46 protein-coding genes and 2 tRNA genes are annotated in these 57,671 nt (G+C 70.4%); 42 read left to right on the top strand and 6 right to left on the bottom strand.

Going from position 1 to position 57,671, the window contains the following annotated elements; genetic code table 11:
* The first annotated feature begins 99 nt into the window (after window positions 1-99).
* From mreC to AOK17_RS02530, 8 genes are all read left to right on the top strand, one after another.
* Entirely contained in the window at window positions 100-1,044 is a 945-nt protein-coding gene (gene mreC / locus AOK17_RS02565) for a rod shape-determining protein MreC (RefSeq protein WP_055610598.1), read from the top strand.
* Between the two features lie 19 nt (window positions 1,045-1,063).
* On the top strand, window positions 1,064-1,747 hold the full coding sequence (gene mreD / locus AOK17_RS02560) for a rod shape-determining protein MreD (protein ID WP_055610597.1): 684 nt from the start codon (window positions 1,064-1,066) through the stop codon (window positions 1,745-1,747).
* 82 nt (window positions 1,748-1,829) lie between these two features.
* On the top strand, window positions 1,830-4,085 hold the full coding sequence (gene mrdA / locus AOK17_RS02555; protein WP_055610596.1) for a penicillin-binding protein 2: 2,256 nt from the start codon (window positions 1,830-1,832) through the stop codon (window positions 4,083-4,085).
* A complete protein-coding gene (gene rodA, locus AOK17_RS02550; RefSeq protein WP_055610595.1) occupies window positions 4,082-5,281 on the top strand; it encodes a rod shape-determining protein RodA in 1,200 nt (399 codons plus the stop codon). The genes mrdA and rodA overlap by 4 nt, the downstream gene beginning before the upstream one ends.
* A 50-nt stretch (window positions 5,282-5,331) precedes the next feature.
* A complete protein-coding gene (locus tag AOK17_RS02545; protein WP_055610594.1) occupies window positions 5,332-6,846 on the top strand; it encodes a CYTH and CHAD domain-containing protein in 1,515 nt (504 codons plus the stop codon).
* 129 nt (window positions 6,847-6,975) lie between these two features.
* Window positions 6,976-8,937: a TIGR03960 family B12-binding radical SAM protein gene (locus tag AOK17_RS02540; RefSeq protein ID WP_055610593.1), complete on the top strand. Its 1,962-nt coding sequence runs from the start codon at window positions 6,976-6,978 to the stop codon at window positions 8,935-8,937.
* A gap of 473 nt (window positions 8,938-9,410) precedes the next feature.
* On the top strand, window positions 9,411-9,821 hold the full coding sequence (locus tag AOK17_RS02535) for a hypothetical protein (RefSeq protein WP_055610606.1): 411 nt from the start codon (window positions 9,411-9,413) through the stop codon (window positions 9,819-9,821).
* 69 nt (window positions 9,822-9,890) lie between these two features.
* On the top strand, window positions 9,891-10,328 hold the full coding sequence (locus tag AOK17_RS02530; protein ID WP_055610592.1) for an NUDIX domain-containing protein: 438 nt from the start codon (window positions 9,891-9,893) through the stop codon (window positions 10,326-10,328).
* A 33-nt stretch (window positions 10,329-10,361) separates the two neighbouring features.
* Here AOK17_RS02530 and AOK17_RS02525 read toward each other — a convergent pair whose 3' ends face one another.
* Entirely contained in the window at window positions 10,362-11,054 is a 693-nt protein-coding gene (locus tag AOK17_RS02525) for a hypothetical protein (protein ID WP_055610591.1), read from the bottom strand.
* Between the two features lie 334 nt (window positions 11,055-11,388).
* Here AOK17_RS02525 and AOK17_RS02520 point away from each other — a divergent pair, with 334 nt between their 5' ends.
* From AOK17_RS02520 to obgE, 9 genes are all read left to right on the top strand, one after another.
* Window positions 11,389-13,503 carry a restriction endonuclease gene (locus AOK17_RS02520; RefSeq protein WP_206190659.1) on the top strand — a complete coding sequence of 705 codons (2,115 nt, stop codon included), beginning with the start codon at window positions 11,389-11,391 and terminating at the stop codon, window positions 13,501-13,503.
* Between the two features lie 133 nt (window positions 13,504-13,636).
* Window positions 13,637-15,091 carry a hypothetical protein gene (locus AOK17_RS02515; protein ID WP_245696986.1) on the top strand — a complete coding sequence of 485 codons (1,455 nt, stop codon included), beginning with the start codon at window positions 13,637-13,639 and terminating at the stop codon, window positions 15,089-15,091.
* Between the two features lie 48 nt (window positions 15,092-15,139).
* Window positions 15,140-15,958, top strand: coding sequence for a TIGR03936 family radical SAM-associated protein (locus AOK17_RS02510; protein ID WP_055610588.1), 819 nt, complete (start codon window positions 15,140-15,142; stop codon window positions 15,956-15,958).
* 249 nt (window positions 15,959-16,207) lie between these two features.
* Window positions 16,208-16,807 (top strand): hypothetical protein, encoded by a 600-nt coding sequence (locus AOK17_RS53885; protein ID WP_169801888.1) that lies wholly within the window; start codon window positions 16,208-16,210, stop codon window positions 16,805-16,807.
* A complete protein-coding gene (locus tag AOK17_RS02505) occupies window positions 16,804-20,325 on the top strand; it encodes an Rne/Rng family ribonuclease (RefSeq protein ID WP_425424587.1) in 3,522 nt (1,173 codons plus the stop codon). Before AOK17_RS53885 ends, AOK17_RS02505 begins: the two co-directional genes overlap by 4 nt.
* Window positions 20,326-20,604: 279 nt before the next feature.
* Complete coding sequence (locus tag AOK17_RS02500; protein ID WP_055610587.1) at window positions 20,605-21,957, top strand: phospholipase D-like domain-containing protein; 1,353 nt, start codon at window positions 20,605-20,607, stop codon at window positions 21,955-21,957.
* 221 nt (window positions 21,958-22,178) lie between these two features.
* Entirely contained in the window at window positions 22,179-22,499 is a 321-nt protein-coding gene (gene rplU, locus AOK17_RS02495; protein WP_006374708.1) for a 50S ribosomal protein L21, read from the top strand.
* A 14-nt stretch (window positions 22,500-22,513) separates the two neighbouring features.
* On the top strand, window positions 22,514-22,768 hold the full coding sequence (rpmA, locus tag AOK17_RS02490) for a 50S ribosomal protein L27 (protein ID WP_006374707.1): 255 nt from the start codon (window positions 22,514-22,516) through the stop codon (window positions 22,766-22,768).
* 149 nt (window positions 22,769-22,917) lie between these two features.
* Entirely contained in the window at window positions 22,918-24,354 is a 1,437-nt protein-coding gene (gene obgE, locus AOK17_RS02485; RefSeq protein ID WP_055610586.1) for a GTPase ObgE, read from the top strand.
* A gap of 288 nt (window positions 24,355-24,642) precedes the next feature.
* Here the strand turns inward: obgE and AOK17_RS02480 are convergent, their stop codons facing one another.
* Entirely contained in the window at window positions 24,643-26,727 is a 2,085-nt protein-coding gene (locus AOK17_RS02480; RefSeq protein WP_055610585.1) for a hypothetical protein, read from the bottom strand.
* 405 nt (window positions 26,728-27,132) lie between these two features.
* On the opposite strand from AOK17_RS02480, the gene proB reads away from it, so the two are divergent.
* The 5 genes from proB (at window position 27,133) to AOK17_RS02455 (ending at window position 32,100) form a co-directional block, all read left to right on the top strand.
* Window positions 27,133-28,239: a glutamate 5-kinase gene (gene proB, locus AOK17_RS02475; RefSeq protein WP_055610584.1), complete on the top strand. Its 1,107-nt coding sequence runs from the start codon at window positions 27,133-27,135 to the stop codon at window positions 28,237-28,239.
* 139 nt (window positions 28,240-28,378) lie between these two features.
* Entirely contained in the window at window positions 28,379-28,837 is a 459-nt protein-coding gene (locus AOK17_RS02470; RefSeq protein ID WP_055610583.1) for a hypothetical protein, read from the top strand.
* Between the two features lie 74 nt (window positions 28,838-28,911).
* Window positions 28,912-30,198 carry a glutamate-5-semialdehyde dehydrogenase gene (locus tag AOK17_RS02465; RefSeq protein ID WP_055610582.1) on the top strand — a complete coding sequence of 429 codons (1,287 nt, stop codon included), beginning with the start codon at window positions 28,912-28,914 and terminating at the stop codon, window positions 30,196-30,198.
* A gap of 166 nt (window positions 30,199-30,364) precedes the next feature.
* Window positions 30,365-30,955, top strand: a complete 591-nt coding sequence (locus AOK17_RS02460; protein ID WP_055610581.1) for an SCO2584 family spore wall biosynthesis protein — start codon at window positions 30,365-30,367, stop codon at window positions 30,953-30,955.
* Window positions 30,956-31,032: 77 nt separating this feature from the next.
* Complete coding sequence (locus tag AOK17_RS02455; protein ID WP_055610580.1) at window positions 31,033-32,100, top strand: SCO2583 family membrane protein; 1,068 nt, start codon at window positions 31,033-31,035, stop codon at window positions 32,098-32,100.
* Window positions 32,101-32,324: 224 nt separating this feature from the next.
* Here AOK17_RS02455 and AOK17_RS02450 read toward each other — a convergent pair whose 3' ends face one another.
* Window positions 32,325-33,446 carry a M48 family metallopeptidase gene (locus AOK17_RS02450; protein ID WP_425424586.1) on the bottom strand — a complete coding sequence of 374 codons (1,122 nt, stop codon included), beginning with the start codon at window positions 33,444-33,446 and terminating at the stop codon, window positions 32,325-32,327.
* Between the two features lie 98 nt (window positions 33,447-33,544).
* On the opposite strand from AOK17_RS02450, the gene AOK17_RS50620 reads away from it, so the two are divergent.
* The 7 genes from AOK17_RS50620 to AOK17_RS02425 all read left to right on the top strand — a co-directional run bounded on the left by AOK17_RS50620 (window position 33,545) and on the right by AOK17_RS02425 (window position 38,518).
* Complete coding sequence (locus AOK17_RS50620; protein WP_157881266.1) at window positions 33,545-33,703, top strand: hypothetical protein; 159 nt, start codon at window positions 33,545-33,547, stop codon at window positions 33,701-33,703.
* A 238-nt stretch (window positions 33,704-33,941) separates the two neighbouring features.
* Complete coding sequence (locus tag AOK17_RS51195) at window positions 33,942-34,106, top strand: hypothetical protein (protein WP_169801889.1); 165 nt, start codon at window positions 33,942-33,944, stop codon at window positions 34,104-34,106.
* A gap of 47 nt (window positions 34,107-34,153) precedes the next feature.
* On the top strand, window positions 34,154-34,828 hold the full coding sequence (gene nadD / locus AOK17_RS02445) for a nicotinate-nucleotide adenylyltransferase (RefSeq protein WP_055610578.1): 675 nt from the start codon (window positions 34,154-34,156) through the stop codon (window positions 34,826-34,828).
* Window positions 34,829-34,844: 16 nt separating this feature from the next.
* Window positions 34,845-36,659 carry an LCP family protein gene (locus AOK17_RS02440; RefSeq protein ID WP_055610577.1) on the top strand — a complete coding sequence of 605 codons (1,815 nt, stop codon included), beginning with the start codon at window positions 34,845-34,847 and terminating at the stop codon, window positions 36,657-36,659.
* Window positions 36,660-37,048: 389 nt separating this feature from the next.
* Complete coding sequence (rsfS, locus tag AOK17_RS02435) at window positions 37,049-37,495, top strand: ribosome silencing factor (protein ID WP_055610576.1); 447 nt, start codon at window positions 37,049-37,051, stop codon at window positions 37,493-37,495.
* Window positions 37,496-37,533: 38 nt separating this feature from the next.
* Entirely contained in the window at window positions 37,534-38,193 is a 660-nt protein-coding gene (locus AOK17_RS02430; RefSeq protein WP_055610605.1) for a histidine phosphatase family protein, read from the top strand.
* 252 nt (window positions 38,194-38,445) lie between these two features.
* Window positions 38,446-38,518: transfer RNA gene (locus AOK17_RS02425), tRNA-Ala, on the top strand.
* Window positions 38,519-38,522: 4 nt separating this feature from the next.
* Here the strand turns inward: AOK17_RS02425 and AOK17_RS02420 are convergent.
* Entirely contained in the window at window positions 38,523-39,443 is a 921-nt protein-coding gene (locus AOK17_RS02420) for a helix-turn-helix transcriptional regulator (RefSeq protein ID WP_055610575.1), read from the bottom strand.
* Between the two features lie 151 nt (window positions 39,444-39,594).
* Between AOK17_RS02420 and AOK17_RS02415 the strand changes: the two genes are divergently transcribed.
* The 4 genes from AOK17_RS02415 to AOK17_RS02405 all read left to right on the top strand — a co-directional run bounded on the left by AOK17_RS02415 (window position 39,595) and on the right by AOK17_RS02405 (window position 41,885).
* Window positions 39,595-41,019 (top strand): MFS transporter, encoded by a 1,425-nt coding sequence (locus AOK17_RS02415; protein WP_245696987.1) that lies wholly within the window; start codon window positions 39,595-39,597, stop codon window positions 41,017-41,019.
* 66 nt (window positions 41,020-41,085) lie between these two features.
* Window positions 41,086-41,259 (top strand): zinc ribbon domain-containing protein, encoded by a 174-nt coding sequence (locus AOK17_RS54255; protein ID WP_359851566.1) that lies wholly within the window; start codon window positions 41,086-41,088, stop codon window positions 41,257-41,259.
* 3 nt (window positions 41,260-41,262) lie between these two features.
* Entirely contained in the window at window positions 41,263-41,496 is a 234-nt protein-coding gene (locus AOK17_RS02410) for a hypothetical protein (protein WP_010986886.1), read from the top strand.
* Window positions 41,497-41,812: 316 nt separating this feature from the next.
* A tRNA-Ala gene (locus AOK17_RS02405) sits at window positions 41,813-41,885 on the top strand.
* A 144-nt stretch (window positions 41,886-42,029) separates the two neighbouring features.
* Here AOK17_RS02405 and AOK17_RS02400 read toward each other — a convergent pair.
* A complete protein-coding gene (locus AOK17_RS02400; RefSeq protein ID WP_055610574.1) occupies window positions 42,030-43,652 on the bottom strand; it encodes an NADH-quinone oxidoreductase subunit NuoF family protein in 1,623 nt (540 codons plus the stop codon).
* A complete protein-coding gene (locus AOK17_RS02395) occupies window positions 43,652-44,953 on the bottom strand; it encodes a ferric reductase-like transmembrane domain-containing protein (protein ID WP_206190656.1) in 1,302 nt (433 codons plus the stop codon). The genes AOK17_RS02400 and AOK17_RS02395 overlap by 1 nt, the downstream gene beginning before the upstream one ends.
* 416 nt (window positions 44,954-45,369) lie before the next feature.
* Between AOK17_RS02395 and leuS the strand changes: the two genes are divergently transcribed.
* The 9 genes from leuS to holA form a co-directional block, all read left to right on the top strand.
* Window positions 45,370-48,246 (top strand): leucine--tRNA ligase, encoded by a 2,877-nt coding sequence (leuS, locus tag AOK17_RS02390; protein ID WP_055610573.1) that lies wholly within the window; start codon window positions 45,370-45,372, stop codon window positions 48,244-48,246.
* Window positions 48,247-48,451: 205 nt separating this feature from the next.
* On the top strand, window positions 48,452-49,327 hold the full coding sequence (locus AOK17_RS02385; RefSeq protein WP_055610572.1) for a hypothetical protein: 876 nt from the start codon (window positions 48,452-48,454) through the stop codon (window positions 49,325-49,327).
* A 72-nt stretch (window positions 49,328-49,399) separates the two neighbouring features.
* Entirely contained in the window at window positions 49,400-50,245 is an 846-nt protein-coding gene (locus AOK17_RS02380; RefSeq protein WP_055610571.1) for a DegV family protein, read from the top strand.
* Window positions 50,246-50,400: 155 nt separating this feature from the next.
* Window positions 50,401-51,576: a ComEA family DNA-binding protein gene (locus AOK17_RS47955; RefSeq protein ID WP_079052750.1), complete on the top strand. Its 1,176-nt coding sequence runs from the start codon at window positions 50,401-50,403 to the stop codon at window positions 51,574-51,576.
* Between the two features lie 104 nt (window positions 51,577-51,680).
* Window positions 51,681-54,233, top strand: coding sequence for a ComEC/Rec2 family competence protein (locus tag AOK17_RS02370; protein WP_055610602.1), 2,553 nt, complete (start codon window positions 51,681-51,683; stop codon window positions 54,231-54,233).
* A gap of 4 nt (window positions 54,234-54,237) precedes the next feature.
* Window positions 54,238-55,059, top strand: coding sequence for an arylamine N-acetyltransferase family protein (locus AOK17_RS02365; RefSeq protein WP_055610601.1), 822 nt, complete (start codon window positions 54,238-54,240; stop codon window positions 55,057-55,059).
* 178 nt (window positions 55,060-55,237) lie between these two features.
* Window positions 55,238-56,119, top strand: a complete 882-nt coding sequence (locus AOK17_RS02360) for a YceI family protein (RefSeq protein WP_079052751.1) — start codon at window positions 55,238-55,240, stop codon at window positions 56,117-56,119.
* Window positions 56,120-56,237: 118 nt separating this feature from the next.
* A complete protein-coding gene (locus AOK17_RS02355) occupies window positions 56,238-56,483 on the top strand; it encodes a hypothetical protein (protein WP_055610569.1) in 246 nt (81 codons plus the stop codon).
* A 279-nt stretch (window positions 56,484-56,762) separates the two neighbouring features.
* A partial coding sequence (gene holA / locus AOK17_RS02350) for a DNA polymerase III subunit delta (RefSeq protein ID WP_055610599.1) occupies window positions 56,763-57,671 on the top strand: 909 nt, incomplete at its 3' end.

The following is a 57,671-nucleotide window of genomic DNA, read 5'->3' as shown; positions in this document are numbered from 1 at the left end:
CGCAGGTCCGCACTCCGGGGATTTTCCGGGTGAGTCATACACGTATTCGACACACGCACTCGACACACGTATTCGACGAGGAAGGCACGGCCGCCGCACGTGAGGGACACACGAGAGAGCCGGCTGCTCTTGGTGCTGCTGATCGCCATCGCGTTCGCTTTGATCACGGTGGACATCCGCGGTGGCAAGGATTCGCCGGTCGACGGTGCCCGGCAGGCCGCCGCCACGGTCTTCGGCCCGATCGAGAACGGGGTGTCCTCCGCGGTCGACCCCGTCGGCAACGCGATCGAGGCAGTGAAGGGCTCCGGTGGCCGTCACGACCGCATCGCCCAACTGGAGCGCGACAACGCCGCGTTGAAGGCGAAGCTGGGCAGCGACGACCGTAACCGCAGTCGCCTCAAACAGCTCGACAAGGTCCTCAAGACGGCCGGCGCCGGGCAGTACGGCATCAAGGGCGCCGAGGTCATCGCCATAGGAGCGGCCCAGGGTTTCTCCTGGACCGTGACCATCGACGTCGGCGCGAACGACGGCATCAAGCGCGACATGACCGTCCTGAACGGGGACGGGCTGGTCGGCCGCGTCACCACCGTGGGGCCCAACACCGCGACCGTGCTGCTCGCCAACGACCCCGACTTCACGGTCGGCACGCGTATGGAGGCCACCGACGAGCTGGGCTTCGCCTCCGGCCAGGGGGACCGCCCGCTGCGCGTGGAGCTGCTCAACGGCAAGGCCAAGATCAAGAAGGGCGACCGGCTCGTCACCTTCGGATCCCAGGCCGACCGGCCGTTCGTGCCCGGAGTGCCCGTGGGCATCGTGTCCCGCGTCGACCCCTCCGGCGGTGACCTGACCCGCACGCTCTACGTCACGCCGTACGTGTCCTTCACCAAGCTCGACATCGTCGGCGTCGTGGTCCAGGCCCCGCGCAAGGACCCGCGTGACGACGTGCTGCCGCCCAAACCAGAGCCAACGCCCACGCCGACCGTGACCGTGACGGTCACCCCCTCGGCGAACGCGCCCGCCGACGGTCTGCAGCAAGAGCAGTAGGAAGTAGGAGCTGAATCCCATGCGCTTCAACCGAATGCTGCTCTCCACCACTCTCGTGGTCGTTGCCCTGGTCATCCAGGTGAGCGTTCTCGCCCGGCTCCACCTGCCGGGCGCCGTGCCCGACCTGCTGCTGCTCACCGTCCTCGGCCTCGCCCTGGTCTACGGCCACGTCGGCGGCGCCCTCGTCGGCTTCGGGGCGGGCCTGCTCGCCGACCTGGCCCCGCCCGCCGACCACGCAGCCGGGCGCTACGCCCTCGTGCTGTGCGTCATCGGCTACCTCGCCGGACTCGCCAAGCCCGATCACGGCCAGCTCAAGTCCGCGACCGGCCCGATGGCCGTGGTCGTCGCCGCCGCGGTCGGATCCACCCTTCTGTACGCGGGAGTGGGCGCCCTCGTCGGCGACACCGCGGCCCGCCATGTGGGCCTGAGCAGCCTGCTGTTCACGGCCGCCCTGTACGACCTGTTGCTCGCCCCGTTCGTCGTGCCGGGGATCATGGCCCTGGCCCGGCGCGCCGAGAACGACCCGCTCGCGGAGGCGGGCGGCGGCGGTGGTGGTTCCGCCAAGAAACCCGACGTCACCGCGGGCTGGCTGTCCTCCGGCACGGGCCTGAGCATCGGCAGCCAGCGCGGCGGCCTGAGAGTCAAGGCGGCCAGGGCGCGCGTCGCGCGCGCGGGACGCATCAAGGGGGTCAAGCGGCTGTGAGAGCGGCGCTCGCGACAACAACTGCACATCGGATGGGCTCTCACGACGACAGCACACCGTATGAGCTGAGGGAGGGGGAGCAGTGACCAACATCCCGGAGACCGGCCGGACCCCACGGGTCCAGATCCGGCTCGTCGTCATCCAGATCCTCGTGCTCTCGCTCCTGGGCACCCTCGGCGGGCGCCTGTGGTACCTCCAGATCCGCAACGGCGACGAGTACGCCAAGGAGGCCTCCGGCAACCACGTCCAGCAGGTCGTCAGCCCCGCCGTGCGCGGCTCGATCCTGGACGCCCGCGGGGTGCCGATCGCCGACAACGAGACGCGGCTCGTGGTCTCCGCGTCCCGCACCGACCTGCTGAAGATGAAGGACGACGGCGACGCCGTCCTCACCAAGCTCGCGCGCGTCCTCGGCCTGAAGGCCAAGGACGTCCTGGACAAGGTCCGGCTGTGCGACTCGAAGACGCCGCAGCCGTGCTGGAACGGCTCGCCCTACCAGCCGATCCCCATCACCGACGAGGCCACGGCCAAGCAGGCCCTGCAGATCCGCGAGCGCGCCGAGGACTTCCCCGGCATCACCGCCGAACCGATGGCCGTCCGCCGCTACGCCGCCCCCGGTGAGGCGAACACCGCGCAGGTCCTCGGCTATCTCTCGCCCGTCACCGACGAGGAGATCACCAAGGCCAAGGACACCGCGTCGCCGTATCTGCGCTCCGACCAGGTCGGCCGCTCCGGCCTGGAGCGCGAGTACGACAAGGAACTGCGCGGCAAGGCCGGCGTCACCCGCTACGAGGTCGACAACCTCGGCCGCGTCATCGGCCAGGCCAAGAGCGACGAGGCACAGCCCGGCGCCAACGTCGTCACCAGCATCGACTCCCGCGTCCAGCGCGTCGCCGAGTACGAGCTGAACGAGGCGATGAAGGACGCCCGCGACGTGTTCGACGACAACACCGGCGAGAACTACAAGGCCGACTCCGGAGCGGTCGTCGTCATGGAGGCCAAGACCGGCCGCGTCGTCGCGATGGCGTCCAACCCGTCGTACGACCCGAACGCCTGGGTCGGCGGCATCTCCGGCAAGGACTACACCAAGCTCACCGGCAAGGGCTCCAACTACCCGCTCCTGAACCGCGCGATCCAGGGCCAGTCGGCCCCCGGCTCCGTCTTCAAGGTCATCCCGACCGCCGCCGCGGTCAACGCGGGCTACTCCTTCAACGGCCCCTACGAGTGCTCCAGCTCGTACTCCATCGGCGGCCAGGTCTTCAACAACTTCGAGTCCAAGGGGTACGGCCCGATCAGCCTGGGCCGCGCCCTTGAGGTCTCCTGCGACACCGTCTTCTACCGGCTCTCCCACGAGGAGTGGAAGCGGGACGGCGGCACCAAGCCGAAGAAGAACGCCAAGGACTGGTTCTACAAGACGGCCCACCAGTTCGGCCTCGGCAAGGAGACCGGCATCGACCTGCCGAACGAGGTCGCCGGCCGCGTCCCCGACCGCCAGTGGAAGCAGGACTACTGGAAGGCCAACAAGGACGCCTGGTGCAAGTACGGCAAGAAGGGCGGCTCGTACGCCCAGCAGATCGCGTACGAGAACTGCCTCGAAGGCAACCGGATGCGTGCCGGTGACTCCGTCAACTACTCGATCGGCCAGGGCGACACGCTCGTCACCCCGATCCAGATGGCGACGATCTACTCGGCGATCTCCAACGGCGGCACCCTCTACGACCCCACCGTCGGCAAGGCGATCATCAGCCCCGACGGCAAGACCGTCCAGGAGATCAAGCCCAAGTCGCACGGCAAGCTGCCGATGACGCGCAAGACGCGCGACGAGATAGACGGTGCCCTCGCGGGAGTCGCGACCCGCGGTACGGCCGCCTGGCGGTTCGGCGGCTGGCCGCAGGACAAGATCCCGATGCACGCCAAGACGGGTACGGCCGAGGTCTACGGCAAGCAGACGACCTCGTGGTTCACGACGTACACCAAGGACTACTCGGTCGTCATGACCATCTCCCAGGGTGGTACGGGTTCCGGCGCCTCGGGCCCCGCCGTGCGCAACATCTACAACGCGCTGTACGGCGTCTCCGAGGACGGCGCGATCGACAAGAAGAAGGCCCTGCTCTACGACCCGCAGAAGAACCTGCCGAAGATCGAGAAGGACGGTTCGATCGACTCCCCGAAGGTCGAGAAGTACCCGGCCAAGAAGGAGCAGGCCTCCGAGGAGGGCGGGCAGCAGCCGGTGAACGGTGACGACCCGGCCGCCACCGTGCCCGACCCCAACGCCGGCAACAACCGCGACACCCGAAGGCGCTCGGCCCGCCCGAAGAAGAGGCGGAGGACGCTCACATGACCGGCTCGAACGGATTCTCCGTCTCCGGATACGGGCCCGAACGCTCCAGCCTGTCGCGGCTGTTCGCCCGCGACTCGCTGGCCCGCAGGCTCGACTGGCCGATACTGTTCTCGGCCATCGCGCTCTCCCTGATCGGTGCGGCCCTCGTCTACTCGGCGACCCGCAACCGCACCGAGCTCAACCAGGGCGACCCGTACTACTTCCTGTTCCGGCATCTGCTCAACACGGGCATCGGCTTCGCCCTGATGATCGGCACGGTCTGGCTCGGCCACCGCACCCTGCGCACGGCCGTACCGATCCTGTACGGCCTTTCCGTCTTCCTGATCCTCCTTGTGCTGACCCCGCTCGGCGCGACCATCAACGGCGCGCACGCGTGGATCGTCATCGGCGGCGGCTTCTCGCTCCAGCCCTCCGAGTTCGTGAAGATCACGATCATCCTGGGCATGGCGATGCTGCTCGCGGCCCGGGTCGACGCCGGCGACAAGCCCTACCCCGACCACCGCACGGTCCTCCAGGCGCTCGGCCTGGCCGCCGTACCGATACTGATCGTCCTGCTCATGCCCGACCTCGGCTCGGTCATGGTCATGGTGATTGTCGTGCTCGGCGTGCTGCTCGCCTCCGGCGCCTCCAACCGCTGGGTCTTCGGGCTGATCGGCGCCGGCGCCCTCGGCGCGATCGCGGTCTGGCAGCTCAAGATCCTCGACGAGTACCAGATCAACCGCTTCGCGGCCTTCGCCAACCCCGAGCTCGACCCGGCGGGCGTCGGCTACAACACCAACCAGGCGCGTATCGCGATCGGCTCTGGCGGTCTCTTCGGCACCGGCCTCGGCAAGGGTTCGCAGACCACCGGCCAGTTCGTGCCCGAGCAGCAGACGGACTTCGTCTTCACGGTCGCGGGCGAGGAGCTCGGCTTCGTCGGCGCCGGACTGATCCTGGTCCTGCTGGGCATCGTGCTGTGGCGGGCCTGCCGCATCGCCCGCGAGACGACCGAGCTGTACGGCACGATCGTCGCCGCCGGGATCATCGCCTGGTTCGCCTTCCAGTCCTTCGAGAACGTCGGCATGACCCTCGGCATCATGCCGGTGGCCGGTCTACCACTGCCTTTCGTGTCGTACGGAGGCTCGTCGATGTTCGCCGTCTGGGTGGCCGTGGGGCTCCTGCAATCGATCCGGGTCCAACGGCCGATGTCGGCCTAGCGGACTTTCGGGGTCTGCCCATGAACCGGATTCGCGACTAGATTCGGTTCATGGCGGACACGAAGCGGGAGATCGAGCGTAAATACGAAGCCGATGAGAGCGCCGGACTGTCGGATCTGCCGGACCTGACACGGGTCTCCGGCGTCTCGGCCGTCATCGACAAGGGCGTCGCCGAACTCGACGCGACCTACTACGACACGCCCGATCAACGGCTCGCCGCCGCGTCCCTCACCCTGCGCCGCCGCACCGGGGGCGACGACGCGGGCTGGCACCTGAAACTGCCGGTCTCCGAGGGCGTACGGGACGAGATCCACGCCCCGCTCTCCGACACCGTGCCCCGGACGCTCAGCGGACTCGTCCGCTCCCGGGTGCGCGACGCCGAACTGGTCCCCGTCGTCCGGCTGCAGTCGGCCCGCGACATCCGCCACCTCGTCGACGACTCCGGGGGCCTGCTCGCCGAGGTCAGCGTCGACCGCGTACACGCCGAGCGGCTCAGCGGCGGCGACGGCACCGTCGAATGGACCGAGATCGAGGTCGAGCTGGCCGACGACGGCGACCCCGCCTTCCTCGACAAGGTCGAGAAGAAGCTCCGCAAGGCCGGCGTCTCCCGCTCCAAGTCGGCGTCCAAGCTGGCCAGGGCCCTCGGGGAGACGGGCCAGGCGCCCCGTAAACAGGCCGTCGTGGAAGCCGCACCCGTCACCTCGGGCGACCACGTCCTCGCGTACGTCCGGGTCCAGCGCGACGCGATCATCGAGCTCGACCCCGCCGTCCGGCGTGACCTGTACGACTCCGTGCACAGCATGCGCGTCGCCACCCGCCGGATGCGCAGCGCCTTTCGCTCGTACGGGAAGGTCCTGGACCGGGCCGTCACCGATCCGATCGGCGACGAGCTGAAGTGGCTGGCCGGGGAGCTGGGCGTCGACCGCGACCAGGAGGTCCTGACCGATCGGCTCACGGCCGCCCTCGACGCACTCCCGCGTGCCCAGCTCATCGGGCCCGTCCGCACCCGGATCCGCACCTGGTCGCACGCCCGCCGCTCCGGCTCCCGGAGCCGGCTGATCGCGGTCCTCGACGGCAGGCGGTACCTGGACCTGCTCACCGCCCTCGACACGCTCCTCGCCACCCCGCCGCTGCTCAAGGCCGCCTCGGGCGACCCGGAGAGGGTGATCTCCAAGGCCGTGCGCAAGGACTTCGACAAGCTGTCCGGCCTGGTCTCGGAGGCCATCGAGCTGCCGCCCGGGCCCGACCGCGACCTCGCGATCCACGAGGCCCGCAAGAAGGCCAAGCGCACCCGGTACGCGGCGGAGGCGGCCACCCCCGCGCTCGGCAAACCCGCGAAGAGCCTGTCGAGCGACATGAAGTCCCTCCAGAACCTGCTCGGCGAGCACCAGGACAGCGTCATGGCCCGTGAGGCCCTGCGCGACGTCGCGACCCAGGCGCACGCGGCGGGGGAGAACGCCTTCACCTACGGGGTGCTGTACGGGCGTGAGGAGCGGGCGGCGGAGGGCGTCGAGGCCGAGCTGCCGGGGGCGTGGGAGACGACCAGGAGCGGGGTGCTCCGCTGACCCGGACGGCCGGTCCCGGCGACCGGCCCGGACTCGGACGAGATCGTTACGGCGGACGAGGGGTGGCTCCGCGCACGTTACGCTGGATGGTCACCCCTGTCGGATCTCACCCCACCAAAGGTTTGCGAGATGTCTGCCGAAGTCGCTGCATCGGTGTTCCCGCAGCTCGAAGCTCTGCTCCCGCATGTGCAGAAGCCGATCCAGTACGTCGGCGGAGAGCTCAACTCCACGGTCAAGCCCTGGGAGACCACTGACGTCCGCTGGGCACTCATGTACCCGGACGCGTACGAGGTCGGACTTCCCAACCAGGGCGTCATGATCCTTTACGAGGTCCTGAACGAGCGGGAGGGCGTCCTCGCCGAGCGCACGTACAGCGTGTGGCCGGACCTGGAGGAGCTCATGCGCGAGCACCGGGTCCCGCAGTTCACGGTGGACAGCCACCGCCCGGTGAAGGCCTTCGACGTGTTCGGCCTGTCCTTCTCCACGGAGCTGGGCTACACGAACATGCTGACCGCCCTGGACCTGGCGGGCATCCCGCTGGAGTCCAAGGACCGCACGCTCGACGACCCGATCGTGCTGGCCGGCGGCCACGCGGCCTTCAACCCCGAGCCGATCGCCGACTTCGTCGACGCGGTGATCATCGGCGACGGCGAGCAGGCCGTGCTCGACATGACCGACATCATCCGCGCCTGGAAGGCGGAGGGGCAGCCGGGCGGCCGTGAGGAGGTCCTGTTCCGCCTCGCGAAGACGGGATCGGTGTACATCCCGGCGTTCTACGACGTCGAGTACCTCGCCGACGGCCGTATCGCCCGCGTGGTCCCGAACAAGTCGGGTGTCCCGTGGCGGGTGTCGAAGCACACGGTCATGGACCTGGACGAGTGGCCTTACCCGAAGCAGCCGCTCGTCCCGCTCGCGGAGACGGTCCACGAGCGCATGTCGGTCGAGATCTTCCGCGGCTGCACGCGCGGCTGCCGCTTCTGCCAGGCGGGCATGATCACCCGCCCGGTGCGCGAGCGCTCCATCACGGGCATCGGCGACATGGTGGAGAAGGGCCTGAAGGCGACGGGCTTCGAGGAGGTAGGCCTGCTGTCGTTGTCGTCGGCCGACCACTCGGAGATCGGCGACATCGCGAAGGGCCTGGCGGACCGGTACGAGGAGGACAAGATCGGTCTGTCCCTCCCGTCGACCCGCGTGGACGCCTTCAACGTGGACCTGGCGAACGAGCTGACGCGCAACGGGCGCAGGTCCGGTCTCACCTTCGCGCCCGAGGGCGGCTCGGAGCGCATGCGCAAGGTCATCAACAAGATGGTCTCGGAAGAGGACCTGATCAGGACGGTCTCCACGGCGTACGGCAACGGCTGGCGCCAGGTGAAGCTGTACTTCATGTGCGGCCTGCCGACGGAGACGGACGAGGACGTCCTCCAGATCGCGGACATGGCGATGAACGTGATCGCCGAGGGCCGCAAGGTCTCCGGCCAGAACGACATCCGCTGCACGGTGTCGATCGGCGGCTTCGTCCCCAAGCCCCACACCCCCTTCCAGTGGGCCCCGCAGCTGTCGGCGGAGGAGACGGACGTACGTCTCGGAAAGCTCCGCGACAAGATCCGCGGCGACAAGAAGTACGGCCGCTCGATCGGTTTCCGCTACCACGACGGCAAGCCGGGCATCGTCGAGGGCCTGCTGTCGAGGGGTGACAGGCGGGTGGGTGCGGTGATCCGCGCGGTCTACGAGGACGGCGGCCGTTTCGACGGCTGGCGCGAGCACTTCTCGTACGACCGCTGGATGCGGTGCGCCGAGAAGACGCTCCCCGCCTTCGGCGTCGACGTCGACTGGTACACGACGCGCGAGCGCACCTACGAAGAGGTCCTCCCCTGGGACCACCTGGACTCCGGCCTCGACAAGGACTGGCTCTGGGAGGACTGGCAGGACTCCCTCGACGAGACAGAGGTCGAGGACTGCCGCTGGACGCCTTGCTTCGACTGCGGGGTCTGCCCGCAGATGGACACCTCCATCCAGATCGGCCCCACCGGCAAGAAGCTGCTCCCCCTGACGGTGAAGAAGGACGCGGCGACGAGCGGGCACGCTCACTGATGTGGGTGGGGCGTTGGGACGCGTTGTAGAGGCCCTGGGGCGGGGACGGCAGCGAGGAAGTGGCGGCTGCCGTCCTGGGGGCGCTCGGGGCCCGGAGTGGGCGGCGGGGGATGGTGTGGGAGACGCTGAGAACGCCTCTGCCGACTCCTGGAGGCGCGACGACTGACCAGTCCAAGGTGGCGGTGGTTCTGAGGGACTGACGGCCTGGGAGAGCCGTACTCGGCGATGGCGATGGCATCACCTGAGTGGCTGCTCTCGGTTCGCGTGGTGCCCTCTGCCTTCCTAGCGTGGCGATATCCGCTACGGAGGAGGCAGACATGCCGGCGAGTGAGCCGCCTGCCGACGGTCCTCGGTGGGGAAGTCCGGGTAGCGGTCCTGCCCCGTCCGGGCAGTGGACGTCTCCCGCTGGGCCACCTCAGAAGAAGCAGAGGGGTCGTGCCTGTCTCTGGGGGTGCTCCGGCGCACTGGCCGTGGTGATCGTCATCGTCGTGGTTGTGCTGGTGATCGCGCAGGGGGATGGCAATGACAGCACCACACCTGCGCCCAGTACGGCCACCACCGGCACGACGTCGCGAGAGAAGACGCAGGAACCCCGGGGCGAACGAGCGGACCTCATTGGCTTCCAGCTGGACGACCGCTCAGACGCCGGTATCACCGATATCTGGGTCGCCTGGACGATCAAGAACAGCAGTGGCGGGCAGTCCGACTACTCATGGGACTGGGAGGCGGTCGACCCCGGCGGCACCCGACTTGCGAACGGTTCCCAACTGGAGACCGATGTGCAACCCGGCCAGACCGCCCGGGGCGAGTACCCCACGACGCTCAAGAGTGCGAAGGGCATCAAGCTCAACATCACCAGTTTCAACCGCACTGCCAGCTATTGAAGGATGTCTGGTACGCGTCCAACGCAGTTCAAGCTCCTCGCCAGGGACGGGCGCACTATCGTCGCGAACATGAAGGTCCGTCACAAGGTCCGCGCGGTTCTGCTCGATGGCGATCATCTGGTGTTCCTGCGCCGAGGATGGCCGGGTGCCGGCCCGTACTGGACGACCGTCGGCGGGAGCGTCGAGCCCGACGACGCGGACCTTGAGGCGGCGCTGCGTCGCGAAGTCATGGAGGAGATCGGCGCCCGGATCGGTCCTGTCACCGAGGTACTGAGCGTGACTGAACCAGGCGGGGCGACCACTGTCGTGGAGCACTATTTCCTGGCCGATCTGCTGGACATGCGGCTGGATCGCCGCCACGGTCCCGAACTCGATTCCCCCGATACGGGCGACTTCGAGCCGGTCCGTGTCGCGCTGCGAGTGCCGGCCGTGACAGCGCTCGATCTGCAGCCGACCGAACTCGCCGAGTACGTCCTTGAACACGTCAGCGCATGGAGAGCCCGGTAGCCGGCGCCATTCGACGAATCCCGTCGCGGAGAATCAGTCGGTCGTGAGCGAGAGCTCTCGCACGAGCGGGTATCCGATCGTTGCCGCCTCCTGCGCCACATCCTCGACGGATGCCGTGGGGTTGAGACTGCTGATCAGGGCCCGGTCTAGGGGACGCAGGTCGTAGACGTGGCGTACGGCGTCGATGGCGATGGTGGTCTCGTAGTAGTCCTCGCCGAATGCCTGAAAGGCTTCTGGCGTCGGGTCGACGAGCAGCTCGAACAGCCATGTGGAACCGTCGGGATCGGGATGGCCGTCGGGGAAGTCGATCTGTCCGGCCTGCCAGTGGTCGGCCTCGGCCTCGCGCCACAGGCACGCCGTCACCACAGGGGTGCCGTTCTCGTCCGTGAAGGCAGGTTCGTGGACGTAGCGCTGGAAGATCGGGGGCACGGAGTCCACCACTCCGGGCCATGTCCGGGGTACGTCGTCGTGGTGGTAGGGACTGAACGGTGACTCGTGATCGAAGCCCCGTACATATGCGCCGGCGGGCGAGAAGACGATGTCGAACTCGTCACCCGACCCGTTCCTCATGGAAGCGAGCTCCTCGGTCGCCGACCACGTCGAGTTGAACGAGTGGAACCGCTCGCCAACGGGGTTCAGGACGGCCTCCACCATCGCCATGGACCGGCAGAGATTTCGCAGGGCAGGGACGTCGGGCAGCACCCGGGCGACATCGTGAACAGTCATGCGGCACATCCAAGCGGACGCCACCGACAGGTCCCCGGCCGCGGGTGGGCCGACGCGTCTGTCCGAGGGGGCGGCGCCCTGTCCCTGACGGTCGCGCCCGGTCGGACGGTGACGACCACGGCCGGCGGTCAGGACGAGGTCACGCGGAAAGTGACGTGCAAAGTGGCGAAGGTGAACCGGATCGTGGGCTGAGTCGCCCCGCGTGTGCTCCGTGCGCCTCCGGGAAGTGGGGGAGAGCCGGGTGATCGCGCACTAGAGTCGTCTGGTTACGGTCAGTTGTGGGGTCGGGGTTCGGTGGCAGGGCCTCGGAGTTGTGGGGGAGGGCCTGCAGGGCATGAGTCGTCGCTCCAATGGGTTGGTCGGGATCTGGGCCGAGGTGCAGCGGCAGCAGCAGCGTCAGGTGGAGGAGCGGGCGCGGCAGGAGAGGGAGTTCGAGCGGCAGCAGCGGTCCCAGCAGAGGGAGTTGGCGCGCAGTCGGCGTGAGCATCAGGCCGCGTACCGGCAGCAGCGGGAGGCCGACGCGAGGCGGCGTACCGAGGAGTTGGACGCGCGGGTCGAGTCCTTGCGGGGGCTGCTGGCCGCCGGGTGCCGGGCGCCGGCCTTCGGGACCGCGCAACTCGCCCGCGCCGAGCAGGTGGAGCCCTTCGCGCCCGGGCCGCTGGCGTATCCGAGGCCGATGCCTGATCCGAACCAGTATCAGGCGCAGGGTGGTTGGGGGCTCGGTGCCGGTCGGCGGGCCCAGGCGCAGGCGGAGGCGCGGGCCCGGTTCGAGCGTGACTGGCAGGCCGCGCAGGCGGCGGAGGGGCAGCGACTGCAGCAACTGGCCGCCTATCAGCGGCAGTACGAGCAGTGGGCCGACGACCGGTTGAGTGAGATCCGTCAACACAACGCCGGTGTCGCCGAGATGGCCGCCGGGCTCCGCGAGGGTGACCCCGAGGCCGTGGTGGAGTACTTCTCCGCCGCCCTGTACGCCTCCTCCGCGTGGCCCGAGGACCTGCCGCGCCAGGTGACGGCTGCGTACGACTCGCCCGCGCGACAGCTGGTGCTCAACTGGGAGCTGCCCGGGTACGACGTCGTCCCCGAGGTGAAGCTCGTGCGGTACATGCCCGGCGCCGATCAGGACAAAGAGGCGCCCCGGCCGGCTTCCCAGCGCCGCGTGCTCTACCGGGATGTGCTCGCGCAGTGCGTGCTCCTCGTCCTGCACGATCTCTTCGCGGCGGACGAGTTCGGGGCGCTGGAGTCGGTGGCGCTCAACGGCTTCGTCGACGACCACGACCCGGCGACGGGCAGGCAGGCGCGGATCTTCCTGGCCACGGTCATGGCGTCCCGCTCCGTCTTCACGGGGCTCCGTCTGGAGCAGGTCAGCGCCGTCGACTGCCTGGTGGACGGCTTACGGGGGCAGCTGTCGGCACGGCCCGACCAGCGTGCGGTCGTACGGCCCGGCCGGCGGCCCGAGGACGTCGGCAACGGCGTCGTCACCCACGGGGGCGACGAGGAGCCGGATCTGTACGAGATGGACCCGGTCGCCTTCGAGTCGCTGGTCGCGGAGCTCTTCCGGGCCATGGGCATGCAGGCCGTGACGACCCAGCGGTCGAACGACGGCGGTGTGGACGTCGACGCGCTGGACCCGACGCCGATCCGGGGCGGCAAGATCGTCGTGCAGGTGAAGCGCTACCGCAACACCGTGCCGCCCACCGCCGTCCGCGACCTGTTCGGCACGGTCCAGGACGCGGGCGCCAACAAGGGCGTACTCGTCACGACGTCCGGCTTCGGCCCGGGTTCGCACACCTTCGCCAACGGCAAGCCCCTGGAACTCGTCGCGGGCAACGAACTCGTCGACCTCCTGCACCGGCACGGGCTGCGCGGGCGCCTCGGAAACTCAGGCAGCCCGATTCCCGCCCAGCGCACACCGGAAGGACGCACACCGGAGGGACGTACACCGGGCGCCGACGAGGACGGGACGGGCGACCACAACAGGCTGGGCATGTTCTGGACCGGCCAGGTCGCCCTGGACGTCTGCGCGCTCGTCTGCCACGGCAACCAGGTACTGAGCGACGAGCACTTCGTCTTCTTCAACAACCCGCGGACACCGGACGGCACGGTCCGCGCACTCGCCGCCGCCGCACCGGACAAGGCGGCGATCGGGGTGTCCTTCGACGCGTTGCCCGAGCGGGCCGACCGGCTCGTCCTCGTCGCCGCCGTCGACCCCGAGATCAACCCCGAAGCGGACCTCTCCGGCTTCACCGAGGCGGGCATCCGCCTGTCGGACGCCTCGGGAACCGAGCTGGGCCGCCTCGACGTCTCCGACGGCCGCGCCGACGAGACCGCGCTGGTCCTGGGCTCCTTCCGCCGCCGAACCGGCGGCGACTGGGACTTCGTACTCGGCGGCAAGGGATACAGGGGTGGTCTGGAGGAACTCATTCGGGAGTACGGGATCGATGTGGACTAGCCCCCCCGGCACAGGCCGACGCCCACACCGGACCGGTCCACAGGCTTTGGTCCGGTGTGGAGAGGCCGAGGACGAGCGAGGCGGAAAGCTGTGGTTCTGCATCCTTACGGGCCATTGATGCGTCCTCGTTGATATGGACCTGGAGAAGTCGCCGTCGCCCGCGCCGCGTGAGTCGTCTGTGCCGCGTGGGATGGCCGTGCCGCATGGGACGTCCGCGCAGCCCGAGTTGCCCGTGGCGCCTGCGGCATCCGGTGCACACGGTGTGCCCGTGCGGCGGCAGGACGCCGCTCCCGAGGGCTGTCTCGCCGTCGCGATCCGTATTCCGGTGCGGATCGTGGTGCTGGTGCTGGTCGTGCCGGTACGGATGGTGTGGGACGCGTTGGTTGTCGGTGGGCGTCTCCTCAAGGACGCGCTGTTCCGGCCCCTGGGGCGGGCGTTCATGTGGGTGTTCGCGCCCGTGGGGCGGGCCCTCGTGTGGCTGGTCGAGGGGATCGCGACCGTCGTCGCGTGGGTGCTGACCGGCCTCGGGTACGCCCTGGCGTGGCTGGGCAAGCTGGTGTTCGTCTGGCCGTGGGTGGGGCTCTGGCGGTACGTGGCCCTGCCGCTGGGCGGCGCCCTCGCCTGGCTCGGGAAGGTGCTGCTCGTCGTCCCCGCCATCTGGTTGTACGAGCGGGTGCTGACGCCCGTCGGACACGGAGTGGTGTGGGCACTGCGGGGGATCGGGGCCGGGTGCGCCTGGCTGTGGCGGGTGTCGGTCGTCGCTCCCGCCCGATGGCTGTACCGGGCGCTGCTCGCGCCGACCGGGCGGGGTTTTGCCTGGGCCGCGCTGGGGCTGTGGGCCGCCATCACATGGGTCGGCCGCGGTGTGTGGGCGGGCGTGACATGGGCTGCCCTGGGTCTCTGGGCCGGTGTCGTATGGGTCGCGCGTGGTCTGTGGGCCGGCATCACATGGATCGGCGCAGGGCTGTGGGCCGCCATGACATGGATCGGGCGTGGGATCTGGGCGGGGGCGACCTGGATCGCCATGGTCGTCGGGACGCTCCTGCGGTGGATCTTCGTCGTGCCCGCCGTCGCCCTGTGGCGCTGGGTACTCGCACCCGTCGGGCGGGGCATCGCCGTAGTCGCCCGGGAGATCGGCGAGGCACTGGGGCACGCGTGGCGCGTCGCCGGATACATCTCCCTGGCCGTCGGACGCTTCCTCGGGCGACTCTTCCGGTGGATCTTCGTGGAGCCGGTGCGATGGGCGTACAAGAGCGTGCTCACCCCCGTCGGACACCTCGTACGGGACGCCGTCTGGCGGCCCGCGGCGGAGGTCGCCCGGAGCGTGGGCCGGACCACCCGGCAGGCCCTCGCGAGCGCCCGTCAGACGGCGCGGGAGACCCGGGCCGACATCCGGCGCATGCTGTTCGGAGCGCCGCGCGAACCCGAGCCGGTCGCCCTGGCCAAGCCCCGGAGCGAGCCCGAGCCGGTGCGCCTGGCCAAGCCCGGCGGCGGCCCGCAGTCCGGGCCGGACCGCTCCCGAGGGGAACCTGTGGGCGCCGAGGCACGTACTCTAGGTAGCAGTACGACCGCTCTCACGAAGGACTGAACGACACTGGGCAAGCGACAGCCCGAAGGCCCGCCGCCCGCACCCGCGGTGCAGCGCATCCGACTGCGCTACACCAAGCGAGGCCGCCTCCGGTTCACCAGCCACCGCGACTTCCAGCGTGCCTTCGAGCGTGCGCTGCGCCGCGCCGAGGTGCCCATGGCGTACTCGGCGGGGTTCACCCCACACCCGAAGGTGTCGTACGCCAATGCCGCACCCACCGGCACGGGCAGTGAGGCCGAGTACCTGGAGATCGCGCTCACCGACGCGCGCGACCCCGAGAAGCTGCGACTGCTCCTCGACGAGTCGATGCCTGTCGGGCTCGACATCATCGACGCCGTGGAGGCCCGTACGTCGGGTCTCGCCGACCGGCTCACCGCGTCCGTATGGGAACTGCGCCTCGACGGCGTGACCCCGGAGGACGCGGAGCGCGCGGTCGACGCCTTCACGTCGGCCGAGACAGTCGAGGTCCAGCGCAAGATGAAGAACGGCATGCGCACCTTCGACGCCCGCGGCGCAGTCGTGAGCCTGGAGGCGCACACAGCACAACCGGAGGCGCAGAAGTCACAGTCTGAGACGCACAGTCCACAGGCTGATAGGCCGACCGACCAGGCCTGTGCGATACTGCGGCTGGTTGTTCGGCACGTGACGCCTGCCGTTCGACCTGACGACGTCCTGTCCGGTCTCCGAGCTGTGGCCGACCTGGCGCCGCCGGTCCCCGCAGGGGTGATCAGGCTGGCGCAGGGGCTTTTCGATGAAGAGACCGGCACGGTGACCGACCCGCTCGCGCCCGACCGCGAGGCAGTGGCTGCCGCCTCAGATGCTTTTCCTGGGGACGCGACCGCTGCCGCCGCGAAGGCGCCGGCGTAAGGAAGGTCCCGCGTAAGGACGTACGTCGAAGCGCCGCCCTCGTATCCGGGAGCCACCTGGTTCGGGCAGCGCACCGACCAGAAGACTTTCGCCAGGCCGTACGCACACATGGCGTACGGAACCGGCGAGACAGGACACAGAGAGCTCCCGTGCGGCGCCCGCGCCCCGGACGGCGGCACCGCGCATCGCGCGAGCCGCGGACGTCACCGGATCCGCGGCGCCCGGGAGCCTGACGGGAGATCCACCCGCATGCTCGAACCGACCGAACCCGCTGAGCCCTCCAAGGGCTCCGAGAACAGCACCCCCAGCGACACGCTGCCGCCGCGCAGGCGTCGTCGCGCCGCGTCCCGCCCCGCGGGCCCGCCCTCCGGGAACCCCGAGGGCGAGAGCGTGGCCGAGACCACCGCGCCGGCCATACCGGCCGTGAGCTCCACCGATCTCGCGACGGAGGAGCCGGAGGAGACCGAAGAGGCGGCTGTGGCCGCTGAAGCGGTGACCGCCGAGAAGGCCACTGAGACGTCTGTCACCGTCGCGCCCGCAGCTGAGGCCGCCGCACCTGGCGTAGAGGCGGAGCCCGCGGCCGAGGAGGCCGCTCCGGCGCCGCGTACGCGCCGTCGGGCCACCCGTCGTGCGTCCGCTCCCGCCGGTGCGCCGCAGGCCGCCGAGACGGCTCAGAGCGCCGCGACCGACGAAACCGCCGCGACTGCCGTGACCGAAGAGGCCGTCGCCGCCGCTCCTGCCGTTGCCGTACAGGCGGAGCCCGAGACGCCCGTCGCCGAGCCCGTGGCCGAGGAGGCCGCTCCGGCGCCGCGCACGCGCCGTCGGAGAACAACACCGAGGCCATCGTGACCCCGGCCCCCGCCCCGGCCGCCGCCGAAGCCGAAGAGGCGTCGGCCGTCGAGGCCGAGGACGCCGCCCCCAAGGGCCGTACCCGCCGCCGGGCCACCCGTCGGGCCACCGCGCCCACCGGTGCGCCGCAGGCCGAGGCAGAGGTAGCCGCGACGGCGCCCGCCGAGCCCGCCCGCCGCGCCACCCCGCCCGAGGCGGAGCGCGCCGAGACCCCCACCGCGACCGAGCCCGTCGAGGCCGATGTCCGCGACGAGCGCAGGGAGGCCCCCGTGGCCGCTGCCAAGAACGACCGGGCCCCCGAGGCCGACACCACCACCGACGTCGAGGACGGCGCCCCGCGCCGCGCCCGCCGCCGTGCCACGCGCAAGGCCGCCGGAGGCTTCGCCGCGCCCCCGCCGGACAAGAGCGCGGAGACCGGGAAGGACTCCTCGCGGCGCCCCGCGCGCCCCGCGGTCGCCGTGTTCCAGGCGCCCGTGTTCACCGAGCCGATGTTCCAGACGCCGGAGCGCGCGGCTGCCGCCGCCGCTGCCGAGGCCGCCGAGGAGCCCGAGGACGTCGTGGAGCCGGTCCAGGAGGCCGCGGCCCCCGTCGCCGAGGAGGAGACCGGCGGACCGCGCAGGCGCCGCCGCCGCAAGGCCGAGGAGCCCGCCGCCCCCGTGGCGGAGGCCCCCGAGTCCGAGGAGGAGCCCGTCGACGAGGAGTCCGCGGAGGACACCGCCGACGACTCCGCCGAGGGTGACGACGGCGAGGAGACCGGTTCGCGCCGTCGGCGCCGCCGTGGCGGCCGTCGCCGCCGCCGGGGCGAGTCCGCCGAGGCGGACGGCGACTCGGCCGAGGGTGACGACGGCGAGGAGACCGAGCGGTCCGAGCAGGCTGCCCAGGACGCCGAGGACACCGCCGAGCAGACCGAAGAGGACGCCGAGGACGAGCGCGAGGAGGCGGGCGGCTCCAGCAGCAGCCGTCGCCGTCGCCGCCGCCGTCGTCGCGCCGGTGACTCCTCCGGCGAGGCGGAGTCGGGCGACAACGACCCCGAGCGCACGGTCGTCAAGGTCCGTGAGCCGCGCAGCAAGAACCAAGAGCGGGCCGACGCCTCGGACGAGGTGCAGTCCATCAAGGGCTCGACCCGTCTGGAGGCCAAGAAGCAGCGCCGCCGCGAGGGGCGCGAGCAGGGCCGCCGCCGCGTTCCGATCATCACCGAGGCCGAGTTCCTGGCCCGCCGTGAGGCCGTCGAGCGCGTGATGGTCGTCCGCCAGAGCGGCGAGCGCACCCAGATCGGCGTCCTGGAGGACGGTGTGCTCGTCGAGCACTACGTCAACAAGGAGCAGGCCACCTCGTACGTCGGCAACGTCTACCTGGGCAAGGTCCAGAACGTGCTGCCGTCGATGGAGGCCGCCTTCATCGACATCGGCAAGGGCCGCAACGCCGTGCTGTACGCCGGTGAGGTCAACTTCGAGGCGCTGGGCATGGCCAACGGCCCCCGCCGCATCGAGAGCGCCCTGAAGTCCGGCCAGTCGGTCCTCGTGCAGGTCACCAAGGACCCGATCGGCCACAAGGGCGCCCGCCTCACCAGCCAGGTGTCCCTCCCCGGCCGCTACCTGGTCTACGTGCCCGAGGGCTCGATGACCGGCATCAGCCGCAAGCTGCCCGACACCGAGCGCGCGCGTCTGAAGACCATCCTCAAGAAGATCGTCCCCGAGGACGCGGGCGTCATCGTGCGCACCGCCGCCGAGGGCGCGAGCGAGGACGAGCTGCGCCGTGACGTCGAGCGGCTGCAGGCGCAGTGGGAGGACATCCAGAAGAAGGCGAAGGGCGGCGGCGGTTCGAACGCCCCGACGCTGCTCTACGGCGAGCCGGACATGACCGTCCGCGTCGTCCGCGACATCTTCAACGAGGACTTCACCAAGGTCATCGTGAGCGGCGACGAGGCGTGGGAGACCATCCACGGGTACGTCGCCCATGTCGCCCCCGACCTGGCCGACCGCCTGTCGAGGTGGACCTCCGAGGTCGACGTCTTCGCGACGTACCGGATCGACGAGCAGCTCGCCAAGGCGCTGGACCGCAAGGTCTGGCTGCCGAGCGGCGGTTCGCTGGTCATCGACAAGACCGAAGCGATGATCGTCATCGACGTCAACACCGGCAAGTTCACCGGTCAGGGCGGCAACCTCGAAGAGACGGTCACCAGGAACAACCTGGAGGCGGCCGAGGAGATCGTGCGCCAGCTGCGGCTGCGCGACCTCGGCGGCATCGTCGTCATCGACTTCATCGACATGGTCCTGGAGTCCAACCGCGATCTGGTGCTGCGCCGCCTCCTGGAGTGCCTGGGACGCGACCGTACGAAGCACCAGGTCGCCGAGGTGACCTCGCTGGGCCTCGTCCAGATGACCCGCAAGCGGGTCGGTCAGGGCCTGTTGGAGTCGTTCTCCGAGACCTGCGTCCACTGCAACGGCCGTGGCGTGATCGTGCACATGGAGCAGCCGACCTCCGCGGGAGGCGGCGGCAAGCGCAAGAAGCGCGGCCGTGGCGGCGCCGAGCAGACCCACGACCACGACCACGAGCACACGCACGAGGCGGAGACGGCCGAGCCGGACGAGACGGCGGCCGAGGTCGCCGCGGAGGCCGCCGAGCCGCTCGCGCTGCCCGAGCCCGAGTTCGTACCGGACGAGGATCTCTACAGCAGTGCCGCCGAGGCGGAGGCCGCGGCCACGCGTGGCCGTTCGCGGCGTCGTGCCGGCCGGCGCGCGTCGGCCCCGGCGGGTGCGCCGAGGTCCGAGAGCCGTCGGTCCGAGCGCCGCTCGGAGGTTCCTACGGCCCAGTCCGTGACGTCGGAGGACGAGACCGAGCGTCCCGTGCGGCAGGAGCAGGCCGCCGCCGCGCAGGCCGAGCCCGTCGCCGCCGAGGACCCGGTGGTCGAGGCCCCGGCTGCCGCGGCCCCCGCCGTCGAGGACGCCGCTCCCAAGGGGCGTACGCGCCGTCGGGCGACCCGCAAGGCCACCGCGCCGGCCGGTTCGCCCAAGGCCGCGGAGGAGACCGTGGTGACCGTCACCGAGCCGGTCGCCGCGCCCGTCGAGCCCAAGGCGGAGCCGGTCGCGGAGTCGCAGCCGGAGCCCGCCACGGACAGCGCCGCCCCGCCGCGGGCGCGCCGCCGTGCGGTCCGTAAGGCCACCGCTCCCACCGCGTCCGCGGAGACGGCCGTCATGGTCGTCCCCTCGGCCTCGGCGGAGGCTCCCGCGGAAGCCCGGACGGAGGCCGCCGAGGCGCCTGCCGAGGCCCCCGCGGAGGCGTCCGGCGACGGAGAGGCCCCGGCCAAGAAGACGGCCCGTAAGGCGGCCAAGAAGGCGCCCGCGAAGAAGGCTGCCGCGAAGAAGACGACGACGGCCAAGAAGACGGCCGCCAAGAAGACCGTGGCCAAGAAGACGGCGAAGACCGCCAAGACGGCCACGAAGTCGACGTCGAAGAAGACCGCGGCGGCGGAGCAGCAGACTCCGTCCACCGTCACGGCCTCCACCGACGAGGGCTGAGCACCCGCGTAACCGAAGACGCCCCCTGGCCCGCGGTCCGACCGCAGGCCAGGGGGCGTTCGACTGCTCGGACGACGCTCCGTCAGGGGAACCGAACTGCCATGAGTTCTGCCCGGTTTGGGAGTTCCTGACATGTTTTCAGGAGCATCACGGTCATCACAATTACCCCCCGCCTCTTGGAAGGCGATCATCTACCTGTAAAACTCATGCAGTCATAGGCGTGAACACACGGGTGCGCGTTGGGGAGAACGCTCGCACGTGTCAGGGGAGGGGATTGGAATGGCGCGCGTGCGCCTGAAGGGCACTGGGCGACACCGTGCCGTAAAGCCGGTCAAGGGTGCGCGGCAGGCTGTCGCGCTGGCCACGGTGCTGTCCGCGGCGGGCGGGCAGGCCGTCATGTCGGCGGGTACCGCACAGGCCGTGGACAACCCGGCGTGGACCGAGGGGCCGATCTTCAACGACCCGCTGGGCACGGCCGACGAGCAGACCGCGATCCGTACGAGGCTCATAGAGCTGACGAACGCCGCGCTGCCCGGCTCCACCATCAAGGTCGCCGTCTACCACGTGTGGGAGGCCTCGGTCGTCAACGCGCTCGTGGCGGCGAAGAACCGCGGCGTCGACGTCCAGGTGCTGCTCGACGAGTCCAGCATCAGTGACCGGCCCACCAACACCGCGTACGGCACGCTGGCTTCCGGCCTCGGCACGGACCGTACGCAGAATTCGTACGTCGCGACCTGCCCGGAGAACAAGTCGTGCCTCGGCGACCCGAAGTTCGGGCAGTCGATCATGCACAACAAGTTCTGGCTGTTCTCGGCGGTCAAGGGCGCCACGAACGTGGTCGTCGAGACCACCTCGAACTCCACGCCGTCGGCGCACACCAAGTTCTTCAACGACGCGCTGCTGCTGCCGAACAACCCGACGATGTACGACGCGTACGCGGACTACTTCGACACGATGGTCGCGCAGGACTGGGAGTCCTGGAACTACCGCACGGTGAGCAACGGCCTCTACAAGGCGTACTTCTTCCCGCGGGCCGGCAACACGCGGGCCACCGACACGGTGTACTCGATCCTCAACAACGTGACCTGCAAGTACAAGGACACCGCGGGGGTCACGCAGTCGACCAAGGTCCGGGTGGCGATCTTCAAGATCACGCGGCTGGCCATCGCGGAGAAGCTGGTCTCGCTGAAGAAGGCGGGCTGCTCCGTGAGCATCGTCTACGCGGAGTCGGACAGCGCCAAGAGCAGCGGTGGTACCGCGGGCACGTGGGAGAAGCTGCACACCACCGGCGGCCCGACCGTGCGCTGCTACAACGACGACCGGGACCCGCTGAACCCCGGCCAGAAGCTGTCGACGCCGTACATCATCCACTCCAAGTACATCCTCATCGAGGGCATGTACGACGGCGTGAAGAACAACGTCAGCTTCACCGGCTCCGGCAACTACACGGGCCCGGCGCTGCGCGAGAACGACGAGTCGATCGTGAAGGTCGACGACGACGCGGTGCACGACATGTACAAGGTCCACTTCGACCGGGTGGCAAAGGCGGCCTACCCGGGCACCGCGGACACCACGGACCTGTGCAAGGGCGTGAAGCCGCTGCCCGACGACGGTGAGAAGCCGACCACGTAGGTCCCGGGCAGGTCCCGCGTACGTACTGGTCAGGAGCGGCCCCCGACCCGGTTTGACCCCCAGGTCGGGGCCCCGTAACCTTGACCCTCGGTGTGTTCACTGATGCACCGCATTCCCGTAAACCTCTTCCTCCCGGTGGCTCACGCCCCCGGGAGAGGCCGCCTGCTTTCCTCGGTGGCTGGACTGCGGGGATTCCGATTTCGAGCGAGAGAGAGATCCGCGTGTACGCCATCGTGCGCAGCGGTGGTCGCCAGCACAAGGTTGCTGTCGGCGACATCGTTGAGGTTGACAAGATTTCCACTGCCAAGGTTGGCGACACGGTCGAGCTCTCGACCCTGCTCGTTGTCGACGGCGACGCCGTGACCAGCGACCCCTGGGTCCTTGCCGGCATCAAGGTCCAGGCCGAGATCGTGGATCACCACAAGGGCGTCAAGATCGACATCCTTCGCTACAAGAACAAGACCGGCTACCGCCGTCGTCAGGGCCACCGCCAGCAGTACACGGCGATCAAGGTCACTGAGATCCCCGCGGCTGCGAAGTAAGGGACTGAGGAGAGATGGCACACAAGAAGGGCGCATCGTCCACCCGGAACGGTCGCGACTCCAATGCTCAGCGGCTCGGCGTGAAGCGCTTCGGCGGTCAGGTCGTCAACGCCGGTGAGATCCTGGTCCGCCAGCGCGGCACCCACTTCCACCCCGGCGCGAGCGTCGGCCGCGGCAAGGACGACACGCTGTTCGCCCTCGCCGCCGGTGCGGTGGAGTTCGGTACGCACCGTGGCCGCAAGGTCGTGAACATCGTTCCGGTCGCCTGACCGGATCTTTCGCGAGGCGGACCTCACTTCCCGTACGGGAAGCGGGTCCGCCTTTCGCGTGTTTTAACTGAGTAGTGATCACTGAGCGGCGAAGGCCGCCGGGTGATCATCGATGAGAGATTTTCCGTACGTAACTGGAGGCACATCCCATGACCACCTTCGTGGACCGCGTCGAGCTGCACGTCGCCGCGGGTAGCGGAGGTCACGGCTGTGCCTCCGTCCACCGGGAGAAGTTCAAGCCGCTCGGCGGCCCGGACGGCGGCAACGGCGGCCGTGGCGGTGACGTGATCCTGGTCGTCGACCAGTCCGTGACCACGCTCCTCGACTACCACCACTCCCCGCACCGCAAGGCCACCAACGGCAAGCCCGGTGCGGGTGACAACCGCTCCGGCAAGGACGGCCAGGACCTCGTCCTGCCGGTGCCGGACGGCACGGTGATCCAGGACAAGGCGGGGAACGTACTCGCGGACCTGGTCGGCCAGGGCACCACCTACGTCGCCGCACAGGGCGGCCGGGGCGGTCTCGGCAACGCGGCGCTGGCCTCGGCCCGCCGCAAGGCGCCCGGTTTCGCGCTGCTCGGCGTGCCCGGTGACCTCCAGGACATCGTCCTGGAGCTGAAGACCGTCGCGGACGTCGCGCTCGTCGGCTACCCGAGCGCGGGCAAGTCCTCGCTGATCTCGGTCCTGTCGGCCGCCAAGCCGAAGATCGCGGACTACCCGTTCACGACCCTCGTCCCCAACCTCGGTGTGGTGACGGCGGGTTCGACCGTCTACACGATCGCGGACGTGCCCGGACTGATCCCCGGGGCTAGCCAGGGCAAGGGCCTCGGCCTGGAGTTCCTGCGCCATGTGGAGCGCTGCGAGGTGCTCGTCCACGTCCTCGACACGGCGACCCTGGAGTCCGACCGTGACCCGGTCTCCGACCTCGACATCATCGAGGAGGAGCTGAAGCAGTACGGCGGCCTCGGCAACCGGCCCCGTCTCGTCGTCCTCAACAAGATCGACGTACCGGACGGCAAGGACCTGGCCGAGATGGTCCGCCCGGACCTGGAGGCGCGCGGCTACCAGGTCTTCGAGGTCTCGGCGGTGGCCCACACGGGCCTCAAGGAGCTCTCCTTCGCCCTGGCCGGCCTGGTCGGTGAGGCCCGTGCGGCGAAGCCCGAGGAGGAGGCCACCCGTATCGTCATCCGCCCGAAGGCGGTCGACGACGCCGGCTTCACCGTGGTCAAGGAGGAGGACGGACTCTTCCGCGTACGCGGCGAGAAGCCCGAGCGCTGGGTCCGCCAGACCGACTTCAGCAACGACGAGGCCGTCGGCTACCTCGCCGACCGGCTCAACCGCCTCGGCGTGGAGGACTCACTGATGAAGGTGGGCGCCCGGCACGGTGACGGGGTCGCCATCGGCCCCGAGGAGAACGCGGTCGTCTTCGACTGGGAGCCGACGGTCATGGCCGGTGCCGAGATGCTCGGTCGCCGTGGTGAGGACCATCGCTTCGAGGCGCCTCGGCCCGCCGTCACACGACGACGCGAGAAGCAGGCGGAACGCGACGAGGCGGACCAGGAGTTCGACGACTTCGACCCGTTCTAGACCGACCTTGGGGGCGCCGCCCCCTGGACCCCCACGGGTTTGTACGCGCACTGCGGGCCGGTGGGACCGTTCGCGCAGTTCCCCGCGCCCCTGAAGGAGACGGGCCCGCTATTAGGGGTGCGGAGAACTGCGCGAGCAACCTGGACCTTTAGGGGCGCGGGGAACTGCGCGGGCAACCCCGACCCACCCGCACCAGAAAAGGCACCCGCACCAGAAAACGCACCCACCAAAGAAGAGGGCCCGGAGATTCTCCGGGCCCTCTTCCACGCTCGCTCCCCGCGGCAGCGGCTACGCGTTGACGGAGTCGTCCGCCTCGTTCGGGTCCTGCGCGGCCTCCTCGGCCGCGTCCTCCTTCGCGGAGCGCGGCGCGGGGATCTCCGCGGCGAGGCGGGACTCCATACGCACGCGCCGCTCGTCGGCCAGGGTGCAGAGGTCGTCGATCGCCTCGTTGAAGCGGGCCAGCGACGGCGGGTCGGACGGGCCGAGCAGGTGCTCCTTGAGCTCGGCACGGGCCGCCGTGAAGTGGTCCTTCTCCGGGTGGCGGACCGACTCCAGCAGAGCGGGCACACCCCCCGCCTTGGGCGACAGGATGACGCCCGCGGACACGGTCGGGAAGCCCGCCCGGAACGCCGCCTCGGACATCCCCGAGGTGTTGGCGACGGCGTACGGCTTCTCGCTCGACAGCCAGTCGGAGACGACCGACGAGACATCGCTGATCAGCAGGTCCGCCTGGTTGAAGCAGGCGAAGATGGCCGGCCGCGCGTCCGTGATGATCTGGTGCTCCCACTCCGGGAAGGACGCCCAGTAGGCCTTCTCCCAGGCCAGCGTGGCCTCGACGATGGCCGCCTCACGGTCGCCCCGCGGCGCGCCCTGGAGCAGCATCCGCTCCATCTCGTCCGCGCTCTCACGGAAGTCGGTGGACGTGAGCTTGTCCAACTCGGCCGTGCGGCGTGTCAGTTCGGCGGCGGCACCGGCGTCCGGACGGGCGCCCGACCGCAGGGCACTGGCCTCGCGGATCATCGCCATGATGCGCTGGTTCGCGGCGCCCGCGCGCGGGTCGACGGAACCGGTCATCGGGTGCGGCTTGTAGAGGAGCCGTACGCCCTCGTCGGCGAGCAGCCGCTTCACGATGTTCTCGCCGGCCAGCACCACCGAGGTGTTGCCGGGGTTGCCGTCCCAGCCCTCCCACGTGGGGGCGTACAGCACGGTCGTGTACGTGCCCGTCGGCGCCCCGGAGTAGGGGCGGATCGGCGCCAGCTGCGGGCGGCCGACCTCCACGATGTCCTTGTCCTCGACGCCGACCTCGGCCAGCGCGTACCGCTCGCGTGCCGCGGGACCGGCCACCCACACCTCGTCGTACGCCTTCGCGTACGGGTTGCAGGAGGACAGCTTGTCGGACTCGCCGTGGTTGATGAAGGCGTGCTTGACCGTGGGGATGCGCAGGACCTGCGAGGTCTTCGCGGCGTTGGCCGGGTGCAGCATCATCTTCAGTGTCGAGTTCTCCAGCGAGAACATCGTCGAGACCTTGGGGAAGCAGATGACCGGCACGTCCGTGGCGTCGATCTTCTGCACCATGAAGCGCTCACGCAGCACGATCAGCGGCTTCGCGTCGACCGAGGAGAGCGTGGAGAGCCACATGTTCGCCTGGTACGCGGAGGTCGTACCGCCCGAGAAGTACATGGCGACGGTCGGCCGGTAGTCGGCCAGCCACTTGTCCAGCCACTCCATGACCTTCTGCTCGCTCTTGGCGCGCTTCTTCGGCAGCAGCCAGGTGGCGAGGTAGGCCGTGCCGCCGCCGATCAGGACGAGCGCGATGCCGACGCCGATGGCGCCCCAGTACGCGTCCGTGGTGGCCGCGGTGACCATCAGGCCGGCCGTGGTCGGGATCGAGAAGGTGAGCAGGCGGTGACCCGGGCGGCGGGCCAGGACGCGCGGCGGGGCGGCGCTCAGGCGCAGCGCGGACGCGTCGATGTTGCGGGTGACGATCGGCAGCGTACGGGTGCGGCGGACCACGACCGCGGCGGCCTGGCAGGCGAAGTGCAGGGCGTAGAACACGCACAGCGCGACCAGCAGCGGAGCCTGCTCGCGCGTCGGGTTGATGCCCTCGATCCGCAGGAGCCCCACCAGGATCAGCATGTCGCGGAGCAACTGCCGGACCGTGACGTCGAAGCGGACCTTGCCCAGGAGCGAGAGCAGACCGGGGTCCCGGTACTGCAGGAACACGTCGAGGGCGAGCCCGGCGGCGCTCGCGGCGATGAACACCGGGACGTTCGGCAGCAGAGCGGAGACGATCTGCGCCGTGAAGAGCGCGAACATCGAGAGCAGCGCCGAAAGCTGCACGATGCGGCGGGGGGCGAGTCCGGCGGAGGGCACGGAATGGGCTCCTGCGAGGGATGCGACGGATGGGGGGAAGCAAGGGGGTCGGCCTCGTCATGCCCGCGAATCCCCGCGATTTCTCGCGGATCCTCGTACGAGCGGGAAGCCGATCCCTGACCGTATGACTTCGGCGGGCCCGCTAGCAATCTTGCGTGAGATCATTCACCGTATTTCGGGCTAAAAAGACTGGAACCTGTGAGCTGGTTCTCTCGTCTTCCTCACTCGGGTCTCCCGCGGCCCCCCAGCCGTCCGCCACTCGAAACGCGGCGGCGCCCGCCACCCTCGGTCACGTAGATTGCACAGACCGGGCTGGTCGGAACATTGGGGTACAGCGTGTCAGCGGCAAGGCAGGCGGCAGGACAGGCGACAAGTCGGGCGGCGGCGCAGGCGGCCAGGCCGGGTGTGGCGGAGGCCCGCAGGATCGTCGTCAAGGTGGGCTCCTCGTCCCTGACCACCGCGTCCGGAGGCCTCGACGCCGACCGGGTGGACGCCCTCGTGGACGTCCTCGCCAAGGGCCGCAGCGGCGGTGAGAAGGAGATCGTCCTCGTCTCGTCCGGTGCCATCGCCGCGGGCCTCGCCCCGCTCGGCCTGCGTCGCCGTCCCAGGGACCTCGCCCGCCAGCAGGCCGCCGCCAGCGTCGGCCAGGGCCTCCTGGTCGCCCGCTACACCGCCTCCTGCGCCCGCTACGGCGTCCGTGTCGGCCAGGTGCTGCTCACCTCCGACGACATGAGCCGCCGCGCCCACCACCGCAACGCCTCGCGCACCCTCGACAAGCTCCTCGCGATGGGCGCCCTGCCGGTCGTCAACGAGAACGACACCGTCGCCACGGACGAGATCCGCTTCGGCGACAACGACCGGCTCGCCGCCCTCGTCGCCCACCTCGTCCGCGCCGACCTGCTGGTCCTCCTCTCCGACGTGGACGGGGTGTACGACGGCGACCCCGGCAAGCCCGGTACGTCACGGATAGCGGAAGTGCGCACCCCGGCCGACCTCGCGCACGTCGACATCGGCAGCGCGGGCAAGGCCGGCGTCGGCACCGGCGGCATGGTCACCAAGGTCGAGGCGGCACGTATCGCGGCAGCGGCCGGGATCCCCGTGGTGCTGACGAGCGCGGTGCACGCCGCCGACGCCCTCGCGGGCCGGGACACCGGCACGTACTTCCACTCCACGGGCCGCCGCTCCGCCGACCGGCTGCTGTGGCTCCAGCACGCGTCAACCCCGCAGGGCGCCCTCACCCTCGACGACGGGGCCGTGCGCGCGGTCGTCGAGCGGCGTACGTCCCTGCTGCCGGCCGGCATCGCGGCCGTCGAGGGCGACTTCACCGCGGGCGATCCCGTCGAACTGCGCGACAGCGCGGGGCGGGCGGTCGCCCGGGGGCTGGTGAACTTCGACGCCAAGGAGATCCCCCAGCTGATCGGCCGCTCCACGCACGAGCTGGCCCGCGAGCTGGGTCCCGCGTACGAACGCGAAGTCGTACACAGGGACGATCTGGTGCTGCTCCACCCGTAAACGGCCGAAAGGAAGGCCCCCGCCGGTGGACGTTCAGTAAAACCGTCACACGGAGCCTTCCCACCTGCTCAACTTTGTTTCAGGGAGACCCCCTCAGTCCGAGCGGACCCATTGCGTAAAGGAGGCCGTCGTGAGACGAGTGCGCCCTGGGGCGGCGGCGTCCCGCGGTGGTGTCGGCTCCCGGGTGGCCGGCGAGGAGCGGGCCCTCACCAGCGTCGCGGCCGGCGACACCTACGAGGTCGAGGAGCCGCAGGACCTGCCGAGGCTCTGGCACGTCACGCTGAGCGTCTCGGGTGCCGAGGCCCCGCTGAAGGAGGTCAGGCGCGGTCTTGAACAGCTCGCCCACGACCACCCCTTTCTGCTGACCAGCCGCTATGCCAACGACCACGCGGAGATCCGCTACTGGGAAGAGGCCCGCGACCTGCACGACGCCGCCGCGGTCGCGCTGCGCCTGTGGGGCGAGCACCGCCAGACCGCGAAGCTGCCGCCCTGGGAGATCGTCGGCCTGGAGGTCATCGACCGCGAGACCTACCACCAGCGCATCGCCGAGGGATACGGTCCGCTGCCGGCGACACCTGTGGGCGTACACCCTTTCTAGGGGCATTTCAGGACCTGTCTCGCGGTGTGGGACAACGGCTGAACACCTCTCGCGGGCGCACTACCCTGCGGGATATGACCACGCTCTCGCCGTACGACTCGATGTCCCCGGTCACCCAGGCCGCCTACCGTGCCAAGGGCGCCGCCGCCGACCTCGCCCCGCTCCCGCGGGCCGAGAAGGACGACGCGTTGCTCGCGATCGCGGACGCGCTGGAGGTCCGTACGAGCGAGATCGTCGAGGCCAACGCCAAGGACATCGCGCGCGCCCGTGAGGCCGGCACCAGCGAGTCGGTCATCGACCGGCTGACGCTCACCCCCGAGCGGATCCGCGCGATCGCCTCGGACGTGCGTGACGTGGTGGCGCTGCCCGACCCGGTCGGCGAGGTCGTCCGCGGCTCGACCCTGCCGAACGGCATCGACCTGCGCCAGGTCCGCGTCCCGCTCGGCGTGGTCGGGATCATCTACGAGGCCCGCCCGAACGTGACCGTCGACGCGGCAGCCCTCTGCCTGAAGTCCGGCAACGCGGTCCTGCTGCGCGGCTCGTCCTCCGCGTACGAGTCCAACACCGCCCTCGTGCGGGTCCTGCGCGACGCGGTGGGCGGCTCGGGCCTGCCCGCCGACGCCGTCCAGCTCGTGCCCGGCGACAGCCGGGAGTCCGTACGGGAGCTGATGCGCGCCCGCGGTCTCGTCGACGTGCTCATCCCGCGCGGCGGCGCCTCCCTGATCCAGACGGTCGTCCAGGAGTCCATCGTCCCGGTCATCGAGACAGGCACCGGCAACTGCCACGTCTACGTCGACGCGCAGGCCGACCTCGACATGGCGATCGACATCCTGATCAACTCCAAGGCGCAGCGGCCCAGCGTCTGCAACGCCGCCGAGACGCTCCTCGTCCACCAGGACGTCGCGCCCGAGTTCCTGCCGCGCGCCCTGGACGCCCTCGCGGACGCCGGGGTCACCGTGCACGCCGACGAGCGTGTCCTCGCGTACGCCAAGGACTCCAGGGCCACCGTCGTCGAGGCCACGACCGAGGACTGGGACACCGAGTACCTGTCGTACGACATCGCCGCCGCCGTCGTCGACTCGCTCGACAAGGCCGTCGCGCACATCCGACTCTGGAGCTCCGGGCACACCGAGGCGATCGTCACCACCTCGCAGCAGGCGGCCCGCCGGTTCACCCAGCTGGTCGATTCCACGACGGTCGCCGTGAACGCGTCCACGCGCTTCACCGACGGCGGCCAGTTCGGCTTCGGCGCCGAGATCGGAATCTCCACGCAGAAGCTCCACGCGCGGGGGCCGATGGGGCTGCCGGAGCTGACGAGCACGAAGTACATCGTCACCGGGGACGGGCACATCCGCCGCTGAGAGGGCCGTCGAGGGGCTCTCGGGGACGTGGGGAGGGGCGCTCGGGGAACTCGCCGAGAAAAGCCCGCACGGAGTGTTTGGGGGTCTCCCACGGAAAGCGTCTCGCCAGGCGGATGAATTTCCATACCGTCTGCCCAAATTGACCACCCCGGTCTACTCTGGATCCGTGCCGGAGGACGTGGGGGGCACGCCGTTCCCTGACGGCTGGGAGCCCGACGACGACCGCGACCGCGGGGGTGCGGACGAAGAGTTCGCCTCCGTGGTCTTCGACGAGGCCTTTGTACGGGCGGCAACGGTTCACGAACCGACCGCGGTCGAGCGCCTCCTGGCCGCTGCCCAGGCGAGAGCCGAGGCCTCCGAGGCCGAAGCCCGCCGGACACACCCCCGGGGGGTACGCGGCGACGACGAGCTCTTCGACGACGGATTCGGTCCCGACGGCCGTGGTGAATTCGGCCATGATCCGGATCTGGACGACCTCGACGACCGCGACGTCCTGCACGGCGGCTACGGCAACCCGGGGACGTACGGGAAGCAGGCCCGCTGGCACCGGCCCGTCGCCTGGATGCTCGCCCTCGTGATGGGGATCGGCATGGTCGCGCTCGCTTTCACGGCGGTCTACCGGGGAGCTTCCTCGGGCAGCCGGGACCAGGTCCCGCCGCCCGCCTCCACAGGCCTCGAACAGGGAAGTGGAGTGGGTCCCTCGGCCTCGGCCGACTATTCCCAGCCAGCCGTCTCGGCGGTGCCGCGCACGCCGTAGGGCTTCCGTGAGGTCCTGTCAGAACTTGTCGTGTACCAGGGCGTTTACCTGAGGTCCCTGCGACCTACTCTGAATGTATGGGCGGACCTGGAGACCCACCTGAGGGGACCCCCGAGGGTGCTCCTGGTGGTGGCGAGGAAGAATACCGATCCGTCGTCTTCGACGAGTCGTTCGTCCGCGCTGCCCGCCTCCAGGAGTTCTCCGCCCAGGAGCGGATCGGCGATCATGCCCCGGCCGTCCGCCGCCGTCCGCAGATGCGCCGGGGCCTGTCCCGGCAGGCGCTGATCCTCGTCCTGCTGATCGCCGTGGCCTTCGGCACCGCGATCTACATGGGCGTACGCCATCCGTACCAGACGCCCGCCGCGAAGCACCCCGAGCCGCTGCGGATGACCGTGATACCGCTCGCGCCGCAGAACGCCGTGCCCGGCTCCACCGACATCGATTCGCTGTACGCGCACAGCCCGGCCGGCCAGTTCCGCATCGGCGCCGAGGGCATCACGCTGCCCGCCTCCCGACGCACCGCCCACTTCTCCGACAGTCAGGTCGTCACCGCGCTGACCACGGCGAAGGACTACCTCGTCGAGTCCTCGCTCGACCCGGACGTCCTCACCGGCGGCGCCACCCGGTCCGTGCGGATACGGCTCGACCCGCAGCAGCTCGACCAGTTCGACCAGAGCTTCGAGCGGCCCACCGCGGACGGGCGGCACGCGCCCACCGGCTGGCTGGTCCGCTTCGATCCCAACCAGGCGGAGCTGGCCGACAGCAAGATCCGGGTGCAGGGCACGCTGTCGGCCGCCGAGACCGACTCCGACACCCTTGAGGTCAGCGCCGACCACACCTTCGTCTACGCCCTGCGGCCCACCGGCTCGGACGAGCAGGCCAAGGCCTCGCTGTTCACCGTGCGGCGCGAGCTGCACTTCCGGTTCGACCGCGACGACCTGCGCATGCACCAGACCGAGCTCGTCGTCTCGTACGTCCAGGCCGGGCCGCTGGCCTGCGCCGAGGACGCGACGAACCATCTGCGTCCGCTGCTCGCGGGCGAGACGGCCAAGGCGGGCGGCCCGGCCGGCACCGACCCGTACGCGACGGGCAGCGCGACGTCGCTGTGCGGGTCACTGGCGGCCAGCGCCCAGCCGAAGTTGTAGTTCGGGCCCCTGGGCTTTTGGCTCCCTGCGTCTTCTGGCTCCCTGGGCCGTCGTGCCCCGAGCCGTGGTTCGGGCGCTGAGCTGTGGCTCCGGCCCGGCTTTTGGCTCCAGTGTGGCTGTGGCTCCGGCTTTTCCGGGGGGCCGGGATTGCGGCGCGCCCGGGCTCAGGCCCGTCCCGGCTTTCCGGGGCCGGGGAGAGCCCGGGCTCAGGGCGCTTCCCGGGCTCAGGGCCTGCCGTTGCTTCCGTTGGGGCTTTCGTCGTCCGGGCGGTCGGTGGGCGGCTGGTCCTGCGGGGAGCTGCTGCTCGCGCCCCCGCCGCCGGTCGCGAAGCCGCCGAAGCCGCGCCGGACCCGGCCGCCGAGGTCGCCCGCGCCGCCCGCGATGTCGCTGACCAGCTTCATCAGCGGGTCCTTCGAGTTCTTGACGTCCGTGGCGTAGCTGGAGGCCGACTGGCGGAAGGAGTCGGTGACCGAGGTGTCCCCGTCCTCGTCCCGGCGCGGGTAGTGGCCGTCCATGATCCGCTGGTAGTCGCGGGACTCGGCCCACTTCTTCAGCTCGGCCGCCCGGACCGTGGTGAAGGGGTGGGAGCGGGGCATGACGTTGAGGATCTTGAGCACCGAGTCGCGGAGGTCGCCCCCGGCCTCGTACTCCTCGGCCTGGGCGAGGAACGCGTCCACGTTCATCTCGTGCAGGTGGTTGCCGCCCGCGATCTTCATCAGGCCGCGCATCGAGGCCTTCAGGTCCTGACCGACCAGGAGACCGGCGCGGTCCGCGGACAGCTCGGACTTGCGGAACCACTCGCGCAGGGCGGTCACGATCGCCATGATCGCGAGGTTGCCCAGCGGGATCCACGCCACCCGCAGGGCGAGGCTGGTCAGGAAGAGCAGGATCGTGCGGTAGACGGAGTGGCCGGACAGGGCGTGGCCCACCTCGTGGCCGATGACCGCCCGCATCTCCTCCTCGTCGAGCAGCTCCACGAGGCCGGTGGTGACGACGATGATCGGCTCGTCCAGGCCGATGCACATCGCGTTCGGCTGAGGGTCCTGGTTGACGTACATCGGCGGGACCTTCTCCAGGTCCAGGATGTAACAGGCGTCGCGCAGCATGACGTTCAGGTGCGCGAACTGGGCGTCCGAGACGCGCACGGAGTCCGACAGGAACAGCAGCCTCAGACTGCGCTCCGGGAGCAGGCCGCTGAGCGCCTTGAAAACGGTGTCGAAGCCGCTGAGCTTGCGCAGGGCGACCAGGGCCGAGCGGTCCGCCGGGTGTTCGTACGCCCGGGAGGAGATCCCCTCGAAGCGCCGGCGCTGCCTGCTCGGTACGTTCTCGTGGCTTTCTTCTGGCATGTGGTCCCCCATGCGTTTGATTGCCTTCTGTGCCCCCAAGGCGGGGCCCAGCCTAGGCGGAGATACCGTGGACGGGCAGTACAGCGAAGGAGTCGTACGTGATGGAGCATCTCCCCGAGCCCTGGCTCACCGAGGCCGCGAGCGCCGCCCAGCAGCAAGGGGCGGGGAATCTCCTCCGTGTCGTGCTGATCGTGATGGTCGTCGGCTGTGTGCTGACTGCCTGGTTCCTTCTGCGCGGCTACAAACGGGACGAGTGAGGCCGGGCGGAAGGTTCCCGACCACTTAGACCCCCGGAGGGCTCCGGACGGTTGAGACGGGCCGGAGGATCTCCTTGCGGACGGCGGGAGCCCGCGTCGCGGAGGCCGATGGTTCGGGGTGCCGGAGACCGGGCAGTCCTGACGGCGGAGTCGGAGTGATGCCGACGACAGCCCCCGCTTACGATGTGCGGAAGTCTTTATCCCGCATCCCGCCCACACCGGATAGGTCCTGCCGAAGATGAGCATCCACAGCACCGCTGCCCAGTTGGTCACATTCGCTGCCGAGGGCGAGGAGCACGGCGGCAACCACGAGAGCCTCAGCCCCTACCTGACCGGCGGCGGGGCCTTCTTCATCCTGATGCTGCTGCTGTGGATCACCACCCGCTTCAACCGGGACCGCTGACGCCCGCGCGACCGGACCCGTCGTCGGGGCCGGTAGGGTCTGCACGCATGGGAGAGCAGGACATGCCTACCGGTCCGGCGGGCGGCACGGCGCGGAGCGCACGGCGCGGCCCGGGAAACGGCCCGTCGAATCCGGGAAAGCGCCGCCTCGGCGTCATGGGCGGAACGTTTGACCCGATCCACCACGGGCACCTTGTGGCGGCCAGTGAGGTCGCCGCGCAGTTCCACCTCGACGAGGTGGTGTTCGTGCCGACCGGACAGCCGTGGCAGAAGACCGACCGCAAGGTCTCCCCGGCCGAGGACCGCTATCTGATGACGGTCATCGCGACCGCCGAGAACCCGCAGTTCTCCGTGAGCCGCATCGACATCGACCGCGGCGGCCCGACCTACACCACGGACACCCTGCGCGACCTCCGGGTGCTGAACCCCGACGCGGACCTCTTCTTCATCACCGGCGCGGACGCGCTCGGCCAGATCCTCACCTGGCGCGACGCCGAAGAGCTGTTCTCCCTCGCGCACTTCATCGGGGTCACCCGGCCCGGCCACATACTGACCGACACCGGTCTGCCCGAGGGCGGTGTCTCGCTCGTCGAGGTCCCCGCGCTCGCCATCTCGTCCACAGACTGCCGTGCGAGGGTCGCGAAGGGCGACCCGGTCTGGTATCTGGTGCCGGACGGTGTGGTGCGCTACATCGACAAGCGAGAGCTGTACCGCGGCGAGTGAGCCGAGAGGGGCACCGGTGAACGACCGATACGACGCTGGGTACGGGGGCGACCAGTACGAGCTCGTCGGCTACGACGAGTTCGGGCAGCCTGTGTACCGGCAGGTGCCGTCACCTTCCCAGACTCCCCACACTCCGGGGGCCCCTCAGGCCCAGCAGGAGTACGGCTCGTACGACCCCTACGGGGGGCAGGCGCAGGGGTACGGGCAAGGCCACCAGGGACAGCAGGCGTACCAGGGGCAGCAAGGCCACCAGGACCACCAGGGTCAGGGATACGGGCAGGGGTACGGGTACGACCCGTACGCGACGGGCCAGCAGGGGCAGCAGGCGTCGCCCGTGGTGTCGTATGACACCGGTCAGCAGCAACCTGTGGCGCCCTATGACACCGGTCAGCAGCAGGCCCACGCCCATGTCGCGGAGCAGACCGCCTACATCCCGCAGCAGGCGCGCCCCACGGAGTCCCCGGAGTCCCACGAGCCGCCTGAGGACGGGCGGCATGGAGACGGGCGCCAGGGCGACGGGCAGCAACAGGGCGAACGCGACTACCGGACCGAGCAGTTCGCCTTCGTGGAGGAGCAGCCCGAGGAGTCCGAAGACGTCATCGACTGGCTGAAGTTCACCGAGAACCGCACCGAGCGGCGCGAGGAGGCCAAGCGCCGGGCGCGCGGCCGTGTCGTCGCCCTGGTCGTGGTGCTCGCGCTGGTCGCGGTCGGCGGGGTCGGCTACCTCTGGTACGACGGCAGCCTGCCGGGAACGTCCTCCGAGGCGGCATCCGGGACGACCACCGCCGGCGGCGCCCAGAACCGCGACGTGATCATCGTCCACCTGCACAACACCAAGGGCGGCGGCACGGCGACGGCGCTGCTCGTCAACAACACCACCACCAAGCAGGGCACCACCGTCCTGCTGCCCAACTCCCTTGCCCTGACGGACGACAACGGCACCACGACCACGCTCGCCAAGTCGGTCGACGACGACGGGTCCTCCGGGACGCGCGACGAGATCGACACCGTGCTCGGGACCGACGTCGAGGGCACCTGGCGCCTCGACACCCCGTACCTCAACAACCTCGTCGAACTCGTCGGCAACATCGACATCGACACCAACGCGGACGTGCCGGACCCGGACGCGAAGAAGAAGGGCGAGGCACCCCTCGTCAAGAAGGGCGAGCAGCAGACGCTGAGCGGCAAGATGGCCGTCGCGTACGCCACGTACCGCGCCTCGGGGGAGTCGCAGAACACGCAGCTGGAGCGGTTCGGCCAGGTCATGCAGGGAGTGCTGCGCAAGCTGTCCTCGGACCCGCAGGCCGCGACGACCACCGTGCAGTCGCTGGCGCAGATCCTCGATCCCTCGCTGAGCGACAAGGACCTGGGCGCGTTCCTGGCCAAGCTCGCCGACCGCGCCAAGGACGGCGACTACAAGACGGCCCTGCTGCCGGTCCAGACGGACGGCAGGCTCAGCGCGCAGGCCAGCGACAGCGTGGTCAAGGACGTGCTCGGCGGTGCCGCGAAGAGCCCCGAGAAGGGCGCGGCCGTCCAGGTCGGCATCCGCAACTCGACGGGCGACGAGGACGCCACCGAACAGGCCCGGGTCGTCCTGCTGAACGGCGGCTACACCTTCGTCGACGGCGGCCGGACCGACGTCGCCCAGGCCGTGTCCCGGATCACATACGCCGACGCCGCGAAGAAGGCGGACGCGGTGGAGGTCGCCAAGACGCTGGGCCTGCCGACGAGTTCGGTGAAGAAGGGCAGGACCACGTCGAACGCGGACGTGTCGGTCGTACTGGGCCAGGACTACAAGGTGGGCGGCTCGGCGGGTTCGTCGGGCGGGTGACGCGCGGGTGACGGGCGGCGCCCTCGGGGTGCCCGGGCCTCGCGGCGGGCCGGGCACTTGGTGCAGGCGCTCGGCGCGGCCACCCGGTACAGGCACCGGGGCCAGGCACTCCGTACAGGCACCGGGCCCGCACCCGTACAGGTACTGGGCGAGTCCGGGTGCGGGCCGGGAAGCCCCTGAGCGCCGCCGCGTGATCGGTTAATCGCGTGGGGTGCTGTCGGCGGTCCGTGAGACCCTTGGGGCAGGGCCTGCCCGGCGGAGCAGGCCGGAGGCGTGCGAGGGCGTCCGGCAAGCGCGGACGCGCGTGCCAGACCCCGCGTCTCCGGCATGATCCGCCGCACAGGCCCCAGCCCCTCGGGGACTCCTGACCGTCTACGGAAAGCCTTGTAGTGACCGCCACTGACCGCTCTCTCGAGCTCATCACCACCGCCGCGCAGGCGGCCGCAGACAAGCTCGCGCACGACATCATCGCGTACGACGTCAGCGACGTGCTGTCGATCACGGACGCCTTCCTGCTGGCCTCCGCGCCCAACGACCGCCAGGTCAAGTCGATCGTCGACGAGATCGAGGAGCGGCTGAACAAGGAGCTCGGCACTAAGCCGGTGCGCCGCGAGGGCGACCGCGACGCCCGCTGGATCCTGCTCGACTACGTGGACATCGTGGTGCACGTCCAGCACAGCGAGGAGCGGGTGTTCTACGCCCTGGAGCGGCTCTGGAAGGACTGCCCCGAGCTGGACCTGCCCGCGGACGCGAAGGCCACCCGCGGCAAGGGCGCCGAGCACGCCGAGCTCCGGGACGCGGAGGACGCCGCCGAGCTGCGCGGAGAGCTTCGGTGACCGCCGGGGCGGAGCGTCCGGCGGCGGACGGCAGGCCGTTGTCCGAGGCCGGGAAGAAGGCGGGCCGTGGGCGCCGCGTCATCCTGTGGCGCCACGGCCAGACGTTGTGGAACGTGGAGCGCCGCTTCCAGGGCACGACGGACGTCGAGCTGACCGAGACCGGCGTGGGCCAGGCCCGCCGCGCCGCCCGGCTGCTCGCGTCCCTGAAGCCCGACGCGATCGTCGCCTCGGACCTGAAGCGGGCCGCGAACACGGCCGCCGAGCTGTCCGAGCTCACCGGCCTCGACATCACCCACGACGAGGGCCTGCGCGAGACCTACGCGGGCGTCTGGCAGGGACTGTCGCACGAGGAGATCATCGAGCGGTTCGGCGACCAGTACGCGGCGTGGAAGCGCGGCGAGCCGGTGCGCCGGGGCGGCGGTGAACTGGAGACCGAGGTCGCCGACCGCGCGGCCCCCGTGGTCCTCCGGCACGCCGACAAGCTCCCGGACGACGGCACGCTCGTGGTCGTCAGCCACGGCGGCACGATCCGCACCACCATCGGCCGCCTCCTCGGCCTGGAGTCCCAGCACTGGGAGAGCCTCGGCGGCCTCTCCAACTGCTGCTGGTCCGTCCTCGGCGAGGGCGCCCGCGGCTGGCGACTGCTGGAGCACAACGCGGGAACCCTGCCGGAGCCGGTACTGGGAGACGACGACTAGGCGCTCGCTGGAAGCCTTCCGGGCTTCCGGCCGGGCCCCTCCTCCGTGGTGCTCGTGACGTCCGGTGCGAGCCCGCTCCTTCGAGGTGCTCCTGACGTCCGGCGCCGGCCGTCGCGGGGCACTCGCAGGGCACGTCGGCGGGCCTTCCGTCCGGCCTCCGATGCCCCGCGGGACCGGATTTCACTTTCCGGCTGGTCGCAGGCTAAAGTTCTTCTTGTTCCGCCGCCGGGAAGCCGGGGTCGGACACCGCAAGGGGCTATAGCTCAGTTGGTAGAGCGCCTGCATGGCATGCAGGAGGTCAGGAGTTCAATTCTCCTTAGCTCCACAGATCAGCACCGCAGATCGATGATCCCGTTCCCGTCAGGGGGCGGGATTTTTCGTGCTCTCCGCTGCCGCCGGATCTCCCTCAGCCGCGCGGCCCGCGCGCTCGTCTCCTCGTCGGCCGGCCGGTAGACCACGACCCGGCACTCCGGCATCCCGTCGACCGACAACGACACCGACGTCATCCGCAACTCGCCCACCGCCACGTGCCGGAACGTCTTCACGCGCGGTCCCGGCGGCGCCACGTCCCCGTTCCGCCACAGCCGGGCGAAGTGTCCGCTGACCTCCGACAGCCTGCGTATGAAGTCCTCCCACACGGGCTCGCCCACATGTCTTCCGTACGCGGCCCGCAGCGTCGCCACCATCACCGGCAGCTCGCTCTCCCGGAACACCAGCGGGCAGTCCTCCTCGGAGGCCGTGAACAGCGTCCACAGCGCGTTGCGGACGCCACCGCCGGACGGGCGCGTCTCCGGCACGAAGAACACGTCCCGGTAGGCCGGGTTGGTCGCGAGGATGTCGTACCGGGCGTTGTAGACCACCGCCGGGCTCGGGTCGAGGGCGTCGACGATCTCCTGGACCTCGGGACCTATGGCCAGCGCGGTCGACTCGGCGCCGTGCGTGTACGGCACCTCCGCAAGGTCGTACAGGTGCTCGCGCTCCGGCAGGTCGAGCCGCAGTGTGCGCGCCACTGCGTCCAGCACCTGCGGTGACGCGTTGATCGGCCGGCCCTGCTCCAGCCACGTGTACCAGGTGACGCCGACCCCCGACAGCTGCGCCACCTCCTCGCGCCGCAGCCCGGGCGTGCGGCGGCGCAGACCCGGCGGCATCCCCACGTCGGCCGGTGTCACCCGCGCCCGCCTGCTCCGCAGGAAGGCGGCCAGCTCCGGCCGACGCCGCTGTGTCGTGGTCATCGTCGTCACGTCCCCCATCGTCGACCTCGGGCCCAGCCCCTGCCAGGTGCTGTCAGTACCAGCATCGACGGGCTCTCCACACCCGTACCCGCCCGCCCCCACGCTCGATGCCATGACGACGACAACCCCCGCGGGCCCGGACTCCGTACCAGGATCCGGCCGCGGACCAATGCCTGCCCCAAGTAAAACTCCCGGCACTGACAATCGCCCCGGACGCCTGCTCGCGATCGTCCTCGCCGCCCAGTTCATGGCGCTCCTCGACGTCTTCATCGTCAATGTCGCGGTCCCCACCATCGGCGCCGAACTCCACGCCTCCGGCGCCGAATTGCAGCTGGTGGTCGCCGGATACGCCATCACGTACTCCGTCCTGCTGATCACCGGCGCCCGCCTGGGCGACCTGCTCGGCCACCGCCGCGTCTATCTGGCCGGCCTCGCGCTGTTCACGGCGGCCTCGCTCGCCTGCGGACTCGCCCAGGGCACGGGCGAGTTGATCGCCTTCCGGCTGATCCAGGGAGCCGGCTCGGCCGTGATGATCCCGCAGGTCCTCAGCCTCATCCAGCGGAACTTCACCGGTGAGGCCCGGGGAAGGGCCCTCGGCCTCTACGCGGCGGTCCTCGCGACCGGCGCCGCGGCCGGGCAGGTGGTCGGCGGGATCCTGGTCAGCGCGGACCTGTTCGGCACGGGCTGGCGCCCGGTGTTCCTGGTGAACGTGCCCGTGGGCCTCGTACTGCTGGCGCTCGGCGCACGTGTCCTGCCGCGCGACGACGCACGCGCCCCGGAGCGCGCGCACCGGCTCGACCTGCCGGGCCTGGTGCTCCTGGGCGCGGCCGTGTCGCTGCTCACGGTGCCGCTGGTGCTCGGGCAGGAGAAGGACTGGCCCCTGTGGTCCTGGCTGTCGCTCACGACCGCCGCGGTCACCTTCGCCCTGTTCTGCGCTTACGAGTCCCGGCTCGCCCGGCGCGGCGGCACCCCGCTGATCGCGCCCAGGGTGCTGCGCCACCCCGGCATGGGGCTCGCGGTCTTCCGGATCATGGCCGTGATGGCGGTCAACGGAGGCTTCCTCTTCGCGCTCACCCTGCACGTCCAGGGCGGCCTCGGCTTCAGCGCGCTGCGCGCGGGACTCACCTTCGCGCCGACCGCGGTGGTCTTCGGGCTGGTCGGGCTGACCTGGCGCGGGTGGCCCGCGTCTTGGCAACGCGCCCTGATCCCGGCCGGGTTCGCGCTCGCCGCGGTCTCCGTCGCGGGCGTGGGCCTGGCGCTGCGGGACGGCCACGGGGCCGGCTTCTGGCTGTACGTCGCCTTCGCCGGCGTCGGTACCGGGCTCGCGCTCGGCTTCAGTCCCACTCTCACGCGGGCGCTCGCCACCGTGCGCCCCGAGGACGCGGCGGACGCCAGCGGCCTGCTCGCCACGGTCACCCAGCTCGGTCAGCTGATCGGTGTCGCGATGTTCGGCACACTCTTCTTGAATCGGCTTGAGTCACTTGGGGCCCCGGGGGCGTATACCTCTTCGGACGCGCTTCTCGTCTGCATGTTCGCGCTGGCCGCGACCGCCGCGACGGGTGCCGTGTCCGGACTGGTACGAAGGCGTCGCTGACCGTATTGGCCCGGCCGTGGCAGAATCAAACGGCCGGAAGGGGCGGCCCGACGGGAGGGAGTGGCGATGCCTGCGAGCATCCTCGGGGAGGTCGGCGACCTTCCCGGATCCGAGGTGATACGGGATCGGATCACTCGCCTCGACTGCCCTTCCTGCGGTTCGGCCCATGTCGCCCTGCTTTTCGGTGACAGCGGCGGAATTTCCTACGTGTGCACGGCCTGCGGCCACAGCTGGAGCTGAACGATGGGTGCACACAGGCGCAAGTGCGATTGGTGCGGCAGTGGTACGCCCATCGTGCGCGACATGGAGCCGGTCAACCACGACTACCAGTACTGGTGCGAGGAGTGCGCCCGGGCGCTGATCATAAAAGGCGACCCGATCGAGACGTACCGCGAGCTGGAGGGCGAGCCGATCTACGGCCGACTCCTCGACGAGCACTGCACGCTCAAACGGTTCTATTCCTTCGCCACTGCCTGACGCCGGCCGGGGTCTCGCCACGTCGCGCACGCGACGACGGCTCAGGCGCGCCTCCCGCGCGCTTCCGGGGGCACGGTGACCCGAGACCCCAGGAAGCCCGTGAGGGCCGCCGAGACGGCCCGCCAGACGTCCTCCACGCGCGCGTGGAGGACGAGCGGGAACAGGGGGCGCGATCACGGTCACGAAGGCGGGCGCTATCCGACGCGCCATCCCTCTTGTCCGGCTTGTCCGTTCGTCCGGGAAACGATTTGGTGGTGCACCGGGGGGACCGGTAATGTTGGCGTCGCCGCCGGGGAAGTCCGGTGGAACACCGCGAGGGGCTATAGCTCAGTTGGTAGAGCACCTGCATGGCATGCAGGGGGTCAGGAGTTCAAATCTCCTTAGCTCCACAGCAGTTGAAGGCGGGTCATCCGAAAAGGATGGCCCGCCTTTTGCATTGGTCCGCTCTTGTGTCTCTTGCTTGCGTCTCTGTTGCGTTGCTTGGGTCTCTTGTTGTGCGGTTCGGCGGCCCGGTCTCCCGGGCCGCCGGTGGGTCAGCGTCCGCGGCCCAGGGCTCGGCGTCCGCCGCCACCGCCCTCGCGTACGGCGGGGAGGTTCTGGCGGGGAGCCGCTCCGCGGGTGTCCTCCTCAAGGCGCAGCGCGAGCGCCGGGCAGCGGCGTACGGCACGCAGCGCCTTCGCCTCCGCGTACCGGGGCACCCCCGCCTGCGCGACGGTCGGGAAGCCGTCGGCGCCCAGCTGGAAGACCTCCGGGAGGATGTCCGCGCACAGACCGTGTCCGCGGCACAGCGTCCAGTCGACGTAGATCTTCTGGCGGCTGGGGCCCTGCTCCGGCTCCGCCTGGCCGCCCGGGATGCCGGTGGGCTGCTGGCCACCCTCGAAGAGCGGCAGAACGCCCTCCACGGGCCGTCCGCAGCCGTTGCCGAGGACATGCGCGGCCAGGTCGTCGGTGAACGCCTTGATGGTCGACTCCAGGAACATCGCGGAGCCGTCCGGGTGCGAGCAAGCGCCGCGCCGCTTCACGGCGTTGGCGACCTGCTTGAGCGCCTCCAGGGCGGCGGGGCCGCCGCCGTTGAGGATGTCCTCCATGCCGCGCGCCGCGGCGGGCAGCCCGAGGTAGCAGGGACCGCACTGTCCCGCGCTCTCCTCCGCCAGCCACTGCGCCACCCGCAGCGACTCGCCCAGCGGGCAGGTCGCCGTGCTGATCGGCAGGATCGCGCCCGCGCCGAGCGCACCGCCCACCGCGTCCAGGGAGTTGCGCGAGACGATCGCCTCGTTGACCGTCGCCGAGTCCAGCCACTTGCCGTGGTACCCGCCGGTCAGCACGCCCTGCGGCATCGGCGGGGCGCCGGCCAGTTGCAGGATGTACCGCAGGGGTACGCCCGTGGGGGCCTCGATCACCATCGGGCGGGCGACCGCTCCTGAGACGGTGAGCATGACCGTGCCGGGCTCGTCGTACAGACCGGTGTTGCCGTAGCGCTCGGCGCCGATGCGCGCGGCGATCGCCAGCTGGGCGAACGTCTCGGCGTTCGACAGCAGGGTCGGCGCGCCGCCGACACCGTTCTGCGAGGCGCTGGTCTTGCGGCCCGGCGGGATCGCGGGACCGCCGTCGATGGAGCGGACGAGCGAGGCCGCCGCTCCGGTCACCATGCGGACCGGATTGCGCTGCACGCGCGCGCGGATGGTCGCTCCGCGCCGGTTGGTCAGCCCGCGCTCGGAGAGCGCCGCCTCCATCGACCGCTGCGTGGACTCGCGGGTCACACCGACGACCAGGGTGCGTGCGCCCAGCGCCTCGGCGACCAGCAGGGCGCCGTCCAGGATCAGGTGCGGGGCACGGTTGATCATCACCGTGTCCTTGCGGCAGGCGGGCTCGTCCTCGCTTCCGTTGACGACGACCACCGGACGCACACCGCGGCGGATCGCCGCCTCGGCGACCGACCGCAGCTTCTTGTGGAACGGGAAGCCCGCGCCACCACGGCCCTTCAGATTGATGCGCTCGGAGAGCTGCGCGAGCTGCTCACCGCCCATCGGCTCGAGCGGCCCGTGCACCTTCAGGTGCATGGGCAGGTCGAGTCTCTCGACGAGATCGAAACCGGAGGTGAGCTGGGGAAGGCCCACCACTCGGACTTCGGGGACGTCGGGAAGGGCCTCGTTCACTAAAAGCCTCCGGAAGGCGCGTTCCAGGGTTCGCCGTTGCTTGGTGCCTCGTAGGAACCGGGCAGCGTTTCAGTGGCGGGACCGCTGTTGTACGTGTCGTTCGGGTTGTACGTACCGAGGGGGTCGTTCGTCTCACCGGTGTCGTACACATCACTTGTGCCGTACGCGGGGACGGCGCCGGTGTCGTACATGGCGTTCGCGTCGTATGTGGGGATCGTCCCGGTGTCGTACGTCGGTGTTCCGGCGGGGCGCGGCGGGGCCTCGTAGAGCGGCGGGGACGGGGCCGGCCAGCGGGGCCCGGTGTTGCCGTCGACGCGCGGCATCGCCTCCGTGGCCTGCATGTCCATCGGTACCTGCATCGGGTCCTGCGCGCGCGGGGTGTTGACGGCCCGGTAGGCGGCCGCGAAGCCGCCGGTGTCCGTGAGGGATCCGGTGTCCGTGAAGGACGCCGAGTCCTGGAGGGCGGAGCGCTGCGGGGACTCGTACGACCCGGACGGGGACGACGTCCGTTGCGAGGGAACCGCCATGTCCGGGAAGCCTGGACGGCCGCCACCGCCGGGCAGCGAGGAGTCGGCGGCACGGCGTGCCCCGGGCTCTTCGCGGTAGGACCGGTTGCCGCCGTCGAGCAGGGACAGGACGCGCCTGGCGACCTTCCGCTTGAACGACAGGGGCGCCGACCGCAGGAGCAGTGCGCCCATGACGGCGACCAGGGCCAGGCTGTAGAGGATCACGAAGACGGGCTTCGCCTCGCGCCCGGCGAAGAGGCCGTGGATCAGGGCCGAGCACCAGGCGGGGTAGGCCAGCATGTGCACCGCGCGCCAGCGGCCGGCGACCTGCACGGTGGACGAGAAGGCACTGCGCAGGGCGCCGGTGAGGGCCGTGAGGACCATCAGGAGGCCGGCCAGGGTGCCGAAGCCGATGAGCGCGTTGGAGCCGGACACGCCTAGGCCGAAGGGGATCACGACCGCGATCGCCGACGTGTGGTCGAGTGCGAGCTTGACCGAGACGTGCAGCAGCAGGAAGCCGACCGAGCCCACCGCCGTGCTCCTGTGCACGGCCTGGGCTATCAGCCTCTGGCGCGTGTTGAGGAAGACCCGGTCGGTCGCGACGAGCCCCCAGAGCACCGAGAGGGTGAGGGACACGAGCGACAGCACACCCGCGCCGAAGTTGAGGAAGTCGCGGAATGCGTCACCTCCGACCACGACGACGAGGGGTATCAGCAGCAAAGCGGCAGCCGTCACTCCGCCCCGGACCGATCGGCTCGGCTGGGTGAGCGTGCTGTTGTTGCGGCGAGAGTTCATGGGGGCAACTCCGAACAGTTCGGGAAAGCGGTCCCGCTGCCGCACTCTAGGTCGAGCCATACCGAGGGGTACGAGGTTTGAGTTATTGCGCTGTTATCAAAGGGCTGCGAGGGAGTTGTGATGTCCCTTAGAGGCCCTTACGCGAAGTAACTTTTGACTTTTGTTCAGCTTCTGTCGACCTGGTGCGGGCGTGACACGCAGTGCCGCAGCGTAGCCGAAAGCGCGTCGCGGTCCGCTCGGCCGCTGCGGTACCCTGACGCCATGCGTGCCGTACGCCTTCTGCTTAGTGAGCCGCGCTGATCAATCCCGGTCGCCGGAAAACCGCGACCGGCATCGGCGCGGCGCCCCCTCCTGTGCGAGGGGTTTTTTCATTTCCTGAGCCGCTGGCAGAGACGATCGATGGAGCTTTGAGGATCATGAGCGAGACGAACAACGCTGCCGCTTCCGAGGTGGCCGCGCCGCACCGCTACACGGCCGCCATGGCCGAGCAGATCGAGGCACGCTGGCAGGACTTCTGGGACGCCGACGGCACGTACGAGGCGCCCAACCCGAAGGGTGACCTGGCCGGAGACCCCTCGCTGGTCGCCAAGCCCAAGAAGTTCATCATGGACATGTTCCCGTACCCCTCCGGTGCGGGCCTGCACGTCGGTCACCCCTTGGGCTACATCGCCACCGATGTATTCGCCCGGTATCAGCGCATGACCGGCCACAACGTCCTGCACACCCTGGGCTTCGACGCCTTCGGCCTGCCCGCCGAGCAGTACGCGGTGCAGACCGGCACGCACCCGCGCGTGTCCACCGAGGCCAACATCGAGAACATGAAGATCCAGCTGCGCCGGCTGGGCCTGGGCCACGACAGGCGCCGGTCGTTCGCGACGATCGACCCGGACTACTACAAGTGGACCCAGTGGATCTTCCTGCAGATCTTCAACTCCTGGTACGACGACGAGGCGGACAAGGCCCGTCCGATCGCCGACCTGGTCGCCCAGTTCCAGACCGGTGAGCGCGCCGTACCCGGTGGCCGTTCCTGGAGCGAGCTGACCGATGTCGAGCGCGCCGACATCCTGAGCGAGTACCGCCTGGCGTACGCCTCCGACGCGCCCGTCAACTGGTGTCCCGGGCTGGGCACCGTCCTGGCCAACGAGGAGGTCACCGCCGACGGCCGCTCCGAGCGCGGCAACTTCCCCGTCTTCAAGGCCAAGCTGCGCCAGTGGAACATGCGCATCACCGCCTACGCGGACCGCCTGCTGGACGACCTGGACGCACTGGACTGGCCCGAGGCCATCAAGCTGCAGCAGCGCAACTGGATCGGCCGCTCCGAGGGCGCCCGCGTCGACTTCCCCGTGGACGGCGAGGCCATCACGGTCTTCACCACCCGCCCGGACACCCTGTTCGGCGCCAGCTACATGGTCCTGGCGCCCGAACACCCGCTGGTCGAGAAGTTCACCCCGGCCACCTGGCCCGAGGGCACCCACGACGTCTGGACGGGCGGGCACGCCACCCCCGCCGAGGCCGTCGCCGCCTACCGCGCGCAGGCCGCCTCCAAGTCCGACGTGGAGCGGCAGGCCGAGGCCAAGGACAAGACCGGCGTCTTCATCGGCGCGTACGCGACCAACCCGGTCAACGGCGAGCAGATCCCCGTCTTCATCGCCGACTACGTCCTGATGGGCTACGGCACGGGCGCGATCATGGCCGTACCGGCGGGCGACCAGCGCGACTTCGAGTTTGCGCGCGCCTTCGAGCTGCCGATCCACTGCATCGTCGAGCCGACCGACGGGCGCGGCACCGACACGTCGACGTGGGAGAACGCCTTCGGGGCGTACGACGCGAAGATCATCAACTCCGCCAACGACGACATCTCGCTGGACGGCATGGGCGTCGCCGACGCAAAGGCGCGCATCACGGAGTGGATGGAGCGCAAGGGCATCGGCCACGGCACCGTCAACTTCCGGCTGCGCGACTGGCTGTTCAGCCGCCAGCGCTACTGGGGCGAGCCCTTCCCGATCGTCTACGACGAGGACGGCATCGCCCACCCGCTGCCCGAGTCGATGCTGCCCCTGGAACTGCCCGAGGTCGAGGACTACTCGCCGCGCACCTTCGACCCGGACGACGCGAACACGTCCCCGGAGACGCCGCTGTCCCGCAACGAGGACTGGGTCGACGTCACGCTGGACCTGGGCGACGGCCGCGGCCCGCGCAAGTACCGCCGCGAGACCAACACCATGCCCAACTGGGCCGGTTCCTGCTGGTACGAGCTGCGCTACCTGGACCCGCACAACTCCGAGAAGCTGGTCGACCCGGAGATCGAGCAGTACTGGATGGGCCCGCGCGAGGGCCAGCCGCACGGCGGCGTCGACCTGTACGTCGGCGGCGCCGAGCACGCCGTACTGCACCTGCTGTACGCACGCTTCTGGTCCAAGGTGCTGTTCGACCTGGGGCACGTCTCCTCGGTCGAGCCGTTCCACAAGCTGTTCAACCAGGGCATGATCCAGGCCTACGTGTACCGCGACAGCCGTGGCATCGCCGTACCGGCCGCCGAGGTGGAGGAGCGCGACGGCGCGTACTACTACCAGGGCGAGAAGGTCTCCCGGCTGCTGGGCAAGATGGGCAAGTCCCTGAAGAACGCGGTCACTCCGGACGAGATCTGCGCCGAGTACGGGGCGGACACGCTGCGTCTGTACGAGATGGCGATGGGCCCCCTGGACGTGTCGCGGCCGTGGGACACGCGCGCGGTGGTGGGCCAGTTCCGGCTGCTGCAGCGGCTGTGGCGCAACGTCGTCGACGAGGCCACCGGTCAGGTCACCGTCGTCGACACCGAGCCGGACGAGCAGGCGCTGCGCGCCCTGCACAAGGCCATCGACGGAGTGCGCCAGGACCTGGAGGGCATGCGCTTCAACACCGCCATCGCCAAGGTCACCGAGCTGAACAACCACCTGACCAAGGTGGGCGGCCCGGTCTCGCGCACGGTCGCCGAGTCGCTGGTGCTGCTGGTCGCGCCGCTGGCCCCGCACATCGCCGAGGAGCTGTGGCGCAAGCTGGGCCACACCGACTCCGTCGTCCACCGGGACTTCCCGGTCGCCGACCCGGCGTACGTCGTGGACGAGACCGTGACCTGCGTCGTGCAGATCAAGGGCAAGGTCAAGGCGCGTCTGGAGGTCTCCCCGTCGATCTCGGACGAGGAGCTGGAGAAGGTCGCGCTGAGCGACGAGAAGGTGGTCGCCGCGCTGGACGGGGCGGGCATCCGCAAGGTGATCGTGCGGGCGCCGAAGCTGGTGAACATCGTTCCCGCGTAGCTCCCGTGTAGCGCCCGTGTAGCTCCCGCGTGGACGGAGGCCCGAGCGGGCCGGGGGTAGGCCGGGGGTGGTTCCCCCTTGTCGGGGTAGTCCCCTACGGGCAGGTTGGGGGTTCCGCTGGAACCCTCGGCCTGCCTTTTCCGTTTACCGTGGAAGAGCCGGCCGGCATTGCCGGGCACGGGAAGCAGCACCCGAGAGGATCGTCATGGAAGCCGTGGTCGCAATCGTGGCGCTGATCTTCGTGCTGTTCGTCGCGCTGGGGGCGTATGCCACGGTGAAGGTGGTCGGCGCGGCCAAGCGCGGAGTGGACCGCACCGTCGCCCAGGCCCGCCGCACGGTGGAGGACTCCACGCTCAGGGCGAAGACCTTCGCCCAGCCGGGCCCCCAGGGCGAGATCGCTCAACTGCGCCTCTCCTTGCGTACGTCGATGCGTGCCACCCAGGACGCGCTGCACGCGGGCGTGACGGAGGACGAGTCGCTGAAGGAGTCCCTGGCGCTCTTCGAGCGGCTCAGCGCCCATGGCCACGAGCTGGACGGCGAGCTGAAGCGACTGGAGCGCGAGCCGGACAGGAACCGTCTCACCGAGCGTCTTCCCTCGCTGAGGGAGCGCACGGAGCAGATAACGAAGTCCGCGGACGCCCTGCGCTGGGCGGCCCGCGACCGTGCCCAGCGCTTCGGGAACGAGGACCTGGACTCGCTGAGCACTCAGATCGACATGGAGGCGGGCGCGCTGCGGCACTGGACGACGGAGCCGGCTTCCACGGGGACGTCATCGGATCCGTCCTCCGCGGGGGCGTCCGGTCCGTCCGCAGGGGCGCCTGGTTCCTCGGCAGGGATGCCCGGCCCGCCCGCAGGCGTGCCTGGTGCGGCGTCCGCGCGGACGCCGGAGCCGGCCGCGGGACAGACGCCGCCCCCGGCCTCGTGGCCCGCGGCGCCGCCCGTCCCGGCCGATCAGCAGACCTGGCCGGAGAGCCCCGAGTCGCGCAGGGCCGAGGAGCCCACCCGGGCCGCGATCGACCCGCCCGTGCAGCGACAGGCCTACCCTTGGGAGAAGAAGCCCCGCCCCGAGAGCACGACTTGATCCCGCCTGCCCGACCGCAGGTGGGAGGGGGCGGACTGCCGCCCACGCTGACTGACAGGTAACCTCCAGCTCATGTCCCGCCATGTCGCGATCGTCACCGATTCAACGGCCTACCTGCCGCCACGGACGATGGAGCGCCACGGCATCACCGCGGTGCCCCTGACCGTGGTCCTCGGTGACCAGGCACTCGAAGAGGGCACCGAGATCTCGGCCCGTTCACTCGCCCAGGCGCTGCAGAAACGACGGTCCGTCACCACCTCCAGGCCCAGCCCCGAGGTGTTCGCCGAGACCTACCGCAGGGTCGCCGAGTCCGGCGCGACCGGCATCGTCTCGCTGCACCTGTCCGCGGAGTTCTCGGGCACGTACGACGCCGCTGTCCTCGCCGCGCGCGAGGCGCCGGTGCCCGTGCGGGTGGTGGACACCGGGATGGTCGCCATGGCCCTCGGCTTCTGCGCGCTGGCCGCCGCCGAGTCCGCCGAGGCGGGCGGCACGGTCGACGAGGCGGTCACCGCGGCGGAGAAACGGGCCGCGGGTACGTACGCGTACTTCTACGTGGACACCCTCGACTATCTGCGGCGGGGCGGCCGGATCGGGGCGGCGCAGGCGCTGCTCGGGTCGGCGCTGGCCGTGAAACCGCTGCTGCAACTGGACGGCGGGCGCATCGAGCTCCTGGAGAAGGTGCGGACCGCGGGCAAGGCGATCGCCCGCCTGGAGGAGATCGTGGCCGAGCGGGCGGGCAGCGCGCAGGTCGACATCGCGGTCCACCATCTCGCCGCGCCTGAGCGGGCGGCGGCGCTCGCGGAGCGGTTGCGGGTTCGGGTGCCGGGGCTGGCCGATCTGCATGTGAGCGAGGTCGGGGCGGTGATCGGGGCGCACACCGGGCCCGGGCTGCTGGGGGCGGTCGTTTCGCCTCGGTGAGGTCGGCTCTCCTCGGTTCGGTGAAGTCGGCTCTCCTGGGTTCGATGAGGTCGGACTGGCTCGTGTGGGTGACGGAGTTATCCACAACTGGGCGGTAATCCCCGGGAATTGAGCAAGATCATCGCGGGTCGGCGGTTGTGCCCGATTCTCGTCGCATGGCACTTCGATCACCTTCACGGACAGCGACAGCAACGAGCGGGCCGGGCCGGGGCCCGGTCTCCGACAGCCGAACGCGGCACAGCCACCGCCGACATCACGACCACAACAACCGCCACCGTCACCGCTATCGCGGCAGGTCCCGGCGCCGAGAAGCCTCCGCGGAGGCGTTGCGCCTGCGCGCGGAGACACTCTTCGGCGAACGGACGAGAGTGCGCGGGGAGTTGCGGCATGGTCCGCCGGTGGTGTCGGGGCCGGAGGGGTGGAGTCGTGGCGGTCGCGGTGTGGTCGCCGCTGTTGAGACCGATCTTGAGACCGATGTTGGAACTGGCGTTGAGGGCGGCGTTGGAACTGGCGCTGGCGCTGGCGCTGGCGTTGGAGTCGGAGCTGGTGCCGGGGCCCGAGCCGGGGCCGTGTGGCGGGAGCGGACCGGGCTTGCCGTCCGGGAGCGGATGCCCTTGTGGCTGCAGTCCAGGTGCGGGCTGGAGCGGAGGAGTGTGGTCGCGCTCACCGTGGTCCTCGTGGTCGCCGCTGTCTTCGCCGCGCAGCACTTCTGGTCGGGGCGGACTCAGCCGGTACGGGCACCTGAAGTGGTGCGGGCCGTCGGTTCGTACGGGGGAGAGAGCGAGGGCGGGCAGGAGGCGGCGGCCGGATCGTCCGCCGCCGCACGGGATCCCGTGAGTGTGGCCGGTACGGCAGGTGCTGGCGGTGCCGGTGCTGGTGCCGTGGTCGTGGTGGACGTCAGTGGCAAGGTGCGGGAGCCCGGTATCCAGCGGTTGCCGGCCGGTTCCCGGGTCACCGATGCCCTCCGGGCGGCCGGCGGGGTGCGTCCAGGTACGGACACCGAGGGACTCAACCGGGCGCGGTTGCTCGTGGACGGTGAGCAGGTGGTGGTCGGAGGGCCTCAGGCTGTCGCCGGGCCCGGTGCGGCGGGCGGTCCTGGTGCCGTGGGCTCCGGCGGAGCCGCCGCGGGGGCTGCCGCCGCTCCGGTCGGCCTCAACACGGCCACGCTGGAACAGCTGGACACCTTGCCCGGTGTCGGCCCCGTACTCGCCCAGCACATCATCGACTACCGCACCCAGCACGGCGGCTTCCGTTCGGTCGACGAACTCCGCGAGGTGAACGGAATCGGCGACCGCCGTTTCGCCGATCTGCAGAATCTCGTACGGCCATGAGGGGCCCGGAGACGCACGGTCCGGCGGGGCCGGGAGCGAGGCAGGCCTCCGCGGCGCCCGGCGTGGCGAACGGCGCTCTGCGATTCGACGACCGCCGCCCGGGCGTGCACGCCACGTCCGGCAACCCGCTCGGTGCAGCCCATCCCCGCCAAGAGGCGCCGACGGATCTGCGGTTGGTGCCGCCGGCACTGGCGGCGTGGGCGACGGCGGCGTTGGCGCTGGACGCGCCACCGGGGTGGGTTGCCGGTGTGGTGATCGTCTGCGTGGTCGTGGCCGGTGGGCTGTTGGCCACCAGCCGAAGCCGCGCGAGCGGTGAGCCGAGGTCGCATCATCGGCCGGAGCCGGAGCCTGGGCGAGGCGGTGTGCCGCAAGGTGGTTCGCGGCGAGGTCGATGGCCTTCGTGGTCGAAGATCTCCGTCGCCGCTGTGTTGCTCTGTGTCGCGGGGGCGGCTGCCTCGGGCGGTCTGCACGGCGCGGACCTGCGGCGTGGCCCCGTCCCGGAGCTGGCGCGGCAGTACGCCCAGGTAACCGCAGAGGCGGAGGTCACCTCGGATCCACGGCTGACGCGTCCACGGATCAAGGGCAATCACGCGGCTCCGACCGCCGTCCTGCTCAACGCCGAGGTCAGACGGGTCGAGAAGCCGGACGGGACGGTGGCGGAAACGCGAACGCCGGTGCTGCTGATCGTGGACGCGGGCGCGCGGGTGGCCCGTGAGCGGCAGGGCTCGCCCTGGCTCTCGCTTCTGCCCTCCACGAGGGTGCGTGTGACGGCACGGGTCGTGCCTCCGCTCGGAGACAGTGACCGGATCGCGGCGGTGCTGCGCGTGCGCGGCAGCGGCCCGCCGCGGGTGGTCGGGCAGCCGTCGGACACGCAGCGGTTCGCCGGAGAGCTGCGAGGCGGGCTGCGGGCGGCGACCGACGGGCTGGAGCCGGACGCACGGGCGCTGTTGCCGGGCCTGGTGGTGGGGGACACCTCACGGGTCACGCCGGAGCTGGACGAGGCGTTCAAGGCGACGGACCTCACACACATCCTGGCGGTGAGCGGCGCCAACTTCACGATCCTGCTCGCCCTGCTCATCGGGCCACCCGGTCGTGCCCAGCAGGCGGAGCGCCGAGGGCTGGCACCGCGGCTCGGCATCCCGCTGCGGGCGACCGCCCTGGCCGGCGGGGCGCTCACGCTCGGCTTCGTCATCGTGTGCCGGCCGGACCCGAGTGTGCTGCGTGCCGCGGCCTGCGGCTCGATCGCGCTGCTGGCCATCGCGACCGGCCGCCGCCGATCACTGATCCCGGCGCTGGCCACGGCGGTCTTGCTGCTGGTGCTGTACGACCCCTGGCTCGCGCGGAGTTATGGGTTCCTGCTGTCCGTGCTCGCCACCGGCGCCCTGCTCATGCTGGCCCCGCGGTGGAGTTCCGCGCTGCGGAGGCGTGGGGTGCCACCGCGGTTGGCCGAGGCGTTGGCGGCTGCGGGGGCCGCGCAGGCGGTGTGCGCTCCGGTGGTCGCAGTTCTCTCGGCCCGGGTGAGCCTGGTGGCGGTGCCGTGCAATCTGCTGGTGGAGTTCGCGGTCGCGCCGGCGACGGTGCTGGGCTTCGCGACCCTGGCCACGGCTCCCTGGGCGATGCCCATCGCCAAGGCGCTGGCGTGGTGCGCGAGTTGGCCCGCCGGGTGGATCGCTGACATCGCACGTGCGGGGGCCGCGCTGCCGGGCGGAGGAGTGGACTGGCCGGGCAGTTGGACGGGCGCGCTGCTGCTCGCCCTGGTGATCGCCGTTGTGGTGCTGGTCGGCCGCAGACTCCTGAGACACCCCTGGCTCAGCGCGGCCTGTGGAGTGCTGCTTCTGCTGGTGATGGTGCAGCCGCCTCCTCTCACCCGGGTGATCACGGGCTGGCCGCCGCCCGGCTGGCGGTTCGCGATGTGTGACGTGGGACAGGGCGACGCGACGGTGCTCGCGGCGGGCGACGGGGCCGGTGTCGTGGTCGACGCGGGACCGGACCCGACGCTGGCCGACCGGTGCCTGCGCGCGCTCGGCATCACACGGATCCCGCTCGTCGTACTGACCCACTTCCACGCGGACCACGTAGCCGGGTTGCCGGGCGTGCTGCGCGGGAGATCGGTGGGCGCGATCGAGACGACGGGCTTCGAAGAGCCGCTGGACCAGGCGGAGTCCGTCCACCGGCAGGCGGCGGCCCGGCAAATCCCGGTGACGCGGGCGGTGGCGGGGGAGCGGCGTCGCACGGGTGCGCTGGACTGGCAGGTCCTGTGGCCGCCGCCGGAGCGAGCCCCGGGACCCGAGGGGCCGAACGACGCGAGCGTCACCCTGCTCGTACGGTCGGCGGGGCTGACGCTGCTGATGCTCGGAGACCTCGAACCGCCGGCACAACAGGCACTGCTGCGGTCCCCGGCGGGCGCCGGTCTGGGGAGCGTGGACGTGCTCAAGGTCGCCCATCACGGGTCGGCCTATCAGGATCCTGACCTCATACGCCGGGTGTCGCCGCGCCTCGCCCTGATCTCCTGCGGCGCCGACAACCCGTACGGGCACCCGGCACCGAGCACGGTGGCGGCGCTTCGGGCCGGGGGTGCGGAGGTGCTGCGTACGGACGAGGACGGGGCGGTCGCCGTGGCAGGAGGGGGTGAGCGCCTGCTGGTGGCGGGAGACTGAGGGCATGAAACCCGCACAGGCTGATGCCTACCTCCGCCGTATCGGCGCCGCCCACCCCGCCTGGCCCACCGCCGACGTACTGCGTGAGCTCCAGTTGCGCCACCTGCTGACCGTGCCGTTCGAGAACCTTTCGATCCATCTCGGCGAGGAGATCGCGCTGGAGGAGGAGCGGCTGCTGGACAAAGTGGTGGGTTCCCGGAGGGGCGGTTTCTGTTACGAACTGAACGGGGCGTTCGGGATGTTGCTCGGGGCGCTGGGATTCGATGTGACATTTCTCGCGGCGCGTGTGTACGGGGAGGAGGAGCGACTGGGGATTCCGTTCGACCATCTCGCGCTGCGGGTGCGGACGGTGGACGGGGGCGACTGGCTCGTCGACGTCGGATTCGGGGCGAACAGCCACTATCCGCTGGCTTTTGGGGAGCGGGGCGAGCAGGCGGATCCGGGTGGCGCGTTCCGGGTGATCGTGGCCGGGGCGGATCCGGCGGGAGTGCGAGGGAACGACAGGCGGTTCGGGGACCTGGACGTCGTGCGGGACGGCAGGTCGCAGTACCGGCTGGAGACCCGGCCGCGGGTGCTCGGGGACTGCGTGGCCGGAGCCTGGTGGCACAGCACCTCGCCGGCCTCGCACTTCACACAGTCGCTCGTCTGCTCGCGGCTCACCGAGGACGGCGGGCGCGTCACGCTCAGCGGACGCACTCTCACGGTCACGAACCCCGACGGCGGGAAGGAAGGCTCCGAACTGGCCACGGACGAGGAGGTGTTGGCGGCATATCGGGAGCGGTTCGGGATCGAGCTGGAACGCGTCCCGGTTGTCAGGAAAGGCTAATTCCGAGGGAAAGGCATTAACAGAACTGCCAATTCGGGCTACTCGTGCGTAGTCCCAGCACATGTGCTGGATTCCTGCGATGTGGTCGTCTGTTGCCTCGAAAGTCGCATCAGTGGTCGAATACCTCCTCCGCAACGGTGATTTCACAACGTTCGTCTCGCGCGAGGGTGGGTCGCACATGGTCGGCAGCTGGCTGGGGAAGCGTTCGAATCGAACGCAACGGGTGGATCGTGTCGCCGCGGTGCCGATGCCGGCCGGGGCCGGAGTGCTCACCTGCCGGGTGCTGGATCCGGTCAACCAGCCGGTGTCGCATGCCGAGTTCGTGGTCATGGACACGGCGGGGCGAAAAGTGGTCGGCGGGGGGCTGGATCCGTTCGGGTCGTTCACGGTGACGGTGCCGGCGGGCGAGTACCGGCTCGCGGTGTCGGCCGAGGGATACGCCCCGTTCCGGACGAAGGTCACGGTGGAGGAGAACGAGCTGGCCTCGCTCGGCGAAGTGACGCTGCACGTCGCCCGGCCGACCGCACTGCCCCGGCCGGGGGACTGGGAGATCGAGCCGACGCATTCCACGATCGGGTTCACCGCCCGGCACATCGGGCTGGCCAAGGTGCGTGGCAGGTTCAACACGTTCGCGGGGGTGATACGGCTGGCGGAGAGTGCCGAGCAGTCGGCCATGCATGTGGTGATCGACGCGTCGTCCATCGACACCAATGTGAAGATGCGGGACGACCATCTGAGGTCCGCGGACTTTCTGGACGTCGACCGGTTTCCGACGCTGGAGTTCTACAGCGACCGGTTTTCGCACCGGGGTGGCAACCGGTGGGCGGTCACCGGGGCGCTGTCGCTGCACGGGGTGACGCGGACGGTCACGCTCGACACGGAGTATCTCGGCGTCGGCAACGGCATGGAGGGCGAGGTGCGGGCGGCCTGCCGGGCCAGCACGGAACTGCGCCGCGACGACTTCACGGTGAGCTGGCAGACGATGCTCGCCCGGGGGATCGCCGTGGTCGGCCCGAGCATCACGGTCGACCTGGACATACAGATCGTGCCCAAGGGCTGACGGGTCTGATGGGGCCGCCCGGTCTGCGGGTCTGCCTCGGCCGGCGTGTCTGACCTGGTGTTTTGTTGGGAGGTCGCCCTCGGCGCGGAGTGTTGTCCGCGTACCGGAAAATGGCCGGGTGAGCGATGTGAGACATGTACTGGTCCTGCCCGACCGCGATGCCGCGCACGAGGCGGCGGAGGCGCTCGGGGAGCGGTTCGCACTCGACGAGGAGCCGCAGCTCGTACGGGACGCCCTGGCTGGCGAGGACGACGCCGAGGACGCGCAGTGGCTGCTGGTCCTGCGGGACTCGGACGGGCGGCTCGATGCGGGGGAGCTGGACGCGTTCGCGGGGGAGTGGGACGGGTGGCGCGAGGAGCCGTAGGCCGCGGTCGCGGGTGAGGACCAGTTCGGCCGCCGCATGACCGTGGGCTTGGCCCTAGGCCCTAGGCCCTTGGCGGGCAGGCGGGCTTCCGTGCGGGCGGCGGGCCTCAGCGCGGCCGACGGCTCGCCCTGCAGCTGCCTGCCTTCCACTGGCGCCGGGTCGCCCTTCGGCTGACGGTCCACCCGATGGCGGGCGCCCACCCCACGGTCCACCCCATAGCGGGCCGTCCACCTCGCGGGCGGAGTCCGTTGTCAGTGGTGCGTGGGATGCTTGGGCGCGATGGCCAGGAACTCTGCACAGGACAACCCGCTCGCCCCCGTCACGATCGCCGTCGGGCAGGAGGACCTCCTGCTCGACCGCGCTGTGCGGGAGGTGGTGGTCGCCGCGCGGGCCGCCGACGCGGACACGGATGTACGGGACCTCACGTCGGACCAGTTGCAGCCGGGCACACTCGCCGAGCTGACCAGTCCGTCGCTCTTCGCGGAGCGCAAGGTCGTCGTGGTGCGCAACGCCCAGGATCTGTCGGCCGACACGATCAAGGACGTGAAGGCGTATCTGGGCGCCCCCGCCGAGGAGATCACGCTCGTGCTGTTGCACGCGGGGGCGGCCAAGGGCAAGGGGCTGCTCGATGCCGCGCGCAAGGTGGGTGCGCGGGAGGTCGCCTGCCCCAAGATGACGAAGCCGGCGGATCGGCTGGCCTTCGTGCGGAGCGAGTTCCGGGCGCTGGGGCGGTCCGCCACGCCTGAGGCCTGCCAGGCGCTTGTCGACTCCATCGGGAGCGATCTGCGGGAGCTGGCGTCCGCCGTGACGCAGCTTGTCTCGGACATCGAGGGGACGATCGACGAGGCCGTCGTCGGGCGGTACTACACGGGTCGGGCCGAGGCTTCCAGCTTCACCGTGGCGGATCGGGCGGTCGAGGGGCGGGCGGCGGAGGCGTTGGAGGCTCTGCGGTGGTCTCTGTCGACCGGGGTCGCGCCTGTGTTGATCACTAGTGCGTTGGCGCAGGGCGTGCGGGCCATCGGGAAGCTGTCGTCGGCTCGTGGGGGGCGGCCTGCGGATCTTGCTCGGGAGCTGGGGATGCCGCCTTGGAAGATCGATCGGGTTCGGCAGCAGATGCGGGGGTGGACTCCGGATGGGGTTTCTGTTGCGCTTCGGGCGGTTGCGGAGGCCGATGCGGGGGTGAAGGGC

Origin of the sequence: Streptomyces phaeochromogenes (assembly GCF_001418655.1) — a bacterium.
In the GTDB taxonomy this organism is placed as follows: Bacteria; Actinomycetota; Actinomycetes; order Streptomycetales; family Streptomycetaceae; genus Streptomyces; species Streptomyces phaeochromogenes.
The sequence above is the reverse complement of the archived record's forward strand: the minus strand, read 5'-3'. Positions and strand labels throughout refer to the sequence as shown.

What these genes read in the sequence shown, in the direction of transcription:
- mreD (WP_055610597.1), top strand. Translation starts at nt 1,064, where the DNA reads ATGCGCTTCAACCGAATGCTGCTCTCCACCACTCTCGTGGTCGTTGCC.
- rodA (WP_055610595.1), top strand. Translation starts at nt 4,082, where the DNA reads ATGACCGGCTCGAACGGATTCTCCGTCTCCGGATACGGGCCCGAACGC.
- AOK17_RS02545 (WP_055610594.1), top strand. Translation starts at nt 5,332, where the DNA reads ATGGCGGACACGAAGCGGGAGATCGAGCGTAAATACGAAGCCGATGAG.
- AOK17_RS02540 (WP_055610593.1), top strand. Translation starts at nt 6,976, where the DNA reads ATGTCTGCCGAAGTCGCTGCATCGGTGTTCCCGCAGCTCGAAGCTCTG.
- AOK17_RS02530 (WP_055610592.1), top strand. Translation starts at nt 9,891, where the DNA reads ATGAAGGTCCGTCACAAGGTCCGCGCGGTTCTGCTCGATGGCGATCAT.
- AOK17_RS02525 (WP_055610591.1), bottom strand. Translation starts at nt 11,054, where the DNA reads ATGACTGTTCACGATGTCGCCCGGGTGCTGCCCGACGTCCCTGCCCTG.
- AOK17_RS02520 (WP_206190659.1), top strand. Translation starts at nt 11,389, where the DNA reads ATGAGTCGTCGCTCCAATGGGTTGGTCGGGATCTGGGCCGAGGTGCAG.
- AOK17_RS02515 (WP_245696986.1), top strand. Translation starts at nt 13,637, where the DNA reads ATGGACCTGGAGAAGTCGCCGTCGCCCGCGCCGCGTGAGTCGTCTGTG.
- AOK17_RS53885 (WP_169801888.1), top strand. Translation starts at nt 16,208, where the DNA reads ATGCTCGAACCGACCGAACCCGCTGAGCCCTCCAAGGGCTCCGAGAAC.
- AOK17_RS02500 (WP_055610587.1), top strand. Translation starts at nt 20,605, where the DNA reads ATGGCGCGCGTGCGCCTGAAGGGCACTGGGCGACACCGTGCCGTAAAG.
- rpmA (WP_006374707.1), top strand. Translation starts at nt 22,514, where the DNA reads ATGGCACACAAGAAGGGCGCATCGTCCACCCGGAACGGTCGCGACTCC.
- obgE (WP_055610586.1), top strand. Translation starts at nt 22,918, where the DNA reads ATGACCACCTTCGTGGACCGCGTCGAGCTGCACGTCGCCGCGGGTAGC.
- AOK17_RS02465 (WP_055610582.1), top strand. Translation starts at nt 28,912, where the DNA reads ATGACCACGCTCTCGCCGTACGACTCGATGTCCCCGGTCACCCAGGCC.
- AOK17_RS02455 (WP_055610580.1), top strand. Translation starts at nt 31,033, where the DNA reads ATGGGCGGACCTGGAGACCCACCTGAGGGGACCCCCGAGGGTGCTCCT.
- AOK17_RS02450 (WP_425424586.1), bottom strand. Translation starts at nt 33,446, where the DNA reads ATGCCAGAAGAAAGCCACGAGAACGTACCGAGCAGGCAGCGCCGGCGC.
- AOK17_RS51195 (WP_169801889.1), top strand. Translation starts at nt 33,942, where the DNA reads ATGAGCATCCACAGCACCGCTGCCCAGTTGGTCACATTCGCTGCCGAG.
- nadD (WP_055610578.1), top strand. Translation starts at nt 34,154, where the DNA reads ATGGGAGAGCAGGACATGCCTACCGGTCCGGCGGGCGGCACGGCGCGG.
- AOK17_RS02420 (WP_055610575.1), bottom strand. Translation starts at nt 39,443, where the DNA reads ATGGGGGACGTGACGACGATGACCACGACACAGCGGCGTCGGCCGGAG.
- AOK17_RS02415 (WP_245696987.1), top strand. Translation starts at nt 39,595, where the DNA reads ATGCCTGCCCCAAGTAAAACTCCCGGCACTGACAATCGCCCCGGACGC.
- AOK17_RS54255 (WP_359851566.1), top strand. Translation starts at nt 41,086, where the DNA reads ATGCCTGCGAGCATCCTCGGGGAGGTCGGCGACCTTCCCGGATCCGAG.
- AOK17_RS02410 (WP_010986886.1), top strand. Translation starts at nt 41,263, where the DNA reads ATGGGTGCACACAGGCGCAAGTGCGATTGGTGCGGCAGTGGTACGCCC.
- AOK17_RS02395 (WP_206190656.1), bottom strand. Translation starts at nt 44,953, where the DNA reads ATGAACTCTCGCCGCAACAACAGCACGCTCACCCAGCCGAGCCGATCG.
- leuS (WP_055610573.1), top strand. Translation starts at nt 45,370, where the DNA reads ATGAGCGAGACGAACAACGCTGCCGCTTCCGAGGTGGCCGCGCCGCAC.
- AOK17_RS02385 (WP_055610572.1), top strand. Translation starts at nt 48,452, where the DNA reads ATGGAAGCCGTGGTCGCAATCGTGGCGCTGATCTTCGTGCTGTTCGTC.
- AOK17_RS02380 (WP_055610571.1), top strand. Translation starts at nt 49,400, where the DNA reads ATGTCCCGCCATGTCGCGATCGTCACCGATTCAACGGCCTACCTGCCG.
- AOK17_RS47955 (WP_079052750.1), top strand. Translation starts at nt 50,401, where the DNA reads ATGGCACTTCGATCACCTTCACGGACAGCGACAGCAACGAGCGGGCCG.
- AOK17_RS02365 (WP_055610601.1), top strand. Translation starts at nt 54,238, where the DNA reads ATGAAACCCGCACAGGCTGATGCCTACCTCCGCCGTATCGGCGCCGCC.
- AOK17_RS02360 (WP_079052751.1), top strand. Translation starts at nt 55,238, where the DNA reads ATGGTCGGCAGCTGGCTGGGGAAGCGTTCGAATCGAACGCAACGGGTG.